This window comes from Mycolicibacterium neoaurum, from assembly GCF_036946495.1.
Classification (GTDB): Bacteria; Actinomycetota; Actinomycetes; order Mycobacteriales; family Mycobacteriaceae; genus Mycobacterium; species Mycobacterium neoaurum_B.
The window spans coordinates 3,895,633-3,952,981 of the sequence record NZ_JAQIIX010000002.1; the positions used below are offsets into that span (position 1 = coordinate 3,895,633).

56 protein-coding genes (2 of these 56 running past the window's edge) are annotated in these 57,349 nt (G+C 67.5%); 36 read left to right on the forward strand and 20 right to left on the reverse strand.

The features are described from left to right. From PGN27_RS24105 to nicT, 4 genes are all read left to right on the forward strand, one after another. Window positions 1-324 carry the final stretch of a 3-oxoacyl-ACP reductase gene (locus PGN27_RS24105; protein WP_141869519.1) on the forward strand. The gene continues 450 nt to the left of window position 1, outside the view, so the window shows 324 of its 774 coding nt (coding positions 451-774); its start codon lies off the left edge, out of view; it ends in the stop codon at window positions 322-324. Window positions 325-337: 13 nt separating this feature from the next. After that, window positions 338-1,066 (forward strand): FadR/GntR family transcriptional regulator, encoded by a 729-nt coding sequence (locus PGN27_RS24110; protein WP_335328374.1) that lies wholly within the window; start codon window positions 338-340, stop codon window positions 1,064-1,066. Between the two features lie 42 nt (window positions 1,067-1,108). Next, window positions 1,109-1,429, forward strand: a complete 321-nt coding sequence (locus PGN27_RS24115; RefSeq protein ID WP_335328375.1) for an ArsR/SmtB family transcription factor — start codon at window positions 1,109-1,111, stop codon at window positions 1,427-1,429. Window positions 1,430-1,501: 72 nt separating this feature from the next. Further along, entirely contained in the window at window positions 1,502-2,590 is a 1,089-nt protein-coding gene (gene nicT / locus PGN27_RS24120; protein ID WP_335328376.1) for a Nickel transporter NicT, read from the forward strand. Between the two features lie 3 nt (window positions 2,591-2,593). On the opposite strand, the gene mtr is transcribed toward nicT, so the two are convergent. Together mtr and PGN27_RS24130 are read right to left on the reverse strand one after the other, a co-directional pair. Beyond that, window positions 2,594-3,988 carry a mycothione reductase gene (mtr, locus tag PGN27_RS24125; protein WP_335328377.1) on the reverse strand — a complete coding sequence of 465 codons (1,395 nt, stop codon included), beginning with the start codon at window positions 3,986-3,988 and terminating at the stop codon, window positions 2,594-2,596. A gap of 9 nt (window positions 3,989-3,997) precedes the next feature. After that, window positions 3,998-4,990: an alpha/beta hydrolase gene (locus PGN27_RS24130; protein ID WP_335328378.1), complete on the reverse strand. Its 993-nt coding sequence runs from the start codon at window positions 4,988-4,990 to the stop codon at window positions 3,998-4,000. Between the two features lie 144 nt (window positions 4,991-5,134). Here PGN27_RS24130 and mqo point away from each other — a divergent pair, with 144 nt between their 5' ends. From mqo to PGN27_RS24175, 9 genes are all read left to right on the forward strand, one after another. Further along, window positions 5,135-6,574, forward strand: a complete 1,440-nt coding sequence (gene mqo / locus PGN27_RS24135; protein WP_335328845.1) for a malate dehydrogenase (quinone) — start codon at window positions 5,135-5,137, stop codon at window positions 6,572-6,574. Between the two features lie 13 nt (window positions 6,575-6,587). Next, on the forward strand, window positions 6,588-7,052 hold the full coding sequence (locus PGN27_RS24140; protein ID WP_030134978.1) for a GNAT family N-acetyltransferase: 465 nt from the start codon (window positions 6,588-6,590) through the stop codon (window positions 7,050-7,052). Beyond that, a complete protein-coding gene (locus PGN27_RS24145; protein ID WP_335328379.1) occupies window positions 7,049-8,896 on the forward strand; it encodes a magnesium chelatase subunit D family protein in 1,848 nt (615 codons plus the stop codon). Before PGN27_RS24140 ends, PGN27_RS24145 begins: the two co-directional genes overlap by 4 nt. Window positions 8,897-8,915: 19 nt before the next feature. Then, complete coding sequence (gene cobO, locus PGN27_RS24150; protein ID WP_335328380.1) at window positions 8,916-9,530, forward strand: cob(I)yrinic acid a,c-diamide adenosyltransferase; 615 nt, start codon at window positions 8,916-8,918, stop codon at window positions 9,528-9,530. Next, window positions 9,524-10,882 (forward strand): cobyrinic acid a,c-diamide synthase CobB, encoded by a 1,359-nt coding sequence (locus PGN27_RS24155; protein WP_335328381.1) that lies wholly within the window; start codon window positions 9,524-9,526, stop codon window positions 10,880-10,882. The genes cobO and PGN27_RS24155 overlap by 7 nt, the downstream gene beginning before the upstream one ends. A gap of 19 nt (window positions 10,883-10,901) precedes the next feature. Further along, the gene (cobA, locus tag PGN27_RS24160) at window positions 10,902-12,128 is read left to right on the forward strand and encodes a uroporphyrinogen-III C-methyltransferase (protein ID WP_335328382.1); all 1,227 of its coding nucleotides are present in this window, start codon (window positions 10,902-10,904) and stop codon (window positions 12,126-12,128) included. 126 nt (window positions 12,129-12,254) lie between these two features. Next, entirely contained in the window at window positions 12,255-13,745 is a 1,491-nt protein-coding gene (locus tag PGN27_RS24165) for an MFS transporter (RefSeq protein WP_335328383.1), read from the forward strand. Window positions 13,746-13,950: 205 nt separating this feature from the next. Next, on the forward strand, window positions 13,951-14,622 hold the full coding sequence (locus tag PGN27_RS24170) for a VOC family protein (RefSeq protein WP_335328384.1): 672 nt from the start codon (window positions 13,951-13,953) through the stop codon (window positions 14,620-14,622). Window positions 14,623-14,667: 45 nt separating this feature from the next. Next, window positions 14,668-16,425, forward strand: coding sequence for a proline--tRNA ligase (locus PGN27_RS24175; protein WP_335328385.1), 1,758 nt, complete (start codon window positions 14,668-14,670; stop codon window positions 16,423-16,425). Here PGN27_RS24175 and PGN27_RS24180 read toward each other — a convergent pair. Further along, window positions 16,422-16,916, reverse strand: a complete 495-nt coding sequence (locus PGN27_RS24180) for a ferritin-like domain-containing protein (protein WP_335328386.1) — start codon at window positions 16,914-16,916, stop codon at window positions 16,422-16,424. The genes PGN27_RS24175 and PGN27_RS24180 overlap by 4 nt on opposite strands. Further along, the gene (locus tag PGN27_RS24185; protein ID WP_335328387.1) at window positions 16,913-17,455 is read right to left on the reverse strand and encodes a hypothetical protein; all 543 of its coding nucleotides are present in this window, start codon (window positions 17,453-17,455) and stop codon (window positions 16,913-16,915) included. Before PGN27_RS24185 ends, PGN27_RS24180 begins: the two co-directional genes overlap by 4 nt. 129 nt (window positions 17,456-17,584) lie before the next feature. Between PGN27_RS24185 and rimP the strand changes: the two genes are divergently transcribed. The 7 genes from rimP to PGN27_RS24220 all read left to right on the forward strand — a co-directional run bounded on the left by rimP (window position 17,585) and on the right by PGN27_RS24220 (window position 25,201). Next, window positions 17,585-18,127, forward strand: coding sequence for a ribosome maturation factor RimP (rimP, locus tag PGN27_RS24190; RefSeq protein WP_335328388.1), 543 nt, complete (start codon window positions 17,585-17,587; stop codon window positions 18,125-18,127). Then, the gene (gene nusA / locus PGN27_RS24195; RefSeq protein WP_335328389.1) at window positions 18,124-19,146 is read left to right on the forward strand and encodes a transcription termination factor NusA; all 1,023 of its coding nucleotides are present in this window, start codon (window positions 18,124-18,126) and stop codon (window positions 19,144-19,146) included. Before rimP ends, nusA begins: the two co-directional genes overlap by 4 nt. A gap of 139 nt (window positions 19,147-19,285) precedes the next feature. Then, a complete protein-coding gene (locus PGN27_RS24200) occupies window positions 19,286-19,537 on the forward strand; it encodes a YlxR family protein (RefSeq protein WP_335328390.1) in 252 nt (83 codons plus the stop codon). A 101-nt stretch (window positions 19,538-19,638) separates the two neighbouring features. Beyond that, window positions 19,639-22,413: a translation initiation factor IF-2 gene (gene infB / locus PGN27_RS24205; protein ID WP_335328391.1), complete on the forward strand. Its 2,775-nt coding sequence runs from the start codon at window positions 19,639-19,641 to the stop codon at window positions 22,411-22,413. Between the two features lie 2 nt (window positions 22,414-22,415). Next, window positions 22,416-22,910 carry a 30S ribosome-binding factor RbfA gene (gene rbfA, locus PGN27_RS24210; RefSeq protein WP_030134991.1) on the forward strand — a complete coding sequence of 165 codons (495 nt, stop codon included), beginning with the start codon at window positions 22,416-22,418 and terminating at the stop codon, window positions 22,908-22,910. Then, the gene (locus tag PGN27_RS24215) at window positions 22,885-23,895 is read left to right on the forward strand and encodes a DHH family phosphoesterase (RefSeq protein ID WP_335328392.1); all 1,011 of its coding nucleotides are present in this window, start codon (window positions 22,885-22,887) and stop codon (window positions 23,893-23,895) included. The genes rbfA and PGN27_RS24215 overlap by 26 nt, the downstream gene beginning before the upstream one ends. Next, the gene (locus PGN27_RS24220; RefSeq protein WP_335328393.1) at window positions 23,858-25,201 is read left to right on the forward strand and encodes an MATE family efflux transporter; all 1,344 of its coding nucleotides are present in this window, start codon (window positions 23,858-23,860) and stop codon (window positions 25,199-25,201) included. Before PGN27_RS24215 ends, PGN27_RS24220 begins: the two co-directional genes overlap by 38 nt. A 20-nt stretch (window positions 25,202-25,221) precedes the next feature. On the opposite strand, the gene PGN27_RS24225 is transcribed toward PGN27_RS24220, so the two are convergent. From PGN27_RS24225 to PGN27_RS24245, 5 genes are all read right to left on the reverse strand, one after another. Further along, window positions 25,222-26,169 carry an alpha/beta hydrolase gene (locus tag PGN27_RS24225; protein WP_335328394.1) on the reverse strand — a complete coding sequence of 316 codons (948 nt, stop codon included), beginning with the start codon at window positions 26,167-26,169 and terminating at the stop codon, window positions 25,222-25,224. Window positions 26,170-26,375: 206 nt separating this feature from the next. Continuing rightward, window positions 26,376-27,188 carry an ABC transporter ATP-binding protein gene (locus PGN27_RS24230; RefSeq protein WP_335328395.1) on the reverse strand — a complete coding sequence of 271 codons (813 nt, stop codon included), beginning with the start codon at window positions 27,186-27,188 and terminating at the stop codon, window positions 26,376-26,378. Between the two features lie 13 nt (window positions 27,189-27,201). Further along, a complete protein-coding gene (locus PGN27_RS24235; RefSeq protein WP_335328396.1) occupies window positions 27,202-28,245 on the reverse strand; it encodes an ABC transporter substrate-binding protein in 1,044 nt (347 codons plus the stop codon). Between the two features lie 25 nt (window positions 28,246-28,270). Beyond that, on the reverse strand, window positions 28,271-29,155 hold the full coding sequence (locus PGN27_RS24240; RefSeq protein ID WP_335328397.1) for an ABC transporter permease: 885 nt from the start codon (window positions 29,153-29,155) through the stop codon (window positions 28,271-28,273). A gap of 132 nt (window positions 29,156-29,287) precedes the next feature. Beyond that, window positions 29,288-30,319 (reverse strand): LacI family DNA-binding transcriptional regulator, encoded by a 1,032-nt coding sequence (locus PGN27_RS24245; RefSeq protein ID WP_335328398.1) that lies wholly within the window; start codon window positions 30,317-30,319, stop codon window positions 29,288-29,290. Window positions 30,320-30,489: 170 nt separating this feature from the next. On the opposite strand from PGN27_RS24245, the gene PGN27_RS24250 reads away from it, so the two are divergent. From PGN27_RS24250 to PGN27_RS24265, 4 genes are read left to right on the forward strand one after another with little or no spacing between them, the layout of a single operon-like run. After that, window positions 30,490-31,656, forward strand: coding sequence for a Gfo/Idh/MocA family protein (locus tag PGN27_RS24250; protein WP_335328399.1), 1,167 nt, complete (start codon window positions 30,490-30,492; stop codon window positions 31,654-31,656). 2 nt (window positions 31,657-31,658) lie between these two features. Continuing rightward, window positions 31,659-32,837 (forward strand): dihydrodipicolinate synthase family protein, encoded by a 1,179-nt coding sequence (locus tag PGN27_RS24255; RefSeq protein ID WP_418888667.1) that lies wholly within the window; start codon window positions 31,659-31,661, stop codon window positions 32,835-32,837. After that, window positions 32,837-33,667, forward strand: a complete 831-nt coding sequence (locus tag PGN27_RS24260; RefSeq protein ID WP_335328401.1) for a sugar phosphate isomerase/epimerase family protein — start codon at window positions 32,837-32,839, stop codon at window positions 33,665-33,667. The genes PGN27_RS24255 and PGN27_RS24260 overlap by 1 nt, the downstream gene beginning before the upstream one ends. Then, window positions 33,664-34,770: a glycerate kinase gene (locus PGN27_RS24265; RefSeq protein WP_335328402.1), complete on the forward strand. Its 1,107-nt coding sequence runs from the start codon at window positions 33,664-33,666 to the stop codon at window positions 34,768-34,770. Before PGN27_RS24260 ends, PGN27_RS24265 begins: the two co-directional genes overlap by 4 nt. Here PGN27_RS24265 and deoC read toward each other — a convergent pair. The 8 genes from deoC to PGN27_RS24305 form a co-directional block, all read right to left on the reverse strand. Beyond that, window positions 34,764-35,450 (reverse strand): deoxyribose-phosphate aldolase, encoded by a 687-nt coding sequence (deoC, locus tag PGN27_RS24270; RefSeq protein WP_335328403.1) that lies wholly within the window; start codon window positions 35,448-35,450, stop codon window positions 34,764-34,766. The two genes, PGN27_RS24265 and deoC, sit on opposite strands and share 7 nt — an antisense overlap. 26 nt (window positions 35,451-35,476) lie before the next feature. Then, window positions 35,477-36,475, reverse strand: coding sequence for an ABC transporter permease (locus PGN27_RS24275; protein ID WP_335328404.1), 999 nt, complete (start codon window positions 36,473-36,475; stop codon window positions 35,477-35,479). Then, the gene (locus tag PGN27_RS24280) at window positions 36,468-38,024 is read right to left on the reverse strand and encodes a sugar ABC transporter ATP-binding protein (RefSeq protein WP_335328405.1); all 1,557 of its coding nucleotides are present in this window, start codon (window positions 38,022-38,024) and stop codon (window positions 36,468-36,470) included. The genes PGN27_RS24275 and PGN27_RS24280 overlap by 8 nt, the downstream gene beginning before the upstream one ends. Further along, window positions 38,021-39,007: a sugar-binding transcriptional regulator gene (locus PGN27_RS24285; protein WP_335328406.1), complete on the reverse strand. Its 987-nt coding sequence runs from the start codon at window positions 39,005-39,007 to the stop codon at window positions 38,021-38,023. The genes PGN27_RS24280 and PGN27_RS24285 overlap by 4 nt, the downstream gene beginning before the upstream one ends. Continuing rightward, window positions 39,007-40,560, reverse strand: a complete 1,554-nt coding sequence (locus tag PGN27_RS24290; RefSeq protein ID WP_335328407.1) for an FGGY-family carbohydrate kinase — start codon at window positions 40,558-40,560, stop codon at window positions 39,007-39,009. The genes PGN27_RS24285 and PGN27_RS24290 overlap by 1 nt, the downstream gene beginning before the upstream one ends. A 2-nt stretch (window positions 40,561-40,562) precedes the next feature. Then, complete coding sequence (locus PGN27_RS24295; RefSeq protein WP_335328408.1) at window positions 40,563-41,651, reverse strand: galactitol-1-phosphate 5-dehydrogenase; 1,089 nt, start codon at window positions 41,649-41,651, stop codon at window positions 40,563-40,565. Window positions 41,652-41,695: 44 nt separating this feature from the next. Then, the gene (locus PGN27_RS24300; RefSeq protein WP_335328409.1) at window positions 41,696-42,694 is read right to left on the reverse strand and encodes a substrate-binding domain-containing protein; all 999 of its coding nucleotides are present in this window, start codon (window positions 42,692-42,694) and stop codon (window positions 41,696-41,698) included. Window positions 42,695-42,832: 138 nt separating this feature from the next. Continuing rightward, on the reverse strand, window positions 42,833-43,588 hold the full coding sequence (locus PGN27_RS24305; RefSeq protein WP_335328410.1) for an enoyl-CoA hydratase: 756 nt from the start codon (window positions 43,586-43,588) through the stop codon (window positions 42,833-42,835). Between the two features lie 55 nt (window positions 43,589-43,643). Between PGN27_RS24305 and PGN27_RS24310 the strand changes: the two genes are divergently transcribed. Further along, window positions 43,644-43,907: a DUF2277 domain-containing protein gene (locus PGN27_RS24310; RefSeq protein ID WP_335328411.1), complete on the forward strand. Its 264-nt coding sequence runs from the start codon at window positions 43,644-43,646 to the stop codon at window positions 43,905-43,907. Continuing rightward, complete coding sequence (locus tag PGN27_RS24315) at window positions 43,904-44,452, forward strand: DUF1802 family protein (protein WP_335328412.1); 549 nt, start codon at window positions 43,904-43,906, stop codon at window positions 44,450-44,452. The genes PGN27_RS24310 and PGN27_RS24315 overlap by 4 nt, the downstream gene beginning before the upstream one ends. Here the strand turns inward: PGN27_RS24315 and PGN27_RS24320 are convergent. Next, window positions 44,441-46,087 (reverse strand): CocE/NonD family hydrolase, encoded by a 1,647-nt coding sequence (locus tag PGN27_RS24320; RefSeq protein WP_335328413.1) that lies wholly within the window; start codon window positions 46,085-46,087, stop codon window positions 44,441-44,443. The genes PGN27_RS24315 and PGN27_RS24320 overlap by 12 nt on opposite strands. A gap of 34 nt (window positions 46,088-46,121) precedes the next feature. Continuing rightward, window positions 46,122-46,694 carry a DUF3558 domain-containing protein gene (locus PGN27_RS24325; RefSeq protein WP_335328846.1) on the reverse strand — a complete coding sequence of 191 codons (573 nt, stop codon included), beginning with the start codon at window positions 46,692-46,694 and terminating at the stop codon, window positions 46,122-46,124. 134 nt (window positions 46,695-46,828) lie between these two features. On the opposite strand from PGN27_RS24325, the gene PGN27_RS24330 reads away from it, so the two are divergent. From PGN27_RS24330 to PGN27_RS24345, 4 genes are all read left to right on the forward strand, one after another. Next, window positions 46,829-47,794 carry an ACP phosphodiesterase PptH gene (locus PGN27_RS24330; protein WP_335328414.1) on the forward strand — a complete coding sequence of 322 codons (966 nt, stop codon included), beginning with the start codon at window positions 46,829-46,831 and terminating at the stop codon, window positions 47,792-47,794. After that, window positions 47,795-48,451, forward strand: a complete 657-nt coding sequence (pptT, locus tag PGN27_RS24335) for a 4'-phosphopantetheinyl transferase PptT (RefSeq protein WP_335328415.1) — start codon at window positions 47,795-47,797, stop codon at window positions 48,449-48,451. Beyond that, a complete protein-coding gene (truB, locus tag PGN27_RS24340; protein ID WP_335328416.1) occupies window positions 48,448-49,344 on the forward strand; it encodes a tRNA pseudouridine(55) synthase TruB in 897 nt (298 codons plus the stop codon). The genes pptT and truB overlap by 4 nt, the downstream gene beginning before the upstream one ends. 173 nt (window positions 49,345-49,517) lie before the next feature. Then, complete coding sequence (locus PGN27_RS24345; protein ID WP_335328417.1) at window positions 49,518-50,132, forward strand: type II toxin-antitoxin system Rv0910 family toxin; 615 nt, start codon at window positions 49,518-49,520, stop codon at window positions 50,130-50,132. Here PGN27_RS24345 and mntR read toward each other — a convergent pair. Further along, window positions 50,129-50,833: a manganese-binding transcriptional regulator MntR gene (mntR, locus tag PGN27_RS24350; protein WP_418888641.1), complete on the reverse strand. Its 705-nt coding sequence runs from the start codon at window positions 50,831-50,833 to the stop codon at window positions 50,129-50,131. The two genes, PGN27_RS24345 and mntR, sit on opposite strands and share 4 nt — an antisense overlap. Window positions 50,834-50,909: 76 nt before the next feature. Here mntR and PGN27_RS24355 point away from each other — a divergent pair, with 76 nt between their 5' ends. The 6 genes from PGN27_RS24355 to bla all read left to right on the forward strand — a co-directional run. After that, the gene (locus tag PGN27_RS24355) at window positions 50,910-51,887 is read left to right on the forward strand and encodes a bifunctional riboflavin kinase/FAD synthetase (protein ID WP_335328419.1); all 978 of its coding nucleotides are present in this window, start codon (window positions 50,910-50,912) and stop codon (window positions 51,885-51,887) included. 97 nt (window positions 51,888-51,984) lie between these two features. Next, window positions 51,985-52,254 (forward strand): 30S ribosomal protein S15, encoded by a 270-nt coding sequence (gene rpsO / locus PGN27_RS24360; RefSeq protein ID WP_030135021.1) that lies wholly within the window; start codon window positions 51,985-51,987, stop codon window positions 52,252-52,254. 44 nt (window positions 52,255-52,298) lie between these two features. Further along, window positions 52,299-52,751 carry an LppU family putative lipoprotein gene (gene lppU, locus PGN27_RS24365; protein WP_335328420.1) on the forward strand — a complete coding sequence of 151 codons (453 nt, stop codon included), beginning with the start codon at window positions 52,299-52,301 and terminating at the stop codon, window positions 52,749-52,751. 264 nt (window positions 52,752-53,015) lie between these two features. Next, complete coding sequence (locus PGN27_RS24370) at window positions 53,016-55,253, forward strand: polyribonucleotide nucleotidyltransferase (RefSeq protein ID WP_335328421.1); 2,238 nt, start codon at window positions 53,016-53,018, stop codon at window positions 55,251-55,253. A gap of 178 nt (window positions 55,254-55,431) precedes the next feature. Further along, window positions 55,432-56,718, forward strand: a complete 1,287-nt coding sequence (locus PGN27_RS24375; protein ID WP_335328423.1) for a M16 family metallopeptidase — start codon at window positions 55,432-55,434, stop codon at window positions 56,716-56,718. Window positions 56,719-56,732: 14 nt separating this feature from the next. After that, window positions 56,733-57,349 carry the 5' portion of a class A beta-lactamase gene (gene bla, locus PGN27_RS24380; RefSeq protein ID WP_335328424.1) on the forward strand. It continues 280 nt past the right edge of the window, so the window shows 617 of its 897 coding nt (coding positions 1-617); its start codon is at window positions 56,733-56,735; its stop codon lies beyond the right edge, outside the window.

The window sequence follows — 57,349 nt, forward strand, 5'->3', positions numbered from 1 at the left end:
ACCTCCCAGATCTCCTACACCGCCTCCAAGGGCGGCGTGCTGGCGATGTCGCGTGAACTCGGTGTGCAGTTCGCGCGCCAGGGCATCCGGGTCAACGCGCTGTGCCCCGGGCCGGTGAACACCCCGCTGCTCAAGGAACTGTTCGCCAAGGATCCCGAGCGGGCGGCGCGTAGGTTGGTGCACGTGCCGGTCGGCCGGTTCGCCGAACCCGAGGAGCTCGCCGCCGCGGTAGCCTTCCTGGCCAGTGATGATGCCTCGTTCATCACCGGCTCGTCGTTCCTCGTCGACGGTGGCATCAGCTCGGCCTACGTGACACCGCTGTAAAGGGAGGCTTCCGTTGTCGGTGGGACCGGATCCACAGCCGGCCAGCGATGCCTTGCTGCGTCCGGTCCGGCTCGGCAATGCGTTCGAGGACACCGTGGGCAGGCTGTTGCAGATGATCCGGCTCGGGGTGTTGGCGCCCGGTGACTCGCTGCCACCGGAACGCGAGCTCGCCGCCCGGCTCGGCGTCAGCCGCGACACCGTGCGTGAAGCCATCAAATCGCTTGCCGATACCGGCTATCTGGTCTCCAAACGCGGCCGTTACGGTGGCACCTTCCTGGCCGACGCGCTGCCCGAACATGCGCAACCATCCGACGGTGACACGGTCACCCGCGATGTCCTCGACGATGTGCTGCGGCTGCGCGAGATCCTGGAGGTGGGGGCGGCGCGGATGGCCGCCACCCGCGCCCTGAGCGAGGCCGAAGCCGCCGAGTTGCGCTCGCGCTGCGAGGATGTGCGCGGTGCCGCTGCCGAGGATTACCGGCGGCTGGACTCGCGGCTGCACCTGGCCATCGCCGAGGCCGCCGGATCGGTCTCGCTGGTGCCGCTGGTAGCCGAGAACCGGATGCGGATCAACGCATTACTCGACCAGATCCCGCTGCTGGGCCGCAACATCTCACACTCCGACGAACAGCACGATGCGATCGTCGAGGCCATCCTGGCCGGGGATGCCGGCGCCGCCGCCGATGCGATGTGCGCGCATCTGGCCGGCTCGGCGGCGCTGCTGCACGGCTTTCTGGATTGAGCGCTGCGACGCACATCGCCGTCGGCGACTAGATTGCCAGTCATGGAGGACGCGTCGGCGATACACAAGGCGACATCGGCGCTGACCGATGTCGACACCGGTGAGTGGGCCCGTCGCTTCGATCTGTTGTCCGACCCGCACCGACTGGAGATCCTGCTCAGCCTGCACCGTGTGCCCGGAATCTGCGTCGGTGACCTTGCCGCGGCCCTGAACCGATCTGAAAATGCTGTCTCGCAAGCACTTCGGGTGCTCCGGGGACAGGGTTGGGTGGAGAGCACTCGCGCCGGCCGCACCGTGAGCTATCGGCTCGACGACGAGATCGTGCACGATCTGCTGCACTGGATCGGCGCCGGGCACAGCTGACACCACCACGGGAAATCGGCCGGACATCTTTTCGCTTGGACAGATGTTGGAGTATCGGCTTAGGCTCGGTCGATGAACACCCCCGCTGAGCGGTCGAGCACGCTCTCCTTCGACCGATCCGACTGGATGACGATCGCGGCCATGGCCGCCGTCGTGGTCGTGTTGCACGTTTTCGGCTGGGGAGTGCTCGTGCTGGCGGTTGCGCCCCAACACATCACGCTCGGATCGGCCGGAGTCTTCGGTGTCGGCCTCGGGGTCACCGCCTACCTGCTCGGCGTCCGGCACGCCTTCGATGCCGACCATATCGCCGTCATCGACAACACCACCCGCAAGCTGGTCGGTGAGGGCAAACGATCGATGTCGACAGGCTTCTGGTTCTCGCTCGGACATTCCAGTGTCGTCTTCGGATTGGCGCTGCTGCTCGCGCTCGGCGTGCGGGCACTGGCCGGACCCGTGCAGGATGAGAACTCGTCGATGCTGCAGACCCTGGGACTCATCGGTTCGGTGGTCGCAGGGACATTCCTCATCCTCATCGGTGTGACGAACCTGTTCGCCGTGGTGGGCATTGCCAAGGTATTGCGCGACATGCGCTCCGGTCGGTTCGACGAGGCCGAGCTCGAGCGTCAACTCAACAATCGTGGCTTCCTTGCGCGCCTGCTGGGCAGGGTGATGAGGCGGGTCAGCAAGCCGTGGCACCTGTATCCCGTCGGTCTGCTGATGGGTCTGGGCTTCGACACCGCCACCCAGGTCGCGCTGCTGGTCCTGGCGGCGGGGACCGCCGCCTTCACGCTGCCGTGGTACGCGATCATGGTGCTGCCGGTCCTGTTCGCGGCCGGCATGAGCCTGTTCGACGCGCTCGACGGAATCTTCATGTCGCGCGCCTACGGGTGGGCGTTCCTCCATCCGATCCGCAAGGTGTATTACAACCTGACCGTGACGGTGCTCTCGGTATTCGTCGCACTCGCCGTGGGTGTGATCGTGTTGGCCGGTCTGGTCACCGATCGCTTCGGTCTGGAGGCCGGTGTACTGGCCGCGATCGGTTCGGCAGATCTGGAATTCGTCGGTTTCATGATCGTCGGTATGTTCGTCGCGACCTGGGTGATCGCCATGGCGTACTGGCGTTTCGGGCGCGTCGAGCAGCGCTGGAGCGGCAGCGTCTGATCATCACTGGACCAAGCCCAGCAGTGCGTTCTCGATCACCTCGGGCAGCGCGGGATGGATCCAATATTGGCCGGTGGCAACCTCTTTGGCGGTCTGGCCGAAACTGATCGCCTGGATCAGCGGCTGGATGATCGACGATGCCTGATACCCCATGATGTGCGCGCCGAGCAGCTTGCCGGTCGCCCGGTCGCCGACGAGCTTGGCGATCCCGGTGGTGTCCTCCATGGCCCAGCCGTAGGCGGTGTCGCCGTAGCTCTGCACCTTGACGATGACATCGTGACCGGCGTCGCGGGCCTGTGCCTCGGTCAGGCCGACGGTGGCCAGCTGGGGATCGGTGAACACCGCCGAGGGCACATACCGGTGGTCGCTGGCCACCATGGCTCCGGTGTCGTCCCAGTCCCGCAGCAGGTTGTGGCGCACCACCCGCATCTCATGGTTGGCCACGTGCTTGAGCTGATAGTTCGAGGACACATCGCCCAGCGCCCACACCCCGCGCGCGCTGGTGCGCTGGAACTCGTCGACGACGACCATGCCGTCGGAGACGTCGACACCGGCCAGTTCGGCATCGAGCTGATCACCGTTGGGGCGGCGACCGGTGGCCACCAGCAGCATGTCGGCGGCCAACTCGGTGCCGTCGTCGAGTTCGAGGACGACACCGTCGCCGTCCTGCGGGCGCGAGCCCACGACGTTGACATGCGTGCGCAGATCCCATTTCTGGGCGGCCAGATCGGTGAAACGGTGGCACAGCGTCTCATCGCAATGGGTCAGCAGACCCGGTCCGCGCACGACGATGGTGATCCGCACGCCGAGGGCGGAGAACACGTGCGCGAACTCGGCGGTGACGAAACCACCGCCGACGATCACCAGGTGCTCGGGCAGTTCGTCGATGCGCATGATGTTGTCGCTGGTGTAGTACCGGACCCCACATTCGGTGATGGCCGGCGGGATCACCGCCCGTGCGCCGGCGGCGATCACCACCTGATCAGAGCTGAACTCCGCGCCGTCCTCGGTGCGCAGTGTGTAGCGCCCGTCGGACACCCCGCTGAATCGGGTGTGACTGCCGTAGACGTCGATATTGGGCAGGCTGCGCTTGTAGGCCTCACCGCCGCTGGCGATGGGGTCGATCCGGCCGAAGACCCGTGCGACGATATCGGGCCAGCGGATCTTGTCGATATGGGCATCCACGCCGTACTGCGCGCTCTGCCGCACGGTGTGGGCCACCTCCGCGGCGTAGACGAACATCTTGGTCGGAATACAACCCACGTTGAGGCAGGTGCCGCCGAACGTCCCCTGCTCGCAGATGGCGATCCGCATGTCCGCATAGCGAGGGTCGACGTTCGGGTCGGGGATGCTGTTACCCGAACCGGTGCCGATGATCGTCAGGTCGTAATGCTGCATATGGGAGTCCTATCCGGCATGAGGCGCGGTCGATGTGGTCCCGCTCGTCAGATACCAATCCAGCCAGGTATCGAGTTCGCGGTAGGCCGCGGCCCGCGGTTCGGGCAGCGAGAGGAATACGTCGTGCTTGGCGTCGGCGACGGGTACGACCGTGAGCCGATTGCCGATGCAGCCGGCCCAGCGCGCGATCTGGCCGACGTCGAGCACCGCGTCGCCGCGCTGGATCAGGTCCGGGTCGGAGACCTCGGCGACACTGTGGTCCGAGCGCAGGACGAGGCTGGGCACACCGATATCGAGGCCCCGGTGTAACCGTCTCTGCCCCCGCCGGATTGCGTTGATCCAGCCGAAGGTGATCGGGAATCCGCCGACGGGCTTCCAGTCCAGGTTGTAGTCGAACTCACCGGCGAAATCGCGGTGCAGGGTGGTGCCGTAGCCACCCACGCCGGGCTTGCGGACCACCTGCAGCTTGCGGACCCGGGCCAGCGCCATCAGCGCCGCCGAAGTGGGTGGAGTACGCAGGACCGCCGGGCCGTGCAGGTCGAGGAAGGGGCTGTTGAGCACCAGCCCGGTGATCGGGCCGGTGGCGCCGCGGCGGCGCAGCCGATCCAGCCACAGCGAGAGGATCAGTCCACCGGCCGAATGGCCGTACATCAGTACCTGCTCGGCATCGACGGCAGTCAACGCCGCCTGCAGCGCCGGATCGTAATGGGCCAGGTCCGAGGTGAAATGCGGGGTTTGGCCGGCACGCCGCGACCGCCCGCACTTGGGTAGGTCCAGGGCATAACAGGCGAATCCGCGCCCGGCCAGATGGTCGGCCAGCTCGGTATGGAAGAAGTAATCGGTGTAACCGTGCACCACCAGCACCGCGCGTGCGGCTCGCGGCTGCGGACGTCCGCGCGATACCAGCGTCGCCACCAGCTCGCCCTCACCATCGGGGTCGGCACCGAGAGGCAACTGGTGCTGCCAATAGCCTGGCAAGACGTCGGGCTCCCAGCCGGTCACGTCTGCCACTCTAGTGACCGGTACGCCCGAAGGGTCGGCGCGGCCGGGGCGAGCGAGGCCACCGAGCCCGACGACGATAACCTTGTGGTCGTGTCTGACTCGAAGACCGTGAAGACGGACGTGGTACTCGTCGGTGCCGGCATCATGAGCGCCACCCTGAGTGCTCTGCTGCGCCTGCTCGAACCGAACTGGTCGATCACCTTGGTCGAGCGCCTCGACGGTGCGGCCGCCGAGAGTAGCGACCCCTGGAACAACGCGGGCACTGGCCATTCGGCGCTCTGTGAGCTGAACTACACGCCGCAGAATTCCGATGGCACCATCGACATCGCCAAGGCCGTCAACGTCAACGAGCAGTTCCAGGTCTCGCGTCAGTTCTGGACCTACGCCGTGGAGAACGGCGTGCTGCCCGATGTGCGCAACTTCTTGAACCCGATCCCACACGTCAGCTTCGTCGAGGGCGCCGACAATGTCGCCTACCTGCGCGCCCGGTACGAGGCGTTGGTCTCCAACCCGCTGTTCTCGGGCATGGAGTACATCGACGACACCGACGAGTTCGCCCGCAGGCTGCCGTTCATGGCCGCCAAGCGCACGTTCGCCGAGCCGGTCGCACTGAACTGGACCCAATCCGGTACCGATGTCGACTTCGGCTCGCTGTCGCGCCAGTTGATCGGCTACACCGCGAGCCAGGGGATGACCACGCTGTTCGGGCACGATGTGCGCGACCTCTCCAAGGATTCCGACGGCGGCTGGACGGTCAAGGTCGTCAATCGGCGCACCCGGGCCAAGCACAAGATCAAGGCGAAGTTCGTATTCGTCGGTGCGGGTGGCGGTGCACTCCCGCTGCTGCAGAAGGCGGGCATCCCCGAGGCCAAGGGATTCGGCGGCTTCCCCGTCGGCGGTCAGTGGTTGCGGTCGGCCAATCCCGAGCTCACCGCCGGACACCAGGCCAAGGTCTACGGCGCGCCGCCGCTGGGCGCCCCGCCGATGTCGGTGCCTCACCTGGACACCCGGGTGATCAACGGTAAGTCCTATCTGCTGTTCGGGCCGTTCGCCGGATGGTCGCCCAAGTTCCTCAAGCAGGGCAAGGTCACCGATCTGCCGCTCTCGGTCAAGCCCAACAACCTGGCCTCGATGGTGGGTGTCGGACTCACCGAGATGAGCCTGCTGAAGTACCTCATCGGTCAGCTGCTGCTCAGCGAGGCAGACCGGGTCGACGCGCTGCGTGAATTCGCACCCAGCGCAGTCGATTCGGACTGGGAGCTGGACATCGCCGGGCAGCGTGTGCAGGTGATCCGGCGCAAGGGTGCCGGTGGGGTGCTGGAATTCGGCACCACCGTGCTCACCGCCGCCGACGGCAGCATCGCCGGTCTGCTCGGTGCGTCCCCCGGTGCCTCGACCGCGGTGCCGGCCATGCTCGAGGTGATGGAACGCTGCTTCGCCGACCGCTACCCGACCTGGTTGCCCAAGCTCAAGGAGATGGTGCCCTCGCTGGGAACCAAGCTCTCCGGCGAGCCGGCACTGTTCCGCGAGATCTGGGATCACGGCACCAAGGTGCTCAAACTCGATGCACCAGCGCCCGTATGACGGTGAGCTCACCATGACCGTCGCGCTGCGCCGAAATTGGGCCAAGGATCTCGACGCCGCCACCCTCTACGAACTGCTCAAGCTGCGTGTCGAGGTCTTCGTTGTCGAGCAGGCTTGTCCCTACCCAGAACTCGACGGCCGTGACCTGCTCGCCGAGACCCGGCACTTCTGGCTGGAAGGTGAAGACGGACAGGTGATTTCGACGCTGCGATTGATGGAGGAACATCCGGGCGGGGAGAAGGTGTTCCGCATCGGCCGGGTGTGCACCAAACGCAGCGACCGCGGCCGCGGGCACACCTCACGGCTGATGCAGGCCGCGCTCGCCGAGGTGGGTACCTATCCGTGCCGGATCGACGCGCAGACCTATCTGCAGGACATGTACGCCGCACACGGGTTCGTCCGTGAGGGTGAGGAATTCATCGAGGACGGCATCCCGCACATCGCGATGGTCCGCCCCGCGTCAGGAGGGGCCGCGTGACATATCCGTTCAGCGCGTTGATCGGTCACGACCGATTGCGGCTGGCCCTGATCCTGTGCGCGGTGCGCCCCGATATCGGGGGCGTGCTGATCCGCGGCGAGAAGGGCACCGCCAAGTCGACCGCCGTGCGCGCGCTGGCGGCCGTGCTCGCCCACGTGGACGCGGACGCGCGGCTGGTCGAACTGCCGATCGGGGCCACCGAGGACCGCGTCGTCGGATCGCTCGATCTGCAGAAGGTGCTCCGCGAAGGTGAACACGCGTTTTCCCCGGGACTGCTGGCGCGCGCCCACGGCGGTGTGCTCTATGTCGACGAGGTCAACCTGTTGCACGACCATCTGGTCGATGTCCTGTTGGATGCCGCCGCGATGGGCCGGGTGCATATCGAACGTGATGGTGTCTCGCACTCCCATGACGCCCGATTCGTCCTGATCGGGACCATGAACCCCGAAGAGGGCGAGCTGCGGCCGCAGCTGCTGGATCGGTTCGGCCTCACCGTCGACGTGGCGGCCTCCCGCGATGTCGATACCCGCGTCGAGGTGATCCGGTCGCGGCTGGCCTATGAAGCCGACCCGGACGGTTTCGCCGCCGGTTACGCCGAGGCCGATGCCGAGCTGGCCCGCCGCATTGCCGCCGCGCGCGCCGCACTCGCCGATGTGGTGCTGGGGGACAACGAGTTACGACGTATCGCCGCGCTGTGTGCGGCGTTCGACGTGGACGGGATGCGGGCCGACCTGGTGCTGGCCCGCACCGCGGTCGCGCACGCCGCGTGGCGCGGCAGCGCGGTCGTGGAGGAAGAAGACATTCGGGTGGCCGCGGAGCTTGCGCTGCCGCACCGCCGGCGCCGTGATCCGTTCGACGATCCCGGCCTTGATCCCGAGCGGCTCGACGATGCGCTGTCACAGACCGCCGAGGCCCCCGACGAGCCCGAACCCGAGCCGCCCGGTGGCGGCGGGGGATCGGATGCCCCCACGGAAGGGTCGGCCGCACAAGCCGATTCGTCGGACCGCGGTGAGCAGCAGCAGACCGCTCCGCCGCCGACGCGGTCCAGCGCACCGCCGTCGTCGACATTCCGAACCCGCGCCCTGGTGGTCCCCGGCGTCGGCGAGGGTGCTCCGGGCCGGCGGTCCAAGGCGCGCAACCGCACCGGCAGCACCGTCGGGTCCACCGAGGTGGTGGGCGAGGGCCACGGAACTCATGTCTTCGCCACCCTTCTCGCGGCGGTCAACAATCAGCGCCGACCCGGGCGGCCGCAGGTGCAACCCGAGGATGTGCGGCGCGCGGTACGTGAGGGCCGCGAGGGCAATCTGGTGATCTTCGTCGTGGACGCCTCGGGTTCGATGGCGGCGCGCGACCGGATGTCGGCGGTCGGCGGGGCGGCGCTGTCGTTGTTGCGTGACGCCTACCAGCGGCGCGACAAGGTCGCGGTGATCACCTTCCGCGGCGGGCAGGCCGACCTGCTGCTGCCGCCCACCTCCTCGGTGTACATCGCCGGCCGGCGGTTGGCCCGGTTCGACACCGGCGGCAAAACCCCACTGGCGCAAGGCCTGCTGGCGGCGCGTGATGTGGTGGTGCGCGAGAAGGCGCGCGACCGTGCGCGTCGGCCGCTGGTGGTGGTGCTCACCGACGGACGTGCGACCGGGGGACCGGACCCGCTGGGTCGGACCAGGACGGCGGCGCGGATGCTGTTGGCCGAGGGCGCCGCGGCCGTCGTGGTGGACTGTGAGACCTCGTTCGTGCGACTGGGTTTGGCCGAGGAATTGGCGCGTCAGCTGCAGGCCCCGGCGGTCCGGCTCGCGCATCTGCAGGCCGGTGAACTCACCTCGCTGGTCAAGACGGCGGCATGAGGACAACCGAGGAGACCCGATGCCACAGGGACAACCGCTGACAGTGCCCGATGACGGGCTGACCACCAAAGCCCGGCGCAATGCGCCGCTGCTGGCGGTACACACCGGGCCGGGCAAGGGAAAGTCGACCGCGGCGTTCGGGATGGCCTTGCGGGCCTGGAATCAGGGTTTCGACATCGGGGTGTTCCAGTTCGTCAAGAGCGCGAAGTGGAAGGTGGGCGAGGAGAGCGTCTTTCGGGAGCTCGGCAGGCTGCACGACGAGCACGGCGCCGGTGGTCCCGTGCAGTGGCACAAGATGGGCTCGGGCTGGTCATGGACGCGCAAGCACGGATCCGAGGTGGATCACGCCGAGACCGCGCGGGACGGCTGGGCTGAGATCAGCCGCCGAATCGCCGCCGCACAGCACGACTTCTACGTCCTCGACGAGTTCACCTATCCACTCAAATGGGGCTGGATCGATGTCGACGAGGTCGTCGCGACCCTGGCCGACCGGCCGGGTCGCCAGCATGTGGTGATCACCGGTCGCGATGCGCCGCAGGCGCTCATCGACGCCGCCGACCTGGTGACCGAGATGACCAAGGTGAAGCATCCGATGGACGCGGGCCGCAAGGGGCAGCGGGGCATCGAGTGGTAGCTCCAGCGGTCGTCATCGCCGCGCCGTCATCGGGCAGCGGAAAGACCACGATCGCAACGGGTCTGATGGGCGCGCTGCGGCGAGCCGGTCGACGCGTGGCGCCGTTCAAGGTCGGCCCGGATTTCATCGACCCCGGCTACCACGCGCTGGCCGCCGGTGTGCCGGGACGCAACCTGGATCCGGTCCTGGTGGGTGAGCACCTGATCGGACCGCTCTACCGGCACGGTGCCGCGGCGGCCGACATCGCCGTCGTCGAGGGTGTGATGGGCCTGTTCGACGGGCGCATAAGTGCACACCACACCGGTCCGGCGCAGGGCTCCACCGCGCACGTTGCCGCCCTGCTCGGCGCGCCGGTGGTGCTGGTGGTCGATGCCCGCGGGCAGGCGCACAGCATCGGCGCACTGCTGCACGGTTTCTCGACATTCGACAGCTCGATCCGAGTGGCCGGGGTGATTCTGAACCGGGTCGGTTCGGCGCGCCACGAACAGGTCCTGCGCCAGGGGTGTGAACAGGCCGGGGTGCCCGTGTTCGGGGCGATCCCGCGGTCGGCCGAACTGGAGGTGCCCTCGCGGCACCTGGGGCTGGTGACGGCAGTGGAGTTCGGGGCGCTGGCTCAGCGTGCGGTCGCGGCGATGACCGATCTGGTCGCCCAGCACGTCGACGTGGGCGCGGTGGCCGGGGCGGCTACGGCCCATACACACACCCCCGCCTGGAGCCCGGAGCCTGAACACCGTCTCCAGGAGCCGGTCACCATCGCCCTGGCCGCCGGGCGCGCCTTCAGCTTCGGCTACGCCGAGCACCGCGAACTGCTGACCGCCGCCGGGGCGGATGTCGTCGAATTCGATCCGCTCACCGAGCTGTTGCCCGCGGGCACCGCGGGCGTGGTGATCCCCGGTGGGTTTCCCGAACAGTTCACCACCGAGTTGTCGGCCAATACGACCGTGCGGGCCGAGATTCGGGCGCTGGCGGCCGCTGGTGGCCCGGTGCACGCCGAGTGCGCCGGGCTGACCTATCTGATGGACGATCTGGACGGCGCGCCGATGTGTGGGGTCCTCGCCGGTTCGGCATCGTTCACCGAGCGGCTCACATTGGGCTACCGTGATGCCGTCGCAGTGGCCGATTCGTCCATGCACATCGCGGGGGAGAGGGTCAGTGGGCACGAGTTCCACCGGACCGCAGTGACTTTCGCCACAGAATACGAACCGGCGTGGGGATTCGCCGGGACCGGTGGCCGGGACGGTGCGGTGCACGCCGGGGTACACGCGGGCTATCTGCACACCCATCCGGCCGGACATCCGAAGGCGTGCTCGCGCTTCGTCACCGCGGCGGCAACCTTTAAGCTCGGCGGGTGAAGCGCACCCGAGGAGCCCAGTGACAGACAACGCCTACCTTGTCGGTCTGCGTCTGGAGGGCCGCAAAGTCGTCGTGGTCGGCGGCGGCACCGTGGCGCAGCGCCGGCTCCCGCTTCTGGTTGCCGCCGGCGCGGATGTCCATGTCATCACCCTGGCGGCCACCCCGGCGGTGGAAGCCTTCGGTGACTCGTCGGCAACCGTCACCGTGACCCTTCGGGCGTTCCGTGACGAAGACCTCGACGGTGCTTGGTACGCCCTCGCCGCCACCGATGATCCTGAAGTGAACGCCGCGATCGTCGCCGGTGCGGATCGGCGACGGATCTTCTGCGTGCGCGCCGATATCGCCAGGGAGGGCACGGCGGTCACGCCCGCCTCCTTCGAATACGAGGGGTTGTCGGTGGGGGTGCTGGCCAGCGGCGAGCACCGCCGGTCGGCGGCCATCCGCTCGGCCATCCACGAGGCGCTGCAGCAGGGACTCATCAGTGACCGGGAGCGCAACACCGGTGCCGAGGGTGTGACCGTGCACGAGGGGGTCGCCCTCGTCGGCGGCGGACCGGGGGACCCGGAGTTGATCACGGTGCGCGGCCGGCGACTGCTGGCCAACGCCGACGTCGTCGTCGCCGACCGGCTCGCGCCGCCCGAGCTGCTGGCCGAACTGCCGCCCCATGTCGAGGTGATCGACGCCGCCAAGATCCCGTACGGACGCGCGATGGCCCAGGAGGCCATCAACGATGTGCTGATCGACCGTGCGAAGGCGGGCAAGTTCGTCGTGCGGCTCAAGGGCGGCGACCCGTTCGTGTTCGCGCGAGGGTACGAGGAGGTGATCGCGTGCGCCGAAGCAGGTGTGCCGGTGACCGTGGTACCCGGTGTGACCAGCGCCATCGGTGTGCCGGCCCTGGCCGGTGTGCCGGTGACGCATCGGCACATCACCCACGAGTTCGTCGTGGTCAGCGGCCATGTTGCGCCGGGGCACCCCGAATCGTTAGTGAATTGGGATGCGCTGGCCGCGATGTCAGGAACCATCGTGCTGCTGATGGCCGTCGAGCGGATCGAACTGTTCGCTCAGGCGCTGCTGTCGGGCGGCCGACCTGCGGATACGCCGGTGATGGTGGTCCAGCACGGGACGACGGCGGCGCAGCGCACAGTGCGGGCCACCCTGACCGACGTTGCCGAAAAGGTACGTTCGGAGGGGATTCGACCGCCTGCGATCATCGTCATCGGGGCTGTGGCGGCGTTCGGCAGTTAAAGGATTCTTAAGATTACTGTAAGGTAACCCGGTATGACTGCTCTCAACGACGCTGGCCGGAAATCCAGCCGAGACGGTGCAGGCGGCAGCAACCGGGCCCTGCCAGTGCACGTAGGCCGAGGGGATATGCAGCAAAACGGCAAGTCACCGGCGTTCCTGCCGTCCTGGAACTTCATCGCCGCCGTCATCGCCATCGGCGGTATGCAGCTGCTGGCCACGATGGACAGCACTGTCGCCATCGTCGCGCTTCCTAAGATCCAGGACGAGCTCGGTCTTTCCGATGCCGGTCGCAGCTGGGTCATCACCGCGTATGTGCTCACCTTCGGTGGGCTGATGTTGCTGGGTGGTCGCCTCGGCGACACCATCGGACGTAAGCGCACCTTCATCGTGGGTGTCGCACTCTTCACCATCGCCTCGGTGCTCTGCGGTGTGGCCTGGGATGAGGCCACGCTGGTCATCGCCAGGTTGCTGCAGGGTGTGGGTGCGGCGATCGCCTCGCCCACCGGTTTGGCGCTGATCGCCACGACATTCCCCAAGGGACCCGCCCGCAACAGCGCGACCGCCGTGTTCGCCGCCATGACGGGTATCGGCTCGGTGATGGGCCTCGTGGTCGGCGGGGCGCTGACCGAGGTGTCCTGGCGGTGGGCCTTCCTGGTCAACGTGCCGATCGGCCTGGTGATGTTGTACCTGGCCCGCACGCATCTGCGGGAGACCGACCGCGCGCCGATGAAGCTCGACGCGGCGGGCGCCATCCTGGCGACGCTGACCTGTACCGCAGCCGTCTTCGGGTTCTCGATGGGCCCCGAGAAGGGCTGGGCCTCGCCCCTGACGCTGGCATCGCTGGCCGGCGCCGGCATCTTCGGGCTGGCGTTCCTGTACGCCGAACGCACCGCGGAGAACCCGGTCGTGCCGTTCTCACTGTTCCGTGACCGCAATCGCGTCGCCACCTTTGCGGCGGTCTTCCTGGCCGGTGGCGTGATGTTCACCCTGACCGTGCTCATCGGGCTCTACGTCCAGGACATCATGGGCTACAGCGCGCTGCGCGCCGGCATCGGGTTCATCCCCTTCGTGATCGCACTCGGCATCGGTCTGGGCGTGTCCTCTCAATTGGTATCCCGGTTTGCTCCGCGTTGGCTCGTGATCTCCGGCGGCGTGCTGGTGCTTGCCGCGATGATCTACGGTTCGACACTCAACGGCGACATCCCGTACTTCCCCAACCTCGTGCTGCCGATCACCATTGGTGGGTTCGGTATCGGCATGATCGTCGTGCCGCTGACGGTCTCGGCCATCGCCGGTGTGGGCCTCGACGAGATCGGACCCGTGTCGGCCATCGCCCTGATGCTGCAGAACCTCGGTGGTCCCGTGGTGCTGGCGGTCATCCAGGCCGTCATCACCTCGCGCACGCTGTACCTCGGCGGTACCACGGGCCCGGTCAAGAACATGAACGAGGCGCAGCACCATGCGCTGGACCAGGGTTACACCTATGGTCTGCTGTGGGTAGCCGCGGTCGCCGTGGTGGTCGGTGCCGCCGCGTTGTTCATCCGCTACACAGCGGAGGAGGTGGCGCACGCCCAGGAGGTCAAGGACGCCATCGACGCCGGTGAGTTGGAGCACTGACGACGCGAGCGTCGCACAGGCCACCGCCGGAATCTGCAGAGAAATTTTTCCGTCTCGATGTTTGGTTGCATCACGCGGTGGGTAAACCGCTGATGGGAGCCGGTCGCGCCGGTTGTCGTGCGCCCAAAACACAAGCGTGTAATTTCTCCACACCTGTGGATGAAATCTGTGGATAACCTCTACATTCAGTCGAGCAGAGGCAGTCGTGCGTCGTCAGGACATCTGCACCACGGTCGACCCGCTCGGCTGGCGCTTGGCCCTGTCGACCCTGATTACCCACGTACCCGTCGACTCACTGGCGACCGCCGTGCGCGTCGCCGAGCATGCCGTGAACGCCCTGAACACGGACGCTGCCGGACATCTGAGCGTCGATCTGAGCGAGGACCGGGTGGTGCTGCGACTGCAGGACCGGGCGACTGGGACGATCACCGAACCGGATGTGAGGTCGGCCGGCCGGATCACCGGCGCCCTGTCGGAAGCGGGATGGGACACGGTTGCGGGCGACGCGGCGATACCGCCGCAGATCCTGGAACTCGCCATCGACGCGCTCGATATCGCGTCGGTGCGCCCGTTCTGGCGGGCGATCACCGGCTATGCCGACCTCCCGGATGCGACGTACCTCCCGCCGGGGGCACTGGTCGACCCGTTGGGCCGCGGACCGACGATCTGGTTCCAGCAGATGGATTCGCCACGCCCGCAACGTAACCGGATTCATCTGGATGTCGATGTCCCGCCCGAGCATGCCGGCGCTCGCATCGAGGCGGCGCTGGCCGCAGGCGGGCGGCTCGTCTCGGATGCCGCTGCACCGGCGTTCTGGGTGCTCGCCGACGCCGAGGGCAACGAGGCCTGCATCTGCACCTGGCAGGGCCGCGACTGAAACGGATTGTCGGGCTACGGTGCGGCACGGCTAGGCTGACCGCTCGTGATCACCCGTATGTCCGAGCTGTTCCTGCGCACTCTGCGTGACGACCCTGCCGACGCCGAAGTCCCCAGCCACAAGCTGCTGATCCGCGCGGGCTATGTGCGGGCCGTCGGACCGGGCATCTACAGCTGGTTGCCGCTGGGCCTGCGGGTGCTGCGCAAGATCGAGAACGTCGTGCGCAGCGAGATGAACGCCATCGGCGGCCAGGAGATCCTGCTGCCCGCACTGCTGCCGCGCGCACCGTATGAGACGACCAACCGCTGGACCGAGTACGGCGACACGTTGTTCCGCCTCCGGGACCGCCGCGACAACGACTATCTGCTCGGCCCGACGCACGAGGAACTGTTCACCCTGATGGTCAAGGGGGAGTACTCCTCGTACAAGGATCTTCCGGTCCTGCTGTACCAGATCCAGACCAAGTATCGAGACGAGGCCCGCCCACGCGCAGGGATCCTGCGCGGCCGCGAATTCGTCATGAAGGACTCCTACTCCTTCGATCTCGACGACGACGGCCTCAAGACCGCGTACCACCACCATCGCGAGGCCTACCAGCGCATCTTCAACCGGCTCGGGATCGACTACGTGATCGTCTCGGCGGTGTCCGGAGCGATGGGCGGCAGCGCGTCAGAGGAGTTCCTGGCCGAGAGCGAGGTCGGTGAGGACACCTTCGTCCGCTGTGTCGAATCGGGCTATGCCGCCAACGTGGAGGCCGTCATCACCCGGGCGCCGGATACGCTGCCCATCGAGGGGCAGCCACCCGCGCAGGTGCACGACACCCCCGACGCCCCGACCATCGCGACCCTGGTCGACTGGGCGAACTCGGCCGGACTGCCCCAGTTCGGCGATCGGGCGGTCACCGCGGCCGACACCCTCAAGAACGTCCTGCTCAAGACCCGCCAGCCCGGCGGCGAATGGGAATTGCTGGGCATCGGCGTGCCCGGGGACCGCGAGGTGGACGAGAAACGCCTCGGCGCGGCGCTGGAGCCCGCCGAGTTCGCCCTGCTCGACGATGCCGATTTCGCCGCCAATCCGTTCCTGGTCAAGGGATACGTGGGTCCGAAGGCGCTGCAGGACAACGGTGTCCGATATCTGGTCGATCCGCGGGTGGTATCCGGTTCGTCCTGGATCACCGGAGCCGACGAGCCCAACAAGCACGTGGTGGGGCTGGTCGCGGGCCGTGATTTCACCCCCGACGGCACCATCGAGGCCGCCGATGTGCGCGACGGTGATCCGTCCCCCGACGGCGCCGGTGTGCTGACGTCGGCCCGGGGTATCGAGATCGGCCACATCTTCCAGCTCGGTCGCAAGTACGCCGACGCCTTCAGCGCCGATGTGCTCGGCGAGAACGGCAAACCGGTGCGCCTGACCATGGGGTCCTACGGTATCGGCGTGTCCCGACTGGTCGCCGTGATCGCCGAGCAGCAGCACGATGAGATCGGGCTTCGTTGGCCGGCCTCGGTTGCGCCTTTCGATGTGCACGTCGTGATCGCCAACAAGGATGCCGGTGCGCGCGCCGGCGCCGAAGAACTGGCCGGCGAACTGTCCAGGCTGGGATTTGAGGTGCTCCTCGACGACCGCACCTCGTCACCCGGGGTCAAGTTCAAGGATGCTGAACTCCTCGGCATGCCCTGGATCGTGGTGGTCGGTCGCGGTTGGGCCGACGGTGTGATCGAACTGCGCAACCGGTTCACCGGCGAGGCCCGTGAGCTGGCCGTCGCGGGTGCGGCGGCCGAGGTCGCAGCCAGCCTGAACGGCTAACCGCCCTGTTCGGAACCGCCGGGGAACGCCACCGTCACCGGCGGCACCCCCAGGATGCTGCGCCACCGCGCGGCCAGCACCGCGGCCTGCGTCATGGCGGTCAGCGCAAAGGTGCGGTCCTGGGGATCCGCGGCCTGTTCCAGCACCGCCCGCCAGGCGGTGGCCGTGTCGGCCTCCATGCGCACGGCCAGCTCGGCGGCGTCGCCGGGATCGGCGACCTCGGTCGGTAGCTGATAGCCCGGTGCGGGAAGGGGTGCGGTGACCCGGCGACCGGCCAGTATCTCCAACGCCTCCTCGCGCCGTTGCCGGTGCTGGGCCATCGCCTCGGCGACCAGCCAATTGTCCTCCGGCGTGGAGTGCGCGGACACGATGCCGTAGCCATAGATCGCCCCGTGCTCGGTGGCGACCGCGTCGAACCATGCCGCGGCGGCGGGATCCTCCGGGCGGTCCGGGTCCGGGGTCGGCTCGGGAGCCGTGTTCGGAGCTGTCATGGTTTCTCGTCTCCGCCGAGCGCCACCAGATACGCCGCGGTGCAGGCCGCCGAGATGGAACCGAACAGTCCGGCGCGATAGCCGGACAGCTTCTCGGCCGCGCGGGCGGCTTGCTCCGCGGATCCGCGGAGTTGCTCGACGACCTTGGCGACGGTAGGGGCGGTATCCGGGCCGGGCGCCGTCGTCGCCGTGGTCGGATCGGTGCTGGTCGCGGACGCCGGGCCAGCACCCCCGGTCAGCCTGGTGATCTCGGCAGCCAGTGCGTCGGCGTGGGCCGAACGTTCGGCGGCGATCGAGGTCAGCGCGGCGACCAGCGACTGACGCGCTGGTCCGGTCATCGCTGTTGCCGCATCACCGGCCAGTTCGCTGTCGGAGCGGGCCCGGTCGAATCCGGTCTGCAGGTCGTCGAGATCGGCGGGCGGCGGCGCAGGTGTGCAGGCGGTGGCCGAGCCGAGCATTCCGAGAGCGACGCCGGCCGGCAGGGCGCCGAGCAGCAGCCGCCGCCGACTCAGGATGGGCAGGGCGCTCGGCACGCCCACATCCTGCCATGTGGGGTCGGGCCGCTCGTTTGGTGATTGTCGCGTCGCGGCTGGCGTATCGTTTGGTAGTTGATTCTCCGGCCGTGCCGGTCGGAGGTTGTCCGCACAACTCAAGATGAGGAGCTCGCCGTGGCATCGGATGACCCGCTGCGGTCTGCGCGCCTTCCGTCGCGTGAGCAGGTGATCGAGCTCCTCACCGGCGAGTTCGCGCGCGTGGGTTACGAAATCGAGGATGTCACGATCACGGCATCGCGACCGCCGAGCATCACCGTGGTCGCCGACGGCGATGCGCCGCTGGACCTGGATGCGGTGGCCGAATTGTCCCGGCTCGCTTCGACGGCGCTGGACGAGGCCGACCGCGGTTTCGACCCATACGTGCTCGAGGTCACCTCCCGGGGCGTGGATCGCCCGTTGACCGAGGAGAAACACTTCCGCCGGGCCAAGGGGCGCAAGGTCGGTGTGACCCTCGCGGACGGGTCGGAGTTCACCGGACGCATCGGCGCCACCGGCGACGGGGTGGTCGCCTTGGTGGTCGCGGAGGGCAAGGATCTCGTCCTGCGGCCGGTGGCCGTCGGCGAGATCGTCAAAGCAATTGTGCAAGTAGAGTTTTCGAAGCCAAGTCGACGTGAGTTGGAGTTGGTCGAACAGTCAGAAGAGGGGGCCGGGTCGTGAACATCGACATGGCGGCATTACATGCCATCGAGGCGGACAAGGGTATCTCGGTCGATGTCGTGGTGGAGACCATCAAATCGGCGTTGCTGACCGCCTATCGGCACACCGAGGGACACGAGGCCGATGCGCGCATCGACGTCGACCGCAAGACCGGTGTGGTCAAGGTGATGGCGCGGGAGACCGACGCCGACGGCAACCTGATCAGCGAATGGGATGACACCCCAGAAGGTTTCGGTCGCATCGCGGCCACCACGGCTCGCCAGGTGATCCTGCAGCGGCTGCGCGACGCCGAGAACGAGAAGATGTACGGCGAGTTCGCCGCCCGCGAGGGCGATATCGTCGCCGGGGTGGTTCAGCGCGATGCCCGCGAGAACACCCGCGGCAATGTCGTGGTGCGGGTGGGGACCGAGGCCAAGGGCTCCGACGGGATGATCCGTCCCGCCGAGCAGGTGCCCGGTGAGGGCTACGAACACGGCGACCGGTTGCGCTGCTACGTCATCGGCGTGACGCGCGGCGCCCGCGAGCCCAAGATCGAGCTCTCACGCACCCACCCGAATCTGGTGCGCAAGCTCTTCGCCCTCGAGGTCCCCGAGATCGCCGACGGTTCGGTGGACATCGTGGCGGTGGCCAGGGAGGCCGGGCACCGGTCCAAGATCGCGGTCACGTCCCGGGTCTCCGGTCTCAACGCAAAGGGTGCCTGCATCGGCCCGATGGGTCAGCGCGTGCGCAATGTGATGAGTGAGCTGTCGGGGGAGAAGATCGACATCATCGACTTCGACGAGGATCCGGCTCGGTTCGTCGCCAATGCGCTCTCGCCGGCCAAGGTGGTATCGGTCACCGTCATCGACGAGAACGCGCGTGCCGCTCGTGTCGTGGTACCCGATTTCCAGCTGTCGTTGGCCATCGGCAAGGAGGGGCAGAACGCCCGGCTCGCCGCGCGCCTGACCGGATGGCGCATCGACATCCGCAGCGATTCGGCCGACACGACCGATGCCGACGGCGCCGAACACGCCACGTAGAGAAGCCGGCGCGGGGCGTAGTGGCACGCGATTGAAGTCTGGACGCCTCGGAACGGTAGACTGAGCCGTGATCCAGCGCGAGACTCCGGCAGGCCGTCCTCGTGCGCATCGAGATCCCGCGGGACCGGTGCGTACGTGTGTGGGTTGTCGGAAGCGAGCGTTGGCCGTCGATCTGGTCAGACTGTCCACCGTTTCCGACAGGCCCGGCGTCAACGCCGTGACTGTGGATACAGCGGGTAATCTGCCGGGGCGGGGTGCGTGGTTGCATCCCCATCCGCAGTGTCTGGATCTGGCGCTTCGCCGGCGAGCAATCGGTCGAGCGTTGCGTATCTCCGGTTCGCCGGACACCACCGTGGTGGAAGAGCTTTTCCACCGGTTAGAGAACAGGTAGCGAAGAACATGAGCACACCGTGAAGTCCCGATGACCATGCGTCATAGCTAAACCCGAGGCGCGGCCCAACCACCGCTGTCGCCTCCAAACGAGGAGAAGTAGTGGCAGGTAAGGCCCGCGTGCACGAGTTGGCAAAGGAACTCGGTGTCACAAGTAAGGAAGTTCTCGCCCGTCTGAGCGATCAGGGCGAGTTCGTCAAATCCGCATCATCGACGGTCGAAGCCCCCGTGGCCCGTCGTCTGCGGGAATCGTTCGGCGGCGGTAAGCCGGCCGCCGACGCGCCCGCTCCGAAAGCTCCCGGTAAGCCCGCGGCACCGTCCGGCGGCCCCAAGCCCGGACCCAAGCCCGCGCCGCAGGCACCTGCCGCGCCGGCTCCTGCAGCGCCCGCGGCCCAGGCTCCGACGCCGGCCCCGACGCAGACCCCCCGTCCCGCGGCTCCCACCCCCGGTCCCGCGCCGACACCCGGGCCTGCGCCGTCGGCTCCTGCAGCTTCGGGTACTCCCGGTGCCCCGCAGACCCCCGGACCCCGCCCAGGTCCGACTCCCGGTCCCAAGCCCGCACCGCGTGCACCGCGTGTCGGCAACAACCCGTTCTCTTCGCAGGCACCCGTCGAGCGCCCGGCTCCGCGTCCCGCCGCAGGTCCCGGCGGCCCCCGTCCGGGTCCCGGCCCCGGCGGACCGCGCCCGGGCGCGCCGCGTCCCGGCGCTGCCTCGCCCGGCAACATGCCGCCTCGTCCGCCCGGCGCGCGTCCCGGCGCGACCGGTCGTCCCGGCGGTCCGCGTCCCGGACCCGGCGGTCGTCCGGCCCCGGGTGGTCGTCCCGGCGGTGGTGGCGGCGGTAACTACCGCGGCGGCGCCGGTGGTGGTGCCGGAGCAGGCGCCGGTGGTGGTGCGGCCGGTGGATTCCGTGGTCGTCCCGGTGGCGGTGGCGGCGGTGGTCGTCCCGGTCAGCGCGGCGGTGCCGCAGGTGCCTTCGGTCGTCCCGGCGGCGCCCCGCGCCGCGGACGCAAGAGCAAGCGCGCGAAAAGGGCCGAATACGAGAACATGCAGGCCCCGGTCGTCGGTGGCGTGCGGTTGCCGCACGGCAACGGCGAGACCATCCGGTTGGCCCGTGGCGCCTCGCTGAGCGATTTCGCCGACAAGATCAACGCCAACCCGGCTTCGCTGGTGCAGGCGCTGTTCAACCTCGGTGAGATGGTCACTGCCACGCAGTCGGTGGACGATTCCACGCTCGAGCTGCTGGGCAGCGAGATGAACTACGTCGTCCAGGTCGTCTCGCCGGAGGACGAGGACCGTGAGCTGCTGTCGTCGTTCGACCTCACCTACGGCGAGGACGAGGGTGGCGAAGAGGACCTCGAGTTCCGCCCGCCGGTGGTCACCGTCATGGGTCACGTCGACCACGGCAAGACCCGCCTGCTCGACACCATCCGTAACGCCACCGTCCGCGAGGGCGAGGCCGGTGGGATCACCCAGCACATCGGTGCCTACCAGGTCCTCACCGAACTGGACGGCAACGAGCGGCTGGTCACCTTCATCGACACCCCCGGTCACGAGGCGTTCACCGCCATGCGTGCCCGTGGTGCCAAGGCCACCGATATCGCGATCCTGGTTGTCGCTGCCGACGACGGTGTGATGCCGCAGACGGTGGAGGCCATCAACCACGCGCAGGCTGCCGATGTGCCGATCGTGGTGGCGGTCAACAAGATCGACAAGGAGGGCGCCGACCCGAGCAAGATCCGGGCGCAGCTCACCGAGTACAACCTGGTGGCCGAGGAGTACGGCGGCGACACCATGTTCGTCGATATCTCCGCAAAGCAGGGCACCAATATCGATGCACTTCTGGAAGCGGTGCTGTTGACCGCCGATGCATCGTTGGATCTGCGGGCCAACCCCGATATGGAGGCCCAGGGTGTGGCCATCGAGGCGCACCTGGACCGCGGTCGCGGCCCGGTGGCGACGGTGCTGATCCAGCGCGGCACGCTGCGTGTCGGCGACTCGATCGTCGCCGGCGATGCCTACGGTCGCGTCCGTCGCATGGTCGACGAGCACGGTGAAGATGTCGAGGAGGCGCTGCCGTCGCGTCCGGTGCAGGTGGTCGGGTTCACCTCGGTGCCCGGTGCCGGCGACAACCTGCTGGTTGTCGACGAGGACCGCATCGCCCGCCAGATCGCCGACCGGCGCAGCGCGCGCAAGCGCAACGCCCTGGCCGCGCGCAGCCGCAAGCGGATCAGCCTGGAAGACCTGGATTCGGCGCTGAAGGAAACCAGCCAGCTGAACCTGATCCTCAAGGGCGACAACGCCGGTACCGTCGAGGCGCTGGAAGAGGCCTTGATGAACATCGAGATCGACGACGAGGTGCAGTTGCGCGTCATCGACCGAGGTGTCGGCGGCGTCACCGAGACCAACGTCAACCTGGCCTCGGCCTCGGATGCCATCATCATCGGCTTCAACGTCCGTGCCGAGGGCAAGGCCACCGAGCTGGCCAACCGCGATGGTGTCGAGATTCGCTACTACTCGATCATCTACCAGGCGATCGACGAGATCGAAGCCGCGCTCAAGGGCATGCTCAAGCCTGTCTACGAGGAGAAGGAGCTCGGCCGCGCCGAGATCCGGGCGATCTTCCGCAGCTCGAAGGTCGGCAATATCGCCGGTTGCCTCGTGCAGTCGGGCATCATGCGGCGTAACGCCAAGGCCCGCCTGCTGCGTGACAACGTCGTGGTCGCCGAGAACCTCACCATCTCCTCGCTCAAGCGGGAGAAGGATGATGCCACCGAGGTGCGCGAGGGTTACGAGTGTGGTCTGACGCTGACGTATTCCGATATCAAGGAAGGCGACGTCATCGAGACCTACGAGCTGGTCGAAAAGGCGCGTACGTAGCGATGGCCGATCCAGCACGCGCACGCCGGCTGGCCAAGCGGATCTCGACGATCGTGGCCTCGGCCATCGAGTACGAGATCAAGGATCCGCGGCTGGCCGGCGTGACGATCACCGACGCGAAGGTGACCGCCGACCTGCACGACGCAACGCTGTACTACACGGTGTTGGGGCCGACCCTGGAGGACGAGCCCGACTACGCCGGTGCTGCGGCCGCCCTGGAGAGCGCGAAAGGTGTGCTGCGCTCCAAGGTGGGCTCGGGCACCGGCGTGCGGTTCACCCCGACCCTGGCCTTCGTGCGCGACACCGTCCCGGACGCGGCCAATCGGATGGAAGAACTGCTGTCGAAGGTGCGCGCGGCCGACGCCGACTTGGCGCGAGTTCGGGAGGGTGCGGTGCCGGCAGGCGATGCCGACCCGTACCGTGTGAGCGGGGGAGACGCTCGCGGGGACGAACTCGACGCTGAGGACACCGGTGACGACGACCGATACGACCGCTGAGACCGCTACCGACGCGGTCCCACCCGGCGCGCCGGTCGATGCCGCGGGTGCGGCGCGGTTGTTCGATGCCGCCCATTCGATCGTCATCATCGCCCACGTCCATCCCGACGCCGACACCATCGGCGCCGGTTTGGCGCTCGGGCAGGTCGCTGCGGCCGCGGGCAAGGATGTCGCGGTCAGTTTCGCTGCGCCGGACGAACTCCCCGAATCGCTGGCGACGCTGCCGGGCGGGCAGCTGCTGGTCGCACCCGTCGAGGTACCTGGCGACCCGGATCTGGTGGTCACCGTCGACATCCCATCGGTCAACCGGCTCGGCAGCCTCGGCGAACTGGCCCTCGGTGCGCGCGAGGTCCTGGTCATCGACCACCATGCCTCCAACACGATGTTCGGGACCGCGAACTTCGTTGATCCCCAGGCTGATTCGACCACCATGCTGGTGGCCGAGCTGTTGGATGCCTGGGACAAGCCGATCGACGAACCGGTGGCGCACTGCCTCTACGCAGGGTTGACCACCGATACCGGCTCCTTCCGGTGGGCCAGCGCACGCGCGCACCGGTTGGCATCCCGACTGCTGGAGATCGGGGTGGACAACGCCGAGATCAGCCGTGCCCTGATGGACACCCACCCGTTCGCCTGGTTGCCCATGTTGTCGCGTGTGCTGGGTTCGGCCCGGCTCATCGAGGATGCCGCCGATGGACGGGGGCTGGTCTACGCCGTCGTCGACCACCAGGAATGGACCGATGCCCGGCCCGAAGAGGTCGAGAGCATCGTGGATATCGTGCGCACCACCGCCCAGGCCGAGGTCGCCGCGGTGTTCAAGGAGATCGAGCCACGGCAGTGGTCGGTATCGATGCGCTCCAAGTCCTTCGACGTCTCGGCCGTCGCCGGTGGATTCGGTGGCGGTGGGCACCGCAAGGCGGCCGGATACTCGGCGATCGGTTCGGCCGATGACGTGGTGGCAGCTCTGCAGGCCGCTCTTGGCTGAGCAGCCGGTCACCGCCCGGCGGATCGCCGGGCTGGCGTTGCCCGCACTGGGAGTGCTTGCCGCCGAACCTCTCTACCTGTTGTTCGACCTTGCCGTCGTCGGTCGGCTCGGGGCGCTCAGCCTGGCCGGTCTGGCGATCGGCGGGTTGGTGATCTCCCTGGTCGCCTCGCAGGGCACGTTCCTGTCCTATGGCACCACCGCACGGGCGGCACGGTTCTTCGGCGCCGGTGATCGCGCGGCCGCGGTGCGTGAAGGCGTGCAGGCCACCTGGCTCGCCGTGGGTCTCGGGTTGTTGATCGTGGTCCTGGTGCAGGTCTTCGCCGATCCGCTGGTCTCGGTGCTCGCCGACGGCGGCGAGCTGGCCGCCGAGACGCTGCCCTGGCTGCGGATCGCGATCTGCGGGGCGCCGGCCCTGCTGATCTCGTTGGCGGGCAACGGCTGGATGCGCGGTGTCCAGGACACCGTGCGGCCCCTTCGCTATGTCGTTTTCGGCTTCGCGGTGTCGGCAGTGCTGTGCCCGCTGTTGGTCTACGGCTGGCTGGGCTTGCCGCGACTGGAGCTGGCCGGCTCGGCGATCGCCAACCTGGTCGGGCAATGGCTGGCGGCGTTGTTGTTCTGCCGGGCGCTGCTCGCCGAGAAGGCTCCGCTGGCGCCGACTCCTGCCGTGCTGGGTGCCCAATTGCTGATGGGGCGTGACCTGCTGGTGCGTTCACTTGCCTTCCAGGCCTGCTTCGTCTCCGCGGCTGCGGTGGCAGCGCGGTTCGGCGCCGCCTCGGTGGCCGCCCACCAGGTGGTGCTGCAACTGTGGAGTTTCCTTGCCCTGGTGTTGGATTCGCTGGCCATCGCCGCTCAGTCACTGGTGGGTGCCGCCCTCGGCGGTGGTCAGCTGAGTCAGGCGAAGTCGGTGGCCGCCCGCGTCACCATCTTCTCCACCGCGGCCGCCGCGGTGCTCGCGCTGATCTTCGCCGCCGGCTCGGAGGTGATCCCGCGGCTGTTCACCTCCGATGCGGAGGTCCTCGACCGGATCGGTGTGCCGTGGTGGTTCCTGGTTGGCCAACTGATCGTCGCCGGAATCGTTTTCGCGCTGGACGGGGTGTTGCTTGGCGCCGGTGACGCCCGATTCATGCGCAACGCCACGGTGTGCAGTGCGTTGATCGGCTTCCTACCGCTGATCTGGTTGTCGTTGGCATTCGGCTGGGGACTGGCCGGCATCTGGTCGGGTCTGTCCCTCTTCATGGTGCTGCGCCTGGTGTTCGTGGGCTGGCGCACCTTCTCGGGACGCTGGCTGGTGGCAGGCACCGGATAGTCCCCAGCCGAAGCCGTTCGTCAGGCGCCCAGCGTGCGCTGGATGTCGCCCTTCATGGCATTGAGCTGGCTGCCCCAGTACCCCCAGCCGTGGGTCCCGTTGGGCGGGAAGTTGAACGTGCCGTTGGTCCCGCCGGCGTTCTGGTACTGGGTCTGGAAGTTGCGGTTGCTGTCCAGGGTGATGGTTTCCAGCACCTGGCCGGCGACATCGCCACCACCGCCGAGCTCACCGGGACGACCGGTACCGCAGTACACCCAGATGCGGGTCCCGTTGGCGACCAGCTTGCCGACGTTCACGGTCGGGTCGTTGCGTTGCCAGGCGGGTCCGCCGCCCAGGCCCCACATGTTGATCGCGTTGAATCCGCCGGCGTCGGCCATGGCGAAGGTGACCAGCAGCGGCCAGAGACCCTGGGAGAGGTTCAGGTAGCCCGACAGCGAGGCCGCGTAGCTGAACTGGCCGGGGTGGAAGGCGGCCAGCGTCAGCGCGGCGCTACCCGACATCGACAGTCCGACAACGGCATTGCCGTTCGGCGAGATGCCCTTGTTGGCGGCCAGGTAGTTCGGCAGCTCGGAGGTCAGGAAGGTCTCCCACTGGTAGTTGTAGGTCTGGCCGTTGCCGACCGCAGGTCCCTGCCAGTTGGTGTAGAAGCTGGACATGCCACCGACCGGCATGACGACCGAGACACCGGACTCGAAGAACGTCTCGAACGCCGCGGTCTCGATATCCCAGCCGCTGTTGTCGTCGCGGGCGCGCAGACCGTCGAGCAGATACACCGCCCGCGGACCGCCGCCTTGGAAGCGCACCGGGATGTCGCGGCCCATCGCGGCCGAGGGAACCATCAGTGTCTCGACCGGCAGCCCGGGCCGGGAGTATGCCGAGGCGGTGGTCGGCTGGACCACCGCCAGCAGCAGGAGCGCGGCCATCAGGCCGACCAGTGCTCGGCGGGTCACGATATGCAAGGTGTTCATGAAATTGATGCCGTCCTGTCGGGCGAGCCCCCCGCGGCGCGCAGGTACGAAGATGCGATCCGACACGGCGCCGGGCCGGACCGGTGTCACCCGTTACGTCGTGCGCTCACTGGGTTTCGTTACGCTGCATTCCGTTCGCTGTCGGTGAACGCCCAGAACGCGCTGACGCCCGACGCGTCGAGCGCCGGGCGTCAGCGAGTGCTCGATCAGTCCGCGGCGCTGGAACTTCCCAGCAGATCGCGGACCCGGTTGGCCACCTTGATGAACTCCGGACGTTCCATCGTCTCGGCGTAGTCCCGTTCGGCGGGGAGGTCGACGTCGAGGGTCTCGATGATGCGGCCCGGCCGTGGGCTCATCACGACGACCCTGTTGGCCAGGTACACCGCCTCGGCCACCGAGTGCGTCACCAGTACGACGGTCGTGCCGGTTTCTCGCCAGATCCGGTGCAGCTCGACATTCATCTTTTCCCGCGTCAGCGCGTCGAGTGCACCGAAGGGCTCATCCATCAACAGCACCTCGGGCTGGTGCAGCAGCGCCCGGCACAATGAAACACGTTGTTGCATACCGCCGGACAGCTCGTGGGGCAGGGCGTTCTCGAATCCGCCGAGTCCGGTCATCTCGATCAGATAGTCGCAGCGGGACTGCGCCTCCTTGCGGGGCATACCCCGCATCTCGGCCTGCAGCAGGATGTTCTTGCGGACCGAACGCCATTCCAGGAGGGCGGCCCGCTGGAAGACATACCCGATATCGCGCTGCGGTCCCTTGACCTGCTTGCCACGCAGGCGAACATCCCCGGAGGTGGCGGTGGTCAAGCCCGCGACCACCTTGAGCAGGGTGGACTTGCCGCAGCCCGACGGGCCTGCGATGGAGACGAACTCTCCTTGGCCGACGCGCAGGTCGACGTCGTCGACGGCGGTGACGGTGGACCGTTTGGAGGAGAACGTGACGGTCAGCTTGTCGATGGAGATGGCGTCTGAGGTCACGGTGGTCCTCGGTGCGGTGATTGTTGCGGAGGTCATGATCGGGCGCTCCCTATTGTCCCGCGGTGGCGGGGACGAACGACGACGCCCAGTAGTCCGCAGGGTCCTTGGCCGACTGCAGCAGACCGGCCTCGCTCAGGGTGGCGATGGTGGAGGTCCAGTCCTGTTCGGCATTGGTGCCGGGGACCTTGCCGGTGGTGGCCGGGGTGTTCAGCAGCGGAATGGTCTCCTGCCACTGCTGCAGCAGCACCTTCTCCGGCGGGGTCTGCGGGTCGACACCGACCATGGCCTTGGCGGCAGCCTCCGGATCGTTCTTGGCAGCCTCGTAGGATTCGCTCACCGCATCCAACATCGACTGCACCAGTTCTGGATTGTCGGCGATGGTCGAGTTGTGGGTGATCAACCCGTTGCTGTAGAAGTTCAACCCGGCGTCGGAGTAGCGGAAGTAGCGCATCTCGCGGCCGCTCTTGTTGGCGATCGTGGGGCCCTGGTCATGGGCGAAACCGATGAGCCCGTCGACGCGGCCGGCCATCAGAGCGGCCATCTTGCCCGCGGAATCCAGGTTCTGCTCTTGTACCGCACCGGGTTCCAGGCCGACATCGGCAAGGTACATCGGGAACGTGGTGGTCGGGGCGTCACCTGCGGACACTGCGATGGTGCGTCCGGCGAGATCGGCCGGTTCCTCGATTCCGGAGTCGGCGAACACCTGGACCGCCGAGGGGGTGGTCTGCAGGAACACGCCGATGCTCTTGATGTCGACACCCTGGTCGATATTGCTCAACACCGCGGCGGTATCGGACCAGCCGAAGTCGACCTGCTTACCGCCGACCGCCTGCGCGGTGCGGGTGGAGCCCTGTCCGGGATCGATGGTCAGGTCGATGCCGTGCTTGGCGAAGATGCCCTCTTTCACACCGTGGTAGAGCGGGGCGTGCTCACCGTAGGGGTACCAGTTGAGCATCAGCGTGACCGGGGTCGTGCCTTCACCACCATCGGTGGCCGAATTGTTCTGGCCCGCACCGCCGCCGCAGGCGGAAAGGGTGAGCATGGCGGTGGTGGCGGCGATCGCGCCGACGGCGCGACGATTCAACGAGAACATGGGGTCTCCTGTTTCGGGGTGGGTGTCAGACGGCCGCGGTCGAGGCGGAGTTGGACGTACGGCGCGAGGCGTGCCAGGGGATGAGCGGTTTCTCGGCGACCTCGATGATGGCGAACAGCACGATCCCGAGGATGGACATGATGATCAACGCCGCGAACAGCATCGCGGTGTCCAGGCTTCCGTTGGCCTGCAGGATCACATAGCCGAGACCTTCGTTGGCGCCGACGAATTCACCGACCACGGCACCGGTGACCGCGAGGGTGGCGGCAACCTTCAGCCCGGACATCAACTGCGGTAGGGATGCGGGGAACCGGACCTTCATGAAGGTCTTGAACCGGCTGGCGCCCATGGTGGAGGTCAGTTCCAGGATCTCGGGATCCACCGAACGCAGACCGGCCAGTCCGGAGATGACGATGGGGAAGAACGCCATCAACACGGCGACCAGGATCTTGGGGGACGGGCCGAAACCCAGCCACACGATGAACAGCGGGGCGATGGCGATCTTCGGCACCACCTGGGCGAACAGGATCAGCGGGTAAACGGTCTTTTCAAAGCTGGTCGAGTAGATCATCATGACCGCGACGAAGACGCCGACGATGGTGGCGATGAGGAAACCGATGACGGTCTCCCAGGTGGTGACCCAGGTATTGGCCGCCAGGTATGCCGCGTTCTGCTGGGTCGCGGCCCAGGTATCGGCCGGTGAGGGGAGGATGTAGGGCGCGACCAGTTCGGCCTCGGTGACTGCCCACCAACCGGCCAGCAGCGCGAGCACCAGCACAATCGGTCGCCAGGTGTTCGACAACGTGCGTCCCGGTGAGAATGATCGGCGGGCCCGTCGGGACCCGGTGCGCGATTGTGCCCGCGTGCCGGTGTCCGGTGACTGGACGCGGGCCGATGCGGTTACCGCCATGGAATGTCCTCTAGTTCGCAGTGAACGGGGTGAAACCCGTTGGGAATGCGCTTTCCGAAGCAGTTTCGACAGTAACGTGACCTGGCGCACACTGTCAACCGAGCAGTGGTCTGCACCTCGCGGAGCTGAGAATCAACTCAGCCGCGTGCTGTCCCGCAGCACGATGCGACCGGGAATCCGCTCGCGGAGATCATCGGCGCCGTCGTGATTACGTAGCGCCAAATCGACTGCGCGCACGCCGATTTCCTCCAGAGGAAGGATCACCGTGGTCAGGCTGGGGGTGTGGTCGCGCAGGGTCGGAATATCGTCGAAGCCGGCGATGCAGACATCTTGCGGGACGCCCAGGCCCAGCTCTCGCCATGCGGCAATCGCCCCGATGGCCATGACGTCGGTGACCGCGAACACGCAGACCGGCGGTGTCATCGCACCCGGTTGCAGATCCAGTGCGGCCGCCAGGCGGCGGGCGGCCGAATGCCCACCGTCGCGATCGAAATCTCCGGATACCTCCACCAGTGGGGTCAGTCCGTGCCTGCCGAGCGCCTCGACGAATCCGTTGCGCCGGTCGACCGAGGTCCGGATGTTGCCAGGTCCGCCGATCACGGCGAACTGCCGGTGTCCGGACGCCACCAGCGCATCGGCCAATTCGGCTGAGGCGAAATGATTTTCGGGCTCGACGGCGCCGCCGAAGGCCAACGGTTGGCCGACCACCACGACCCGTCCGCCATTGGCCCGGTAGCGGCCGAACTCGGCCTCCAGTTCGCGGTCGAGGTCACCGCTCTGGCGCGAACCGGCGAGCACGATCGCATCGGCGCGGTGGGCGATGAACGTGCTGACGGCCTCGCGTTCGATATCGAAGTCGCGGTCGGTGCCGGCCAGGAGTACCTGCTTGCGGGCAGCCCTGGCGGCGGCCTGTACGCCGCGGGCGATCGAGGAGAAGTAGGGATCGGCGATATCGTGCACGATCAGGCCGAGGAGTCCGGTGGATGCCCGCGCCAACGCCTGGGCCTGGGCATTCGGCACGTAGCCCAGCTCGCGGGCAGCCGCCCGCACCCGGTCGGCCACACCCTCTCCCGGGACCCGGCTGGATCCGTTGAGCACCCGCGACGCCGTCGCCTGTGAGACGCCCGCGCGCACCGCCACATCCTGCAGAGTGACCGCTGCCATGCTCGCTCTTCCTCTGAATCGCCGAAGTCCGGAGTTGACCGGAGAGTCTCGACAGCTTACCTTGGAAAGCGCATTCCGAAGTGCAGACGCCGCCGTCGCTCGCTCGACGAGTTCGGCCGCGGTGTCGGTCCGCACGCCTTTCATCGTCTCTTCAGACAAGGAATCTGCACATGTCTCCAGCTGAATCATCCGGACGCCGCACGTTGCGCATCGCCATGAACGGCGTCACCGGGCGGATGGGCTACCGGCAACACCTGCTGCGTTCGATCCTGCCGCTGCGCGAATCCGGGCTGGTGCTCGACGATGGCACCCGGGTGGCCATCGAACCGATCCTGGTCGGCCGCAATGCCGACAAGCTCGCCGAGCTTGCCGCAGAGCACGGCATCGAATCCTGGACCACCGACGTAGCCTCGGTGATCGCGGACCCGACGGTGGATGTCTACTTCGACGCGCAGGTGACCTCCCGCCGGATGGAGGCGCTCTCGACCGCCATCAAGGCGGGCAAGCACGTCTACACCGAGAAGCCCACCGCGGAAACCCTGACCGAGGCAATCGAATTGGCGCGGATGGCCGAGAATGCCGGAGTGGTGGCCGGTGTGGTCCACGACAAGCTCTACCTGCCCGGATTGGTGAAGCTGCGCAGGCTGATCGACGAAGGCTTCTTCGGACGCATTCTCTCGATGCGCGGCGAGTTCGGTTACTGGGTGTTCGAGGGTGACCACCAGCCCGCGCAGCGACCGAGCTGGAACTACCGCGCCGAGGACGGCGGCGGAATCACCGTCGACATGTTCTGCCACTGGAACTACGTGATGGAGGGTCTGCTCGGGACCGTCGAAGCCGTCACCGCGCGCACCGTGACCCATATCCCGACCCGCTGGGACGAACAGGGCAAGGAGTACGTCGCCACCGCCGATGACGCCGCCTACGGCATCTTCGAGATCGAGGGCGGCGTGATCGCCCAGATCAATTCGTCCTGGGCGGTGCGGGTGCACCGCGACGAGCTGGTCGAGTTCCAGATCGACGGCACCCATGGTTCCGCGGTGGCCGGTCTGCGCCAGTGCGTCGCCCAGCAGCGCGCGCACACCCCGAAACCGGTGTGGAATCCCGATCTACCGGTCACCGAGAAATTCCGCGACCAGTGGCTGGAGGTGCCGGCCAATGCCGATCTGGACAACGGTTTCAAGCTGCAGTGGGAGGAGTACCTGCGCGACGTGTTGGCAGGCCGCCCACACCGTTTCGGTCTGCTATCGGCGGCCCGCGGTGTGCAGCTCGCCGAACTCGGTCTGCAGAGTTCAGCCGAGGGACGGCGTATGAGCGTGCCGGAGATCGTGCTGTGACCATTACCAGCGCAGGAACGGGAGTGCTGCTGGACCTGCCGGAGCATGGATCCTATGAGCTCTCCGGCCCGGGTTCTTGGCGCAAACCCGACGCGCCGATCACCTCCAGGATCGCCTATGCCGCAGCCCATGTGGTGCCTGCCGGCGCGGCCGACTGCACCCCGGGCACGCCGGCCCAGCTCGACTGGGACGTCACCATGGCCTATCGGCACGAGCTGTGGTCCTACGGGCTCGGTGTCGCCGAGGCCATGGACACCGCCCAGCGCGGGATGGGTCTGGACTGGGCCGCCACCCAAGAACTGATCGCCCGTACCGGCCGCGAGGCCGCTGCGTCGGGCGGTCGGCTGGCGTGCGGGGCGGGCACCGATCAGCTCGATCTGGCCGATGTTCCCGGTGGCGCAGCCGGTTTGGCCATCGTCACAGATGCCTACCGTGAACAGATCGATGTCGTCCGCAACGCCGGGGCCGAGGTGATCCTGATGGCATCGCGGGCACTGGCTCGCGTGGCGCAGTCACCCGCGGATTATCTGTCGGTGTACGGCACGCTGCTGGCCCAGGTCGATCGGCCGGTGATCTTGCACTGGCTCGGCGAGATGTTCGACCCGGCGCTGCGGGGATACTGGGGTGACACCGATATCGACGCCGCCACCGCCACCTTCCGGGAACTGCTGGGTACCCACGCCGACAAGATCGACGGTGTGAAGGTCTCGCTGCTCGACGCCAGCCATGAGGTGGCGCTGCGGCGTGCGCTGCCCGCCGGTGTCCGGCTCTACACCGGTGACGATTTCAACTACCCGGAGCTCATCATCGGTGACGGTACGAGTCATTCCGACGCGTTGCTGGGGATCTTCGCCGCCATCTACCCGGCCGCATCCACGGCGCTGCAGGAACTCGATTCCGGCAATACCGTGCAGGCACACGACATCCTGGAATCCACCCGAGCGTTGGGACGGCACATCTTCGCCGCGCCGACCTACTACTACAAAACCGGGATCGCGTTCCTGTCCTGGCTCAACGGGCATCAGCCCGGTTTTACCATGGTCAACGGTCTGGCGGCGGGACGCTCGGTAGCGCATCTGTGCGAATTGTTCGTGCTCGCCGACCGGGCCGGCCTGCTCGGCGATCCGTACCTGGCCGCCGAGCGGATGCGGATCTACCTGACGCTGAACGGAATCCGGTGATGAACGATCCTCATGCCAGGCTGTCGTTGAACACCATGACCATCAAGTCCTGGACGCTGCGCGAAGCCGTCGAGGCGACCGCCGCGGCGGGACTGCCTGCTATCGGTCTGTGGCGGGACCGGGTTGCCGAGGCCGGAGTCGATGATGCGGCGAAGATCGTCCGCGATAACGGACTTCGGGTGTCCAGCCTGTGCCGCGGCGGCTTCCTCACCGGTCTCGACGATGGTGATGCGGCGTTGGCCGACAACCGTCGCGCCATCGACGAGGCGGCCACCCTGGGTGCGCGCGAACTGGTGCTGGTGGCCGGTGGCGTGCCGGACCGGGATCTGCCCGGCGCCCGGGCCCGGCTCGCCGAGCGCATCGCCGAACTGGTGCCCTATGCCGCACAGCGGGATGTCCGTCTGGCCCTGGAACCCTTGCATCCGATGTTCTGCGCCGACCGCGCCGTGATCTCCACCCTGGGGCAGGCCCTGGAGCTGGCGGCACCGCACCCCGCCGAGTCGGTCGGTGTGGTCGTCGACACGTTCCACATCTGGTGGGATCCCGAACTCGCGCAACGGGTTGCCGACGCCGGGGCTGCGGGCCGGATCAGCTCGTACCAGATCTGTGACTGGTTGGTCCCGATGACACCGGACCCGTTGGTCTCGCGGGGCATGATGGGCGACGGTGCCATCGACTTCGGAGCCATCACCGCGATGGTGGCCGCGGCCGGGTACACCGGGGATGTGGAGGTGGAGATCTTCAACGAGGCGGTCTGGGCCACCGACGGGCACACGGTGTTGGAGACGATGAAGAGCCGATACCGCGACCTGGTGCTGCCCGCGCTGTGAAAGTTCTGATCGCACCCGACTCGTTCAAGGGCACCGCGACGGCGACCGAGGTTGCCGAGTCACTGGCTGCCGGCTGGAAAGCGGTGCGGGACAACGATGATATCGTCGTCTTGCCGCAGGCCGACGGCGGTGAGGGCACCTTGCGCGCCATCGCCGCGTCGGCCTCTTGGCAGTGGCACCAGACCGTGGTGGACGGGCCCGATGGTGGCGCGGGGCCTGCTCGGTGGCTGCTCGACACCAGCGGTCCACACCCCCGGGCGGTGGTGGAACTCGCCGAGTCCTCGGGTATAGCGCTGATGTCGCGGCTGGATCCATGGCGGGCCGATACCCGCGGTCTCGGCCAGGTGATCGATGCCGCGTTACGCGCCGGCGCCTGGTCCGTTCAGGTGGGGCTCGGCGGCTCGGCGAGCACCGACGGTGGCGCCGGCGCACTGATGGCCCTGGGACTGAAGGCTTTCGATAGCCACGGTCATCCGATCGGCGCGGGCGCATCCGGACTACGCGATGTCGACCGGGTCGAGGCGGACGGGCTGGCGCCGCTGCCGCCCGGCGGGGTCGAGATATTGGTCGACACCGCCGCACCGCTGACCGGCCCGCACGGCGCGGCGACGGTGTTCGGCCCGCAGAAGGGTGCCGTGCCCGCCGATATCGCGCTGCTCGACGAGGGGCTGCTGCGTTGGTCCCGGGCGCTGCGAGCGGCCGGGCTACACGCCGATCCGGCCGCCCCGGGGACCGGGGCGGCCGGCGGAGCGGGCTTCGGATTGCTGGCCTGGGGTGCGGCGGTCGCTTCGGGGTCCGAACGCGTCGCGACCATCACCGGCCTCGACGACCAACTGCCGCACGCGGATCTGCTCATCACCGGGGAAGGCCGATTCGACGGCACCTCCTGGACCGGCAAGTTGGTCGGCCATCTGCTCACCGCGGCTGACCGTGCCGGGGTGCCGGCGCTGGTGGTGGCCGGTCAGGTCACCACCGAGGCGGACGGTTCCACCCTGTCGCTCACGGAACTGGCCGGCTCGGCGGATGCGGCGATGACCGATCCGCGGCGCTGGCTGCAGGCCGCGGGATCGGTTGCCGCACGCCGATTCGACCCGGCTCAGTAACCCGAGCCGCCGTCGCCGGAGGTCAGTAGCGCTCGCGACCCGGACACCCCGAGCCGGGTGGCGCCGGCGGCGATCATCTCGCGGGCCTGCTCCAGGGTCCGCACCCCGCCGGAGGCCTTCACCTGCAGACCCGCCGCGGACACGGTGCGGTGCATCAACTCGACGGCGTGCACGCTGGCCCCACCGGTCGGGTGGAATCCGGTGGAGGTCTTGACGAAATCGGCTCCGGCGGCGACCGCGGCCCGGCACACCCCGACGATCTCGTCGTCGGCCAGCGCGGCCGACTCGATGATCACCTTGAGTACCGTCGGAACCGGCGCGGCCGCGCGGACCGCCGCGATATCGGACTGGACAGCGGCGAAGTCACCCGCCTTCGCAGCACCAACGTCGATCACCATGTCGATCTCGTGGGCGCCCTTGCCGACGGCCTCGGCGGCCTCGGCGGCCTTCACCGCAGAGGAGTGCTTACCACTCGGGAAACCGCACACCACGGCCACTTTGAGATTCTCTGGCACGGTGACCGGCAGCATCGACGGGGATACGCAGACCGAGTAGGTGCCGAGTTCGGCGGCCTCGGCCACCAGCGCGGCGACGTCGGCGGCAGTGGCCTCCGGCTTGAGCAGCGTGTGGTCGATCATCGCGGCGATATCGGCGACGGTGGGTGCGGTGGGGATGCTCATGTTTCCTTCTGTGGTGGTGGGAGAAATCAGGCGGCGCTCTTGGACTGGCGGTCCAGCAGATAGTTCATGATCAGCGCCGCGATCAGGATGAGGCCGGTGACCAGCATCTGGAAGAACGAGCTGAGTCCCAGCAGGTTGAACAGGTTGCGCAGCACCGACAGCAACAGTACGGCGATGAAGGTGCCCAGCACACCACCCTTGCCGCCGAACAGGCTGGTGCCGCCGAGCACGACCGCGGCGATCGCATCGAGTTCCAGGCCGGCGTTGGCGGTCGGCTGGCCGATGGTGAGCCGCGCGGTGAGCAGCACCCCGGTCAGTGCGGCCAGGCCACCGCTGATCACGTAGGCCATGGTGGTGATCCGTTGCACGGGCAGACCGGACAGCCGGGCGGCCTGGGCGTTGCTGCCCACGGCGTAGATGTGTTCGCCGAAGGTGGTGCGGCGCAGCACGAGTCCCACGATGATCGTGGTCGCCACGAAGATGATCCCGACGACCGGGATGCCGGCGATCGACCCTGCGCCGAGGAAGCGCAGACCCATCGGGATCTCCGCGGTGGTCGGCGTGCCGTTGGTGGTCAGATACGTCAGACCGCGGATGCTCTGCATACCGGCCAGGGTGACCATGAAGGCCGGCAGCACCAGATAGGCGCTCAGGCCACCCATCACACCGCCGAGCACCAGCCCGGAGGCGATCGCCAGCGCCATCGCGATCGGCCAGGGCAGACCCATCCCGATGAAGATGGCGACCAGCATGCCCGACAGCGCGGCGACGCTGCCGACCGACAGGTCGATGCCCGAGGTCAGGATCACCACTGTCATCCCGATCGCGACGATGCCGGTCAGGCTGGACTGCTGTAGCAGGTTCGCCATGTTCTGCGGGGTGAGGAACTGCGGTGCGGACACCGAGGCCACCACGAACAACGCGATGAAGATGAACAGCAGGTTGAACCGCATGAAGACGGCGCGGCGGCTCGATTTCGTTGTGCCCGCAGCCGAGTCGGCGGGCCGATCCATCAGGTCAGTCATTGTCAGTCTTCGTTCTTCCGGTGACGATGCAGCGGGCGATGTCCGCTGAAGGGGTGGTGGCGGGCTCGAACTGCGCGATGTTGCGTCCCTCGTGCAGGACCCAGATGCGGTGACAGTTCTCGGTGAGCTCGCTCAGTTCGCTGGAGGCCATCACGACACCGACGCCGGTCTCGGCCAGCGCCTGGACCTGTTCGAAAAGGTCGGCCTTGGCGCCGATGTCCAACCCGCGGGTCGGTTCGTCGAGCAGCAGCAGGTCGATGCCACGGGCAATCCACTTGGCCAGCACCACCTTCTGCTGGTTACCGCCGGACAGCTGCCCGACGGGCTGCTCGACGCTGGCGAACTTCACACCGAGACGCTCCAACGGCGGACCACACACTTCGCGGGCCCGGGCCATCGGGTTGATCCGCCGCGGTTGCAGCGCGGCGATAGCGGCGTTGCGCAGGATCGACTGCTCCAGGAACAGGCCCTGGCGTTTGCGGTCCTCGGGCACCAGCCCGATTCCGCGGCCGACCGCCGACCGCGGTGTCAGCGCGGTGATGTGGCGATCGTTGAACGTCATGTCCAGCGTGGCCTTGCGGTCACCGAAGATGGTGGCCAGCAGGGTCGATCGACCGGCCCCGCCCAGCCCTGCCAAGCCGATGATCTCGCCGCGGTTGACGGTGACGTCACGGATGTCGATGACACCGTCGATGGTGGAGCGGCGCACGTGCAGCAGGGGAGCGCCGGCCACCGAGCGTGGCTGCCGCGGTGGTCGCGCCTGCACGGCACGGCCGATCATGGCCTCCACCAACTCATCCTTGGACACCGAAGCGATATCGAAGACGCCGACGGTGGTGCCGTCGCGCATCACGGTGGCGCGGTCGCCGATCGCCTTGATCTCGTCGAGCCGGTGGGAGATGTAAATGACCGATTTGCCCTCGGCGGTCAGTTCGCGGATCACCGTGAAGACGGCCGCGAGGTCATGATCGGTCAGGGTGGCGCTGGGCTCGTCCATGATGACGATGCGCGCCTCGGTGGTGAGCGCCTTGGCGATCGCGGTGAGTTGTTGGTCCGATACCGACAATTCACCCACGACGGCCGTCGGTGCGAACGTGCCACCGACCCGCGCGATCGCCGCGGCCGCCCGCCGGTCACGCTCCTTGCGATCGACGAACGGGCCACGGCGCGGCTCGTGGCCCAGGAACAGGTTTTGCGACACCGTCATATCCGGCACCAGGTCGAGCTCCTGGTAGATGGTGTTGATGCCGGCGCGCACCCCGTCGATGGGGGAACCGAACGACACGGGCTGCCCGCCCAGGGTGATCGTCCCCGAATCCGGTGTGTAGGAACCGGACAGGATCTTCATCATCGTGGACTTGCCGGCGCCGTTCTCGCCGAGCAGGCAGTGCACCTCGCCCTCGGCGACCTCCAGGTTGGCGCCATTGCATGCCTTGGTGCCCGGGAACGACTTGACGATGCCGGTCATCCGCAGCGCGGTGGGTCGATTCGCCCGGTGTGGCAGGGGGCCTGTCGCCGGCGACGGTGAGGTCGAATCGAGATAGGTCATGCCATGCCTCCAGCCTTGGCGGCCTGCTCCAGAACTGCTGTCGCGGTGGGTTCATCGGTGATCAGCACCGAACACAGCCCACTGCGCAGTGCCGCCCGGACCATCGGCACCTTCGCCGGTCCGGCAGCGACGGCGATCGCGCAGTTGGCGTTGCGGACATCATCGAGTCCCAGCCCGACCGTCCTGCTGTCGATACCGGGATGGGCGATCTGCCCGTCGGTGGTCAGGAAGTGGGCCAGCACGTCACCACAGGCACCCGCCGCGTCCAGTTCCCGTAGTTCGGTGGGGGTGACGGCACCGGACTCGACGAGCACCGAGGTGGGCCCGGAAGCGCCGAGCGAGAACAGCAGCGCATCGGCCTGCCGGGCACCTTCGAGCACGTCGACGACGAATCCCTCGGCGTACAACGCATCCCGGGTCTCGATGCGCTCGACGATGGCGGGCACCGGTAGCAGGGTGGCCCGGCCGTTGCCGCTGTGTGCGATGCTGGTGGCGATGTTGGCCGCCGTGGTGGGCCGCACCGACCGACTGACCCCGCCGTTGGCCTGGATGACCTCGATATTGCTGGTCCACCCGGCCGGCAGCACTGCAGCCACATGCTGCAGGGTATTGCCCCAGGAGACCGCCAGCGTGGTGATCCACCCTGCGTTGGCCTTCAGGTAACCCGCTGCGGCGGCGGCGATGTGGTCGTCGGAGCCGGGGTTCTCCGGTCCGGGCACCACGATGCACTCACGCAGCCCGAACTCGCTTCGCATGCTCACCTCGAGCGGGGTGCGCCGAGCCTGCGGGTGCACGATCTTGATCTGCACGATGCCCACCTCGCGGGCCTCGTCGAGCAGACGACCGATCTTCCAGCGGGTGAGGTGCAATTCCCTGCCGATGTCTTCCTGGGTGCGGCCTTGTTCGTAGTAGCTCTGCGCGACGTGCAGCATCAATTGGGTGTGGCTGGGTCCACTGGCTTTGGGTTCGGTCGGGCGCGCCATCAGGAGCCCATCCGGTCCGTCGTGGCGGCAGTGCGCGCGGTCAGTGCCTCGGCACTGTCGCGCATGAACGGCGCCATGATCTCGGTGAGTCGCTGGTACTCGGCGAAGGTGTTCTCATACACCGGGATCCGTGCAGGCTCGGGTTCGAGTACCCGCACTGTGGGCGCGAACAGCGCCGAGCCCTCGTCCAGCGATCCGGTGACGCCGGCGGCGGTCGCGGCGATCACCGCGCAGGCGCGCAGCGTGAGGTTTTCACCGACCACCAGTTCGGCGGGACGGCCCAGCACGTCGACGGTGACCTGTTGCCACAGCGTGTTGCGTTCGATACCGCCGGAGAACACCAGTCGCTCGCAGGACACCCCGGCCCTTTCGAAGGAGTCGATGACGCTGCGGGTGCCGCAGGCAACGGCTTCGACCATTGCCCGGTAGAGCTCGGCCTTGGTGGTGCCCAGGGACAGACCCACCACCGTCCCGCGTAGGCGGGGCTCGCGGTAGGGCGTGCGGTTGCCCATGAAGTAGTCCAGTGCGTGCAGCCCGTGGCCCGCCGGGTCGACCGCGGCCGCCTCGTCGATCAACGCCGGAAGGTCCTGGCGCGCAACGCCCATGATCGATTCGCCCGCCCATTTGAGCACCGAGCCGCTGGCGACCTGACCACCCTCGACAAGCCATTTGTCCTGGTGCAGCGCGCGCGGGTACGGGCCCCAGATCTCGCGGGTGTCGGTCGGGTCGTCGATCTCGGCGATGATCGCCGAGGAGGTACCGGATACCAGTGAGACCAGTCCGTCCAGTTCGGCTCCGCAGGCCAGTAGTGAGACGTGCGCGTCGATTCCGCCGACGGCGACCACGGGGGTGCCGGTGATCCCGAGATCGGCTGCGGCCGCGGGATGCAGCGGTCCGGCGGTACCACCGACGGCGACGATGCGGTCGGGAAGCTTGGCAGTCAGGTCCGGCACGCCGAGGGCGCTGTACAACTCGTCGGGGAATCGACCGGTCAGGGTGTCGTAGTTGTACTTGCACACCGCGTTCATCTGCGAGCCGACCCATTCGCCGGTGAGCCGGAAGATGACGTAATCGACGGCCTCGACGATGCGTGCCGCCGAACGGTAGATGTCCGGCTCGTGGGTGTGCAGCCACATCGCCTTGGGCACCAGCCATTCCGCGGCATCGGAGCCCCCCGACCATTTCAGGATGGGGTGCTCGTCGACGAGCTCGGCGGTGCGTGCAGACTCGGCGCCGCTGCGGCAATCCATCCACAGGATGGCGGGCCGTAACGGTTCGCCCGCGTCGTCGAGCACCGCGACGGTCGAGGCCGTGGTGGATGCGGCGATGGCGACCACCGCACCGGCCCCGCGACATGCGTCGCTGCTCAACAACTCTCGGCCGGCAGCGGTCAGCGCCGCCCACCAGTCGCGGGGGTCCTGTTCGGCCCAGCCGGGTCGCGGAAACCGGGTGCCATACGGTCGGTGCGCGGTGCCCAGCACCCGACCGTCCTCAGTGAAGGCGCCGACCCGGGCACCCTCGGTGCCCAGGTCGATCGACAACAGAATCCCCATGATCAGTCCTCGTTGGGCAGGAAGAGAACCTTCGAGGAGAAGATCGAGCGCTCACCGAGTTGATGCATCGTCTGCGGAAGTGCCGATAGTGGCAGCTCGTGAGTGATCATGAACTCCCACTCGAGTTGGCCGGTCGACATCATCTTCGCCGATGTCCGCCATTCGTCGCCGGGGAATGGCGCGGAGAACGAGTTCCATGACCCGTGCAGGGTGGCCTCAAGGCGCATGAACTGGTTGAAGGTCTCTTTGCCCAGCGGCACCGGTGCGTGTGGGATACCGATGAACACGGCGTGCCCGTGCGGACCGGTCAGATTGGCCGCCATGTCGGCGGTCGCCGGCACGCCTGCCGATTCCAGGACGATGTCGAACCCGCGGCCACCCAGCGCGCGGGCCTCCTCGACACCCTGGACGGCGTGATCGGCACCGGCCTGGCGGGCCATCGCCGCCTTCTCCTCGCTGAGGTCGACGGCGACCACCTCGGTCGCACCGTGCAATCGCGCCCACTGGACACCGAACAGACCGATGGGGCCTGCACCGATCACCAGCACCCGGTGCCCGGCCCGCAGTCCGGTCTTCCACAGACCGTGCAGAGCGATGGCTGCCGGGTCCAGCATGGCCGCGGCGCGCGGGTCGATACCGGCGGGCAGCTTCAGCAGATTGCCCACCGGTGACACCGCGTATTGGGCGTACGCACCGTCGCAGCGACTGCCGAAGTAGTCGTAGTTCTCGCACAGCCCGAACGCGCCCTTGAGGCAGAACTCGCAATTGCGGCAAGGGATCAGCGGCGGCACCGACACCAGTTCACCCAGTTCGAATCCGGTCACACCCTCGCCGAGTTCGACCACCCAGCCGGAGAACTCGTGACCGCAGATGATCGGCATGATGTAGCCACCGTTGCGCAACATCCGCGGGATGTCGGAACCGCAGACACCGCACGCGGCGATCTTCAGCAGCACCTGGCCGGGCCCGGGCCGGGGCGTCGCGACCTCCTCGACCCTGATGTCGCCGGGGGCGTGCATGACGGCGGCCGTCATAGTCTGCGGAATGTTCTGCTCGGGCGTCAGGTCGCGCGCCGGTGCTTCGGTTGTCATGACTTCTCTCTCTTGATGTTTCGCGATTCGAAAGCGTGGGGGTGTCAGGCCGGCGGCTGCGGCGCCTTGGCGAAGGTGGTGTCACCGATCAGCGATGCGGCATTGGACTTGTCGACCAAACCCGTTCCGGCGTCGATGAACTCGTCAACCGTCTCACCGCGGGCCACCTTGACGGCGGTCTGCACGGCCAGCGCGCCCTCGGCATTGGGGTCATTGAGCGCGGTGGCGACGTATTCGTTGCCGTCGGCGATGGCCCGGACGGCCTCCATCAGGCCGTCGACACCGAACACCTTGACGTCGGCACGGTTGTTCTCGGCGAGCACCTGCAGGGCGCCGAGGGCCATATCGTCGTTCTGCGCGTAGACGGCCTTGAGATCGGGATGGGCCTGCAGCAGATCCTGCATGGCGGTGACGGCATTGGCGCGGATGTAGTCGCTGTAGGGGCCGGGAACCACGGTGATGTTGGGTTGCGCGGCCACGGCGGCGGCGAAGCCGTCGTGCCGATCGCGCGCCACCGCGCCGCCGGCATCACCCTGGATCTCGATGATCTTGCCGCCGGCCGGGCCGAGTGCGGCCACCGCGGCCTCGCCGACGATCTGGCCCATGGCCTTGTTGTCGCGGCCGACGAAGGCAGCCGCACCGGACTCCACCGGTCGGTCGACGGTCACGACCTTGATGCCGGCGGCGTCGGCGGCCGCCAGTGACGGTGCGATGCCCTTGGGGTCGACCGGGTTGATCACCAGCACATTGATGCCGCGGGTGATGAGGTCCTGCACATCGTTGTTCTGCTTGGTGACATCACCATTGGCGTCGGCGAAGTAGAACTCGTTGCCGTCGCTCTCGGCGGTCTGCCGGGCGGCATCGGAGAGTGCCACATAGAACGGGCTTTGTTGGGTGGCTTGGCTGAAACCGATGACGACCGCGCCGTCGGCGGTGGCGGCATTGTTGGCGGATCCGTTCTCGCCGGGCATCGAGCACGCGGTGGCGCCGATCGCCACAGCGGCCGAGATCGCGAATCCGGTGACGACCTTTGCGAACCTCATTGCAACTCCTTACGTGCGCTTCGGCGTCGAAGCGCGTGACGTCCATCACCGTAGGAATTGCCGCGAGGTTACGTCAACGTATGCGCATATCTTTGCTCATATGAGCAAAGCGAGGTTGTGTGGGTCGTCGGTGCGCGGCTACACCTGGGTGCGACCGCGCTCGATCACCGAACTGCGACTGGCGGCGATATCGTCCCCGGTCGCGGTGGCCATCCACGCTCGCGCCGCTTCGGCCTCGATCCACAGCCCGGCCTGCGTCTGTTCGGCATCGATGCGGTGGTAGGACTCCAGCAGCGCGCGCACGGCCTTCTGGTTGTTGCCGACGATGGTCGTCGCGATCCGCCGTGCGGTGGGCAGCAACTCGTCGTGTGGCACCACCTCGGTCACCAGCCCGGCGCGCAGCGCCTCCTCGGCCGAGAGATAGTCACCGGTCAGGCTCATCCGTCGGGCCATGCCGACGCCGACCTTCTGCGGCAGCCGCACCGAGAGTCCCCATGTCGGCAACAGCCCGACGCGAGCGTGGGTGTCGGCGAACTTGGCCCGCTCCGAGGCGATCAGCACATCGCAGTACAGTGCCATCTCCAACCCGCCGGTGACGGCCGCGCCATTGATGGCGCCGATGACGGGCTTGCTCATCGGCGGCCATTTCGGGGAGATGTCCGGTAGTTCGGTGGTGTCGCCGAGTTCCTTGAGATCCAAGCCGGCACAGAACACCGGGTCGGCGCCGGTCAGGATGACCACGTCCACGGCGTCATCGCTCTCGGCGGCGCGCAGGGCGGCGATGAACTCGTCGCGCAACCGCGCCGAGAGGGCATTGCGCGCCTGCGGTCGGTTGAAGGTCAGGGTGCGGACCCGGTTGGTGGTGTCGATCAGCAGGACGGGCGAGTCGGTCATTCGCCCACCGTATCGACCTCTGTCGCGGCCGTGCGGGCGGGCCTATCGTGGAGTGATGTGCCGAAATATCACCGAGTTGCGCGGGCTGGAGCCGGCGGCGACGCCTGAGGAGATCGAGGCCGCCGCCCGCCAGTACATCCGCAAGATCAGCGGGGTCACCCGCCCGACCGCGGCGAATGTCGACGCGTTCGAGGCGGCCGTCGCCGAGGTCACCGCCACCACCGAACGCCTGCTCGCGCAGTTGCCGCCGCGACGCCAGCCGCCGAAAACCGTGCCGCCGCTGCGCCGCCCCGAGGTGCGAGCGCGGCTCGGTCTGTGAGCACACCGGCGCTCAAGGAGTGGGGCGCGGCGGTGCATGCCCTGCTGGACGGACGGCAGACCGTGTTGCTGCGCAAGGGCGGTATCCATGAGAAGCGTTTCGAGGTCAGCGCCGCGGAATTCCTGCTGTTCCCCACGGTCGCGCACAGCCACGCCGGGCGGGTGCGTCCCGAACACCGCGACACACTGTCCGGCTCGGCGGACAGCACCGAGGATGCGGTGCTGCTCCGTGCCGGAGCAAAAGTGGTCGCCGCGGTGGAGGTCAACCGTCCCGAACGGATCGGCGACATCTCCGATCTGCACATCTGGACCGCGGAGTCCGTGCGTGCCGACCGGCTGGACTTCCGCCCGCGGCACCGACTGACGGTGCTGGTGGTGCAGGCCCGGCCGCTGGTCGAACCCGTGCGACTGGAGCGCACCCCGCAGTATCGCGGCTGTGCCAGCTGGGTGACCCTGCCGGTCTCGGAAAGTCGTTACGCCGCACCGGTTCACGATCTTCGGACGCTGACAGCCATCGGCGCCCGGGTGCGCGACTCAGTGGGCTGACGGCGCCTGGCTGCCGGCGGGCAGGACCACCCGGGTCCCCTCGCCGAAGGTGACGGTATGCGTGGCCGGACGCATCGCCGTACCGGACACCGCCGACTCGCCGGTGCCCAGATTGCGGGCGTAGCGCGGATGCGACCCGCCGGCCACCAGCAGCCGGATCCGTGACCCCGCGGCGAACCGGTGCGCGACCGCATCCAGGCCGATGCGGATCGGCTCCGAGGTGGAATCGCCCGTATACCTTCGGAATCCGTCGCTGACGTTGCGGGACCGGCCCTTGCTGTCCACCTCGCTGATCCGAACGAACACATCGTGGTGCGGGTTGTCGCAATGGTGGATGAGTTCCACGACGGGACCGCCGACGACATAGAGGTCGGCAGGCAGCGGATCGCCGGTGAATGCGAGCACATCGGCCCGGTCGGCCAGCTCGGAGTCGTCTCGGTAACCACCGTCGGGCGACAGTAGCCGGCCGCCGATGGTGGGCGTCGGGTCAGCCGGCTGATAGGTGAACATCAGGTGCCCGCCTGCCGGGGTGCCTGCCAGCGCACCATCGGCTCGCGGATACAGCGTGTGGTGCGCCGTGGCCGGCGGCCAATCATCGAGCTCGACCCATCCGTCCCCGGCGGCCCGATGAATGTGGATACGCACGGGGTGGCGACGTGTCGTCGGCGCGCCGCCCAGGTGCGTGCTCAACCAGTCCAGCGTCTCGCGCAGGACAGTGGCACCCCCGCGGGTCATCACCTGGGTGTGTGTCCACGACCCGACGGTCAGCGCCGTCTCGACGCCGCGGTCGCGCAGCCGCCGGTACTGGGCCAGCGTCTGCTCCAGGAAAAGGTCCTGCCATCCGCTGAACAACAGCACCGGTACGTCCGTGCGGTCCAGGGCGGCGGTGGCGGCCAGGCGTTGCCAGTGCTCGGGATCGTCTTGCGGTGGCCGCAGCCAGGACTCATACCATGGCGCACCGTCGCCGAGCAGCGTGCGCCCTCCCGTGCTCAGCGGAAGATCCAGTGCCGCCGTCGCGACCCGCCGGCCCGCGGTCGCCTGCCGCGCAAGTGTCCGCACCAAACCGGGTTCCTCCTGGTGGGCGACCATATCGCTCCAGCCGAGGAAGTCGTTGAGGGAGAACGCGCCGGTGCCCCATGACGACTCGGCGAAATCGTGCGGCCCGACGGTGATGATCGCCGCGGCGAGCTCGGCGGGCGGGTCGACCAGCAGCGCCCACTGGGTGAAGCCGAGATAGGACAACCCGACGGTGGCGAAGGTGCCGGTGAACCAGGGCTGGTCCCGTAGCCAGGCCACCGTGTCGGCGCCGTCGGCGATCTCGTTGACCATCGGCGTGAACTCGCCGCCGGAACCGAATGTGCCGCGCACGCTCTGGAAGATGACGTGATATCCGCGGCTGGCGTAGACACTGCCGAACGACAGGGTGAAGGGGAAGCGTCTGCCGTAGGGCGCTCGGACCAGCAGCGTGCCCGCCGGAGTCGGGGTCAGCGGTTGGTAATGGTCGGCCAGCAGCTCGACACCGTCGCGCATCGGCACCCGCAGCCCCCTGTGGACGACGAAGTCGGTGCTGGGCGCGGGGACATCCAGGACTCGGCTCAAGGCCTGCCGGGCATGACGGGACAGTCGTGAGCTCACCTGACGAACACTACGTGCGTCTCCAGAGGTGGTCTCAGAACTTGTAGTACGGCGCCAACTCGTTGGCGCGCTGCAGATTGACCTGCAGACAATCCGGCCGGTCTGGGGAATGGATCGGGGAGTAGAACACCGACTGCTGCAGGACGCCGTAGCTGGTCTTGAAGGCGATCATGCAGGTCACCCACCAGCGGTCATTCCAGTCGGTCGGCTTCATGATCCAGAACTGGGCGGCCCGGTGCCCGGCGATGTCGAGTTCGACCGCATCGGGGGGCAGCGTTGCCTCGTAGGTGCGCCATACGAAGGCCTCGACGGCCATCTGATAGTTGCCGGCATCGTATTTGCAGCGCAGCCCGTCCTCGGGTGTCGGCGGGGTGAAGGCCAGGCCGATGCGCTGCACCACATCGATCGGGATGTCTTCACAGGGGTCGAACGGCCGCGGATCGGTCGTCTCGATGACCGGCCATTTGATCGTGGTCGACACGTTGGTCATCGGCAGGTCATCGACGCTCACCGTGGCTGGCGTGCCGGCCGGGTTGGTCTGCCACACGACGATCACCGCCGCGACGAGCGCGCTCAACGCCGACAGCAGGCGCAGCTTGGCACCCATCGAACCCCCATACATCGTCATCCGACCCGAGGGTCCGCACGAACCCTGCGGGGAGTCTAAACGAGAACAGGTTCTAGTTGCCGGGGTTCGGGCATCTCGGGGGCGTCGCGGCCCGGCAAGTACGCTGGACCGCTGTGTCCTCGCCTGTTTCGAAGCCGTCCCGTGAACCGGTGTTGTGGGCGATCAGTGACCTGCACACCGGGCACACCGGCAACAAGCCGGTGACCGAGTCGCTGTATCCGTCCAGTCCCGATGACTGGCTGATCGTCGCGGGCGACGTCGGCGAGCGCACCGACGAAATTCGCTGGGCGCTGGACCTGCTGCGTAAGAGGTTCGCCAAGGTCATCTGGGTGCCGGGGAATCACGAACTGTGGACCACCACGCGCGACCCCATGCAGATATTCGGTCGTGCCCGCTACGACTATCTCGTCGACATGTGCGATCAGATGGGGATCGTCACTCCCGAGCATCCGTTCCCGGTGTGGAACGAGCAGGGCGGTCCGGCCACGATCGTGCCGATGTTCCTGCTCTACGACTATTCGTTCCTGCCGGCGGGCACCGGCACCAAGGCCGAGGGGCTGGCGCTGGCCAAGGAGCGCAATATCGTCGGCACCGACGAGTACCTGCTCTCGGCCGAGCCCTACGCCACCCGCGATGCGTGGTGCCGCGACCGGGTTGCCTACACCCGCAAGCGGCTCGAGGAACTCGACTGGATGACGCCGACCGTGCTGGTGAACCATTTTCCGATGGTGCGCGAGCCGTGCGACGCGCTGTTCTACCCCGAGTTCGCACTATGGTGCGGGACCACCGCGACCCGGGATTGGCATACCCGTTACAACGCCATCTGTTCCGTGTACGGCCATCTGCACATCCCGCGCACCACCTGGTACGACGACGTGCGATTCGAGGAGGTGTCGGTCGGATACCCCCGAGAATGGCGCCACCGCAAGCCATATCGCTGGCTACGGCAGATCCTTCCGGACCCGAAGTATCCGCCCGGCTACCTCAACGACTTCGGCGGCCATTTCGAGATCACCGACGAGATGCGGGAGAACGCACAGAAGATGCAGGACCGGATAGCCTCGCGCAGGAGTAAATAGATGCTACTGCCCGCCGTCGTCCCCGAGCAGGTCTCGACCGCCGAGATGTACGATGATCCGCCGGATCTGACACCGCTGCCGGAGGAGGCGCCGCTGGTGGCGCGGTCGGTGGCCAAGCGTCGCAACGAGTTTGTCACCGTGCGCCACTGCGCCCGGATTGCGTTGGGTGAGATCGGCGTGCCACCGGTGCCGATCCTCAAGGGCGACAAGGGCGAACCGTGCTGGCCCGATGGGGTCGTCGGCAGCCTCACCCACTGTGATGGGTTCCGCGGTGCCGTTGTCGGCAGGCAGGGGCAGGTACGGTCGGTCGGTATCGATGCCGAGCCACACGGTGTGTTGCCCAACGGCGTGCTCGAGGCCATCAGTCTGCCCGTCGAACGGCACCAGATCTCGGCGCTTCCCGCAGAGTTGCATTGGGATCGAATTCTGTTCTGTGCCAAGGAGGCCACCTATAAGGCGTGGTATCCGCTGACGCATCGATGGCTGGGATTCGAGGATGCCCACATCACGTTCACCATCGACGGCACCGGCACCGCCGGGACATTTCGGTCGACCATCCTGATCGACCCCGCCGCCGATCACGGCCCGCCGTTGAACGCGTTGGACGGGCGGTGGTCGGTGGCCGGTGGTATCGCGCTGACGGCGATCACGTTGTGAGCAAACATGTTCCTGCTGCCGGCCTGGTGATCGTCGACAAGCCGGCCGGGATGACCAGCCATGACGTTGTCGGCCGCTGCCGCAGGCTGTTCGGGACCCGCAAGGTGGGCCACGCCGGCACGCTGGATCCGATGGCCACCGGGGTGCTGGTCATCGGGATCGAGCGGGCCACCAAGATCCTCGGGCTCATCACCGGGACGGACAAGTCGTATGCCGCCACCATCCGGCTCGGTCAGACGACCTCTACCGAGGACGCCGAAGGTGCGGTGCTGCAGACGGTGCCCGCCGAGCATGTCACCGACGCGCAGATCGAAGAGGCGTTGGCGCGGTTGCGCGGCGATATCGAGCAGGTGCCGTCCGCGGTCAGCGCGATCAAGGTCGCCGGCGAGCGGTCCTACAAGCTGGCACGGGAGGGTCGAGCCGTCGACCTACCCGCCCGGCCCGTGCGCATCTCCCGATTCGAGGTGATCGCCGCGCGCAGGGGCGGCGGGTTCACCGATGTCGACGTCGAGGTGGACTGTTCCTCGGGCACCTACATCCGGGCGCTGGCGCGCGACGTGGGCGCCGACCTGCAGGTCGGCGGGCACCTCACGGCGTTGCGGCGTACCGCGGTCGGGCGGTATGACCTACAGCAGGCCCGGACCCTCGATGACCTCGCCGAGGCGGCCCGGCTGTCCTACAGCCTCGACCAGGCCTGTCTGCAGGGGTTTGCTCGGCGCGATCTCACCGAGAAGGAGGCGGTCGACACCAGCCACGGCCGACCTCTGGACGCGGCAGGTATCGACGGTGTCTATGCGGCGGTCGCACCCGACGGCCGCGTGATCGCTCTGTTGAAGGACGGTGCGTCGCGCACCGCCCCGGTGGTCGTGCTGCGCCCGGCCACCTTGTCCTGAGCGTTGTCCTGAGGGTTTCGGCGACCTCTGGGCAGAGACGCTGATTACCCCGGGCAGCGGTGTGTGAAACGTGTGGGCCGTTTATCAGGTTTTCCCTAACCAGGGGCGGTTTTTATTAGCCAAATCCCAGGTTTCCTGTGAACTTTCTGCGCCGTCCGGGCGTTGAAAAAGTTATGAGCGAGCACGCACCGGTTTGCGACCATCCGCTGTTCACCTACCAGCCCGCATGGGCGCATGGTGGGCGGGAAGCCCGCGTCGGCCATGTGACCCACACGGTCGACCTGCCGATCGCTCCGGCCGCGCTGTGGGCGGTTCTGTCTGACCCGCGCACCTGGTCGGACTGGCTGACCGTTCATCAGCGCTGGATCGGCCAGCCGCGAGCCGGCTTCGTTCCCGGCGCCCGGATGACCGCCGAGACGCTGATGCTGGGAGTGTCGGGGACGGTGGAGTGGACGGTCGAGTCGGCGATCGCACCGGGCACCCTGGTGCTCGTCGGTACCGGTGCGGCCGGCCTGCGCACCCGGTTCACCGTCCTGATCAACGCCGCCGAGGGCGACTCACAGCTGACGGTCACCAGCGAGGTCACCGGTGACCTGTTGACCGCTCCGCTGATCACGGCCATCGAGCGCGATGGGGCCGAGCAGCTCGAACTGAGCGTGCAGAACCTCTTGGCGTGTGCCGGTACGCAGGCCGCCCCGAAACCGCGCGTGTTGCGGCTGGTGCATTCGGCCACCGATGCCGTGCCGGTCGACGGCGGCACCGCCCCGCGCTTGCGGGCGGTGCGCTAGACCACCCAGATCGCTTCTGCTGCAGGGCTTCCCAGGTCCACGGTGACGGCGGTGTCGGCGTCGCTCGACGGTGCCTGCACAGCCACCGAGATCATTCCGGCGAAGTCTCGGCGTGCCACCACCTGCAGCCGGGAATCCAAGGTGATGCCCACGCTGTCGAAATAGCGCAACATCTCGGGGTCGGCATCCGAGATACGTGCCACGGTGCCGTCCTCGCCGTCTGCGCACACCGAGAGTTGGCGAGCCGGTGGCGTGGGAACCCGACCGTCCGGTGCGGGTATCGGATCACCGTGCGGGTCGCGGGTGGGAAACCCGAGTTTGGCGTCGATGCGGTCGAGCATTCGGTCCGATACCGCGTGTTCGAGGATCTCGGCCTCGTCGTGCACCTCGTCCCAGCCGTAGCCCAGTTCGCGCACCAGGAAGGTCTCCATCAGTCGATGCCGGCGGACCATGGCCAAAGCGGCCCTGCGGCCTGCCTCGGTGAGTGTCACCGCGCCGTACTTGGCGTGATCGACCAGTCCCTGATCGGCCAGCTTGCGGATGGACTCCGACGCCGTGCTCGCCGACACCCCGATGCGTTCGGCCAGCAGTTTCGTACTTACCTTGTCCGGTGACCACTCCTGGGCCGTCCAGATGACTTTGAGGTAATCCTGCGCAACCGTCGTCAGTTCCTGCGGGTCGCTGTTGGAGTCCACGGTCACCGAGTTTAGGCAATCTTCGCCTGTTGCGGGTATCCCAGACAGACGGCGCCGGCACCCGCGCCGTAGGCTGGCGGCTGTGCAGCGGTGGCGGGGCCGGGACGACATCCCGACGGACTGGGGCCGGTGTGTCCTGACGATCGGCGTGTTCGACGGTGTTCACCGTGGCCATGCCGAGCTGATCAATCGAGCCGTGAAATCCGGCCGGTCGCGCGGGGTTCCCACCGTGCTGATGACGTTCGACCCGCACCCCATGGAAGTCGTGTTTCCCGGAAGCCATCCGGCGCAGCTCACCACTCTGGCTCGACGGGCCGAACTCGTCGAGGAAACCGGTGTCGACGTCTTTCTGGTGATGCCGTTCACAGCGGATTTCATGAAGCTCACCCCCGAGCGCTACATCCACGAACTCCTCGTCGAAAGCCTGCACGTGGTCGAGGTCGTGGTGGGGGAGAACTTCACCTTCGGTCGGAAAGCGGCAGGCAATGTGGACCTGCTGCGCAAGGCCGGCGAGCGTTTCGGATTCGCCGTCGAGGGGATGAGGCTGGTATCCGAGGAATTCGCTCGCGACGAGTCGGTCACGTTCTCGTCGACCTACATCCGCTCCTGCGTGGACGCCGGTGATGTCGTCGCCGCCGCGGAGGCGCTGGGCCGGCCGCATCGCGTCGAGGGTGTCGTGGTGCGCGGTGACGGCCGCGGTCGGGGCCTGGGCTTCCCGACGGCGAACGTCGCCCCGCCGATGCATTCGGCGATCCCTGCCGACGGCGTTTACGCGGCCTGGTTCACCGTGCTGGGACACGGGCCGGTGGTCGGCACGGTGACCCCCGGCGAGCGCTGTCAGGCCGCGGTGTCGGTGGGCACCAACCCGACATTCTCCGGGCGAACCCGGACCGTGGAGGCGTTCGTCCTCGACGCCGAGGCCGACCTGTACGGCCAGCATGTGGCCGTCGATTTCATCGCGCGCATCCGCGGTCAGGAAAAGTTCGATTCGGTCGAGGATCTGGTGCGTCAGATGGGTGTCGACACCGAGCGGGCGCGCTCGATTCTCGCTGCGGGCTGAGATCCTGTTAGTATTCCGTCCCGACCCAGCGTGTGCTGCAGTTCGCGGCGGCCGCGCCTCAGATGTTCCTCGCGGACCTTTTTGATGGAGTTGTTTCGTGGCGCTCACTGCCGAACAGAAGAAGGAAATCCTCGGCCAGTACGGTCTGCATGACACCGATACCGGCTCGCCGGAGGCCCAGGTCGCACTGCTGACCAAGCGGATCCAGGATCTGACCGAACACCTCAAGCAGCACAAGCACGATCACCACTCGCGGCGGGGGCTGCTGCTGCTGGTCGGTCGTCGGCGTCGGTTGCTCAAGTACGTCGCACAGGTCGACGTCGAGCGCTACCGCTCGCTGATCGAGCGCCTCGGCCTGCGCCGCTGACGCTCAGGGCCGCGGCCCTGGCCGCGATCTGCACCCTCGGGTGCGTGTTGGGGGGACTTACCGGCTGCTCATCGGCCGCCGCCGCGGCTCTACAGGTCGGCGACTGTCTGAAGGTGGTCGGTACCCCCGATCGACCGGATGCAGTCAAGGCCGCATGTGGAAGCGCGGATTCGACGTTCAAGGTCGTGGCCACCGCGACGTCGAGTGACGGTTGCCCAACCGATGTGGATTCCTACTACTCCACGCGCAACACCTTCAGCGACACCACCAACACCATCTGTATGGATGTCGATTGGGTTGTCGGACAGTGCATGAGCGTCGACCCCGACAACGGCCGCGATCCGATGCGGGTGGACTGCGCCGACACCACGCAGCCGAACCGGCAGCGGGCCACCGAGATCCTGCACGACGTGGCCAATGTCGACCAGTGCCGCAGCGGCATGGGCTATGCCTATGACCAACGGGAGTTCACCGTCTGCGTCGATGACGTCACCTGAAGGCGGCCATCACCCGCCGGTGTAGCATGAAGATGTTTTGGGCCACATGTGTTCATGAGCAGGCCCGAGCAACAAGGTGCGGTTCGCGCAGTTCCGCGCGCACCGTCCCTGCGCGTCACAGCAGTGCCCGCCTGTTCGGGCGGTCTTCGGTAGTGGCTGCCGGGGTGTTCGAACCCCGGCCGCTTCGATCGACGGCCGTAGCCGATTCCAGGGGACCGCTGACGCGTGCACGCGCAAAACAGCTGAATACCCAGAAAGGCTGCAATGTCTGCAGTTGAGACCGACGAGGGCGTGTTCGAATCCACCGCCGTCATCGACAACGGGAGCTTCGGCACCCGGACCATCCGCTTCGAGACCGGCCGCCTGGCCCGTCAGGCCGCCGGCTCCGTCGTCGCTTATCTCGACGAAGAGACGATGCTGCTGAGCGCCACCACCGCCAGCAAGTCGCCGAAGGATCATTTCGACTTCTTCCCGCTGACCATCGACGTCGAGGAGCGGATGTATGCCGCGGGCCGGATCCCCGGTTCGTTCTTCCGTCGCGAGGGACGGCCCTCCACCGATGCGATCCTGACCTGTCGTCTGATCGACCGGCCGCTGCGCCCGACCTTCGTCTCGGGTCTACGCAACGAGATTCAGGTCGTGGTGACCGTGCTCAGCCTGGATCCCAAGGATCTCTACGACGTGCTGGCCATCAACGCCGCGTCGGCGTCCACCCAGATTTCCGGCCTGCCGTTCTCCGGCCCGGTCGGTGGCGTGCGCGTCGCGCTCATCAACGGCCAGTGGGTGGCGTTCCCGACTGTCGAGCAGCTCGAGGACGCCGTCTTCGACATGGTGGTCGCGGGTCGTAAGGCCGGCGACGACGTCGCCATCATGATGGTCGAGGCCGAGGCCACCGAGAAGGTCATCGAGCTCATCGCCGGCGGCGCCGGTGCCCCCACCGAGGCCGTCGTGGCCGAGGGCCTGGAGGCGGCCAAGCCGTTCATCGCCGCGCTGTGCACCGCGCAGGAGGAGTTGCACGCCGCCGCGGGTAAGGCGACCGTGGAGTACCCGTTGTTCCCGGACTACCAGGCCGATGTCTACGAGCAGGTCGCCGCGGTAGCCACCGAGGCGCTCTCGCAGGCGCTCACCATCGCGGGTAAGGCCGAGCGCGATGACCGCACCGATGAGATCAAGGGTGAGGTGCTAGAGCGGCTGGCCGGTCAGTTCGAGGGCCGCGAGAAGGAGATCGGTGCGGCCTACCGCTCGCTGACGAAGAAGCTTGTGCGGCAACGCATCCTGACCGATCACTTCCGGATCGACGGTCGTGGCGTCACCGATATCCGCGCCCTGTCCGCCGAGGTTGCGATCATTCCGCGGGCGCACGGCAGCGCACTGTTCGAGCGCGGCGAGACCCAGATCATGGGTGTCACCACCCTCGACATGGTCAAGATGGCCCAGCAGATCGACTCGCTGGGGCCCGAGACCTCCAAGCGCTACATGCACCACTACAACTTCCCGCCGTTCTCGACCGGTGAGACCGGCCGCGTCGGCTCGCCCAAGCGCCGTGAGATCGGCCACGGTGCGCTCGCTGAGCGTGCCCTGGTGCCGGTGCTGCCCAGCGTCGAGGAGTTCCCGTACGCCATCCGCCAGGTCTCGGAAGCGTTGGGCTCCAACGGTTCCACCTCGATGGGTTCGGTGTGTGCCTCGACCCTGTCGCTGCTGAACGCCGGCGTGCCGCTCAAGGCGCCGGTCGCCGGCATCGCCATGGGTCTGGTCTCCGACGATGTGGATGGGGAGCGCAAGTTCGTCACCCTGACCGATATCCTCGGCGCCGAGGATGCCTTCGGCGACATGGACTTCAAGTGCGCCGGCACCAAGGACTTCGTGACGGCCCTACAGTTGGACACCAAGCTCGACGGCATCCCGTCCAAGGTGCTGGCCGGTGCGCTGGCCCAGGCCAAGGACGCACGGATCACCATCCTGGAGGTCATGGCGGAGGCCATCGACGAGCCTGACGAGATGAGCCCGTTCGCGCCGCGCATCACCACCATCAAGGTGCCGGTGGACAAGATCGGTGAGGTCATCGGGCCCAAGGGCAAGATGATCAACTCGATCACCGAGGAGACCGGCGCGTCGATCTCCATCGAGGACGACGGCACCGTGTTCGTCGGCGCCAGCAATGGCGAGGCCGCGCAGGCCGCGATCGACAAGATCAATGCCATCGCCAACCCGCAGCTGCCCAAGGTGGGGGAGCGGTTCCTGGGAACGGTGGTCAAGACCACCGATTTCGGGGCGTTCGTCTCGCTGTTGCCGGGTCGTGACGGGCTGGTGCACATCAGCAAGCTGGGCCGCGGCAAGCGGATCGCCAAGGTCGAGGATGTCGCCAAGGTCGGTGACAAGATGCGTGTCGAGATCGCCGATATCGACAATCGCGGCAAGATCTCGCTCGTGCTGGTCGACGAGGAGACCTCGGGTGCTGCTGCGGAGACCGCGGCGGCCGAGCCCGCCGGCGCGGAAGCGTAGTTTCGACGGCTTAGTTCCGACGGCTTAGTTCCGACGGACATGCCCCGTTGCCCACACGGCATCGGGGCATGTCCCGTTTCTGGGGGAGTTCTCCGAGCACGGGACACCGGTCGGGTGGGCCGCGTGTCGGTGCCCGACATGCATACGGCAACATGGGTCGCCGCAGAGAGGAGCGCCGATGTCGACGGCAGTGCGCCGAACAGACCTACCCGGCGGCCTACGGGTGGTCACCGAGCACCTTCCGGCGGTGCACTCGGCGTCGGTGGGGGTCTGGGTCGGTGTCGGTTCGCGCGACGAGGGCGCCACGGTGGCCGGTGCGGCGCACTTCCTTGAGCATCTGCTGTTCAAGTCCACGCCCACCAGGTCGGCGGTGCAGATAGCGCAGGCCGTCGACGCGGTGGGTGGTGAACTCAATGCGTTCACCGCGCGCGAGCACACCTGCTACTACGCCCATGTGCTCGATTCCCACGTGGAGCTGGCGGTAGATCTGGTGGCCGACGTGGTCCTGCGGGGTCGCTGCGCCACCGAGGACGTCGAGGTGGAGCGCGATGTCGTCCTCGAGGAGATCGCGATGCGCGACGACGACCCCGAGGACACGCTGGGCGATGTGTTCCTGTCCGCCATGTTCGGCAATCACCCGGTCGGCAGACCGGTGATCGGCACCGTCGATTCGATCTCGGCCATGACACGCACCCAGCTGCACTCGTTCCACATGCGGCGCTACACGCCGGAACGGATGGTGCTGGCGGTGGCCGGCAACGTCGAGCATGACCACATCGTCGGACTGGCCAAGGAGTACTTCGGCCCGCGACTGTCGCGTGGCCGCGCCCCGGCCCCGCACCGAAAGGGCACCGGACGGGTACCGGGGGCGCCCTCGCTGGAACTCGTCAGCCGGGATGCCGAGCAGAGTCACCTGTTGGCAGGTGTGCGCAGTCCGGGCCGCTACTGGCAGCATCGCTGGGCCCTGTCGGTGCTGAACACCGCGATCGGCGGCGGGCTGAGCTCGCGACTCTTCCAGGAGATCCGGGAGAGTCGAGGGCTGGCCTATTCGGTGTATTCGAGTGTGGACACGTTCTCCGACGCCGGCGCCTTCTCGGTGTACGCGGCCTGTTTGCCGGAGCGTTTCGACGAGGTGGTGCGCTTGGCCACCGACGTGCTCGCCGACGTGGCGCGTGACGGCATCACCTCATCGGAGTGCGCGATCGCCAAGGGGTCGTTGCGTGGCGGGCTCGTGCTGGGCTTGGAGGACTCGAGTTCCCGGATGCACCGGATCGGGCGCAGTGAACTCAACTTCGGGACGCACCGCAGCATTGCCCAGACGCTCGAGCAGATCGACGCCGTCACCCTCGACGAGGTCAACGCGGTCGCGCGACGCTTGCTCTCGAAACCGCTCGGCGCGGCGGTGCTCGGTCCGTACAAATCCAAAAGGTCCCTACCGCAGCGCCTTCGAGATATAGCGGGGTAGTGGGTTACAGTCGGGTGATGCGCCTGTCACGACGCGAGCTGTTGATCGGCGGTCTGACGCTGGTGGCGGTGGGGTCGGTTGCCGGTTGCGCGGACGATACCGCGCTGGCCGCGCCTGCGACCGCACTGCCCGAGCGGATCGGCGATCTGGAGGCTCGTCACAATGCCTTCATCGGGGTGTTCGGGTTGAATCTGGACTCCGGGATGTCCGTCCGGCACCGCGCCGAAGAATCGTTCGCGATGTGTTCCACGTTCAAGGCCTATGCGGCGGCGGCGGTGTTGCGTCGGGTGGCCGAGGGTGAACTCTCTTTGGACAAACCCGTTTTCGTCGATCCTGCGGGGATCCTTCCGAACTCGCCGGTGACCGAGGAGCGTGCCGGTGGGCAGATGACGCTGGCTGAACTGTGCCAGGCGGCGCTGCAACGCAGCGACAACCTCGCCGCCAACCTGCTGCTCGCCACGCTCGGCGGCCCGCGCGCGATCACCGATTTCGCGCGCACCGTCGGTGACGACAGGACTCGATTGGACCGCTGGGAGACCGATCTGAACTCGGCGATCCCCGGTGATCCACGCGATACCAGTACTCCCGAAGCGCTGGGTACCGGATATCGAAACCTGTTGGCGGGTGACGC

What these genes read in the sequence shown, in the direction of transcription:
- cobO (WP_335328380.1), top strand. Translation starts at nt 8,916, where the DNA reads ATGCCACAGGGACAACCGCTGACAGTGCCCGATGACGGGCTGACCACC.
- PGN27_RS24140 (WP_030134978.1), top strand. Translation starts at nt 6,588, where the DNA reads ATGACCGTCGCGCTGCGCCGAAATTGGGCCAAGGATCTCGACGCCGCC.
- PGN27_RS24220 (WP_335328393.1), top strand. Translation starts at nt 23,858, where the DNA reads ATGACGTGGTGGCAGCTCTGCAGGCCGCTCTTGGCTGAGCAGCCGGTC.
- PGN27_RS24115 (WP_335328375.1), top strand. Translation starts at nt 1,109, where the DNA reads ATGGAGGACGCGTCGGCGATACACAAGGCGACATCGGCGCTGACCGAT.
- rbfA (WP_030134991.1), top strand. Translation starts at nt 22,416, where the DNA reads ATGGCCGATCCAGCACGCGCACGCCGGCTGGCCAAGCGGATCTCGACG.
- PGN27_RS24295 (WP_335328408.1), bottom strand. Translation starts at nt 41,651, where the DNA reads ATGACAACCGAAGCACCGGCGCGCGACCTGACGCCCGAGCAGAACATT.
- PGN27_RS24285 (WP_335328406.1), bottom strand. Translation starts at nt 39,007, where the DNA reads ATGGCGCGCCCGACCGAACCCAAAGCCAGTGGACCCAGCCACACCCAA.
- PGN27_RS24300 (WP_335328409.1), bottom strand. Translation starts at nt 42,694, where the DNA reads ATGAGGTTCGCAAAGGTCGTCACCGGATTCGCGATCTCGGCCGCTGTG.
- PGN27_RS24230 (WP_335328395.1), bottom strand. Translation starts at nt 27,188, where the DNA reads ATGACCTCCGCAACAATCACCGCACCGAGGACCACCGTGACCTCAGAC.
- PGN27_RS24240 (WP_335328397.1), bottom strand. Translation starts at nt 29,155, where the DNA reads ATGGCGGTAACCGCATCGGCCCGCGTCCAGTCACCGGACACCGGCACG.
- PGN27_RS24260 (WP_335328401.1), top strand. Translation starts at nt 32,837, where the DNA reads ATGAACGATCCTCATGCCAGGCTGTCGTTGAACACCATGACCATCAAG.
- PGN27_RS24275 (WP_335328404.1), bottom strand. Translation starts at nt 36,475, where the DNA reads ATGACTGACCTGATGGATCGGCCCGCCGACTCGGCTGCGGGCACAACG.
- PGN27_RS24290 (WP_335328407.1), bottom strand. Translation starts at nt 40,560, where the DNA reads ATGGGGATTCTGTTGTCGATCGACCTGGGCACCGAGGGTGCCCGGGTC.
- PGN27_RS24305 (WP_335328410.1), bottom strand. Translation starts at nt 43,588, where the DNA reads ATGACCGACTCGCCCGTCCTGCTGATCGACACCACCAACCGGGTCCGC.
- PGN27_RS24345 (WP_335328417.1), top strand. Translation starts at nt 49,518, where the DNA reads ATGAGCGAGCACGCACCGGTTTGCGACCATCCGCTGTTCACCTACCAG.
- deoC (WP_335328403.1), bottom strand. Translation starts at nt 35,450, where the DNA reads ATGAGCATCCCCACCGCACCCACCGTCGCCGATATCGCCGCGATGATC.
- PGN27_RS24310 (WP_335328411.1), top strand. Translation starts at nt 43,644, where the DNA reads ATGTGCCGAAATATCACCGAGTTGCGCGGGCTGGAGCCGGCGGCGACG.
- nicT (WP_335328376.1), top strand. Translation starts at nt 1,502, where the DNA reads ATGAACACCCCCGCTGAGCGGTCGAGCACGCTCTCCTTCGACCGATCC.
- PGN27_RS24250 (WP_335328399.1), top strand. Translation starts at nt 30,490, where the DNA reads ATGTCTCCAGCTGAATCATCCGGACGCCGCACGTTGCGCATCGCCATG.
- pptT (WP_335328415.1), top strand. Translation starts at nt 47,795, where the DNA reads ATGCTACTGCCCGCCGTCGTCCCCGAGCAGGTCTCGACCGCCGAGATG.
- PGN27_RS24165 (WP_335328383.1), top strand. Translation starts at nt 12,255, where the DNA reads ATGCAGCAAAACGGCAAGTCACCGGCGTTCCTGCCGTCCTGGAACTTC.
- PGN27_RS24370 (WP_335328421.1), top strand. Translation starts at nt 53,016, where the DNA reads ATGTCTGCAGTTGAGACCGACGAGGGCGTGTTCGAATCCACCGCCGTC.
- PGN27_RS24235 (WP_335328396.1), bottom strand. Translation starts at nt 28,245, where the DNA reads ATGTTCTCGTTGAATCGTCGCGCCGTCGGCGCGATCGCCGCCACCACC.
- mqo (WP_335328845.1), top strand. Translation starts at nt 5,135, where the DNA reads ATGAGCGCCACCCTGAGTGCTCTGCTGCGCCTGCTCGAACCGAACTGG.
- PGN27_RS24375 (WP_335328423.1), top strand. Translation starts at nt 55,432, where the DNA reads ATGTCGACGGCAGTGCGCCGAACAGACCTACCCGGCGGCCTACGGGTG.
- PGN27_RS24225 (WP_335328394.1), bottom strand. Translation starts at nt 26,169, where the DNA reads ATGAACACCTTGCATATCGTGACCCGCCGAGCACTGGTCGGCCTGATG.
- mtr (WP_335328377.1), bottom strand. Translation starts at nt 3,988, where the DNA reads ATGCAGCATTACGACCTGACGATCATCGGCACCGGTTCGGGTAACAGC.
- PGN27_RS24245 (WP_335328398.1), bottom strand. Translation starts at nt 30,319, where the DNA reads ATGGCAGCGGTCACTCTGCAGGATGTGGCGGTGCGCGCGGGCGTCTCA.
- PGN27_RS24325 (WP_335328846.1), bottom strand. Translation starts at nt 46,694, where the DNA reads ATGGGTGCCAAGCTGCGCCTGCTGTCGGCGTTGAGCGCGCTCGTCGCG.
- PGN27_RS24280 (WP_335328405.1), bottom strand. Translation starts at nt 38,024, where the DNA reads ATGACCTATCTCGATTCGACCTCACCGTCGCCGGCGACAGGCCCCCTG.
- PGN27_RS24180 (WP_335328386.1), bottom strand. Translation starts at nt 16,916, where the DNA reads ATGACAGCTCCGAACACGGCTCCCGAGCCGACCCCGGACCCGGACCGC.